Origin of the sequence: Microbacterium sp. NPDC056234 (genome assembly GCF_042267585.1) — a bacterium.
Taxonomy (GTDB): domain Bacteria; phylum Actinomycetota; class Actinomycetes; order Actinomycetales; family Microbacteriaceae; genus Microbacterium.
This window is the reverse complement of the sequence record NZ_JBHJTE010000001.1, coordinates 722008-775998: the sequence shown is the minus strand read 5'-3', so window position 1 is coordinate 775998 and position 53991 is coordinate 722008. Positions and strand designations below refer to the sequence as shown.

At 68.9% G+C, this 53991-nt stretch carries 58 protein-coding genes and 1 riboswitch (2 of these 59 cut by a window edge); of the genes, 25 read left to right on the top strand and 33 right to left on the bottom strand.

The genetic code is table 11. The features are described from left to right. Both ACFCYE_RS03865 and ACFCYE_RS03860 read right to left on the bottom strand, forming a co-directional pair. Positions 1 to 16: the start of an aldo/keto reductase gene (locus tag ACFCYE_RS03865; protein WP_376176435.1), read on the bottom strand. 953 nt of this gene lie to the left of the window's left edge; only the first 16 of its 969 coding nucleotides appear in the window; it begins with the start codon at positions 14 to 16; its stop codon lies off the left edge, out of view. After that, positions 3 to 1292, bottom strand: a complete 1290-nt coding sequence (locus ACFCYE_RS03860) for an L-fuconate dehydratase (RefSeq protein WP_376176433.1) — start codon at positions 1290 to 1292, stop codon at positions 3 to 5. The genes ACFCYE_RS03865 and ACFCYE_RS03860 overlap by 14 nt, the downstream gene beginning before the upstream one ends. A 125-nt stretch (positions 1293 to 1417) precedes the next feature. Between ACFCYE_RS03860 and ACFCYE_RS03855 the strand changes: the two genes are divergently transcribed. Further along, entirely contained in the window at positions 1418 to 2278 is an 861-nt protein-coding gene (locus ACFCYE_RS03855; RefSeq protein ID WP_376176431.1) for a fumarylacetoacetate hydrolase family protein, read from the top strand. Continuing rightward, entirely contained in the window at positions 2275 to 3021 is a 747-nt protein-coding gene (locus ACFCYE_RS03850; RefSeq protein ID WP_376176430.1) for an SDR family NAD(P)-dependent oxidoreductase, read from the top strand. The genes ACFCYE_RS03855 and ACFCYE_RS03850 overlap by 4 nt, the downstream gene beginning before the upstream one ends. Positions 3022 to 3028: 7 nt before the next feature. Here ACFCYE_RS03850 and ACFCYE_RS03845 read toward each other — a convergent pair whose 3' ends face one another. Beyond that, entirely contained in the window at positions 3029 to 3895 is an 867-nt protein-coding gene (locus tag ACFCYE_RS03845; RefSeq protein WP_376176429.1) for an amidohydrolase family protein, read from the bottom strand. A 47-nt stretch (positions 3896 to 3942) separates the two neighbouring features. On the opposite strand from ACFCYE_RS03845, the gene ACFCYE_RS03840 reads away from it, so the two are divergent. From ACFCYE_RS03840 to ACFCYE_RS03825, 4 genes are read left to right on the top strand one after another with little or no spacing between them, the layout of a single operon-like run. Further along, positions 3943 to 4638 carry a FadR/GntR family transcriptional regulator gene (locus tag ACFCYE_RS03840; protein WP_376176427.1) on the top strand — a complete coding sequence of 232 codons (696 nt, stop codon included), beginning with the start codon at positions 3943 to 3945 and terminating at the stop codon, positions 4636 to 4638. Then, complete coding sequence (locus tag ACFCYE_RS03835) at positions 4638 to 5588, top strand: ribokinase (RefSeq protein ID WP_376176425.1); 951 nt, start codon at positions 4638 to 4640, stop codon at positions 5586 to 5588. Before ACFCYE_RS03840 ends, ACFCYE_RS03835 begins: the two co-directional genes overlap by 1 nt. A gap of 51 nt (positions 5589 to 5639) precedes the next feature. Beyond that, positions 5640 to 6701: a PLP-dependent cysteine synthase family protein gene (locus ACFCYE_RS03830; RefSeq protein WP_376176424.1), complete on the top strand. Its 1062-nt coding sequence runs from the start codon at positions 5640 to 5642 to the stop codon at positions 6699 to 6701. Between the two features lie 16 nt (positions 6702 to 6717). Then, the gene (locus ACFCYE_RS03825) at positions 6718 to 7227 is read left to right on the top strand and encodes a glycine cleavage system protein R (protein WP_376176422.1); all 510 of its coding nucleotides are present in this window, start codon (positions 6718 to 6720) and stop codon (positions 7225 to 7227) included. An 8-nt stretch (positions 7228 to 7235) separates the two neighbouring features. On the opposite strand, the gene ACFCYE_RS03820 is transcribed toward ACFCYE_RS03825, so the two are convergent. Then, positions 7236 to 7835, bottom strand: a complete 600-nt coding sequence (locus ACFCYE_RS03820; protein WP_376176420.1) for a TetR/AcrR family transcriptional regulator — start codon at positions 7833 to 7835, stop codon at positions 7236 to 7238. 66 nt (positions 7836 to 7901) lie between these two features. Between ACFCYE_RS03820 and ACFCYE_RS03815 the strand changes: the two genes are divergently transcribed. Then, positions 7902 to 8744, top strand: a complete 843-nt coding sequence (locus tag ACFCYE_RS03815; protein ID WP_376176419.1) for an SDR family oxidoreductase — start codon at positions 7902 to 7904, stop codon at positions 8742 to 8744. Between the two features lie 132 nt (positions 8745 to 8876). On the opposite strand, the gene ACFCYE_RS03810 is transcribed toward ACFCYE_RS03815, so the two are convergent. Both ACFCYE_RS03810 and ACFCYE_RS03805 read right to left on the bottom strand, forming a co-directional pair. Beyond that, positions 8877 to 9890, bottom strand: coding sequence for an aldo/keto reductase family protein (locus ACFCYE_RS03810; RefSeq protein ID WP_376176417.1), 1014 nt, complete (start codon positions 9888 to 9890; stop codon positions 8877 to 8879). A 54-nt stretch (positions 9891 to 9944) separates the two neighbouring features. Then, positions 9945 to 10634 (bottom strand): FadR/GntR family transcriptional regulator, encoded by a 690-nt coding sequence (locus tag ACFCYE_RS03805; RefSeq protein ID WP_376176415.1) that lies wholly within the window; start codon positions 10632 to 10634, stop codon positions 9945 to 9947. Positions 10635 to 10796: 162 nt separating this feature from the next. On the opposite strand from ACFCYE_RS03805, the gene ACFCYE_RS03800 reads away from it, so the two are divergent. From ACFCYE_RS03800 to ACFCYE_RS03785, 4 genes are read left to right on the top strand one after another with little or no spacing between them, the layout of a single operon-like run. Continuing rightward, positions 10797 to 12032, top strand: a complete 1236-nt coding sequence (locus tag ACFCYE_RS03800) for an aminotransferase class V-fold PLP-dependent enzyme (protein ID WP_376176413.1) — start codon at positions 10797 to 10799, stop codon at positions 12030 to 12032. Between the two features lie 23 nt (positions 12033 to 12055). Then, positions 12056 to 13363 carry an ABC transporter substrate-binding protein gene (locus tag ACFCYE_RS03795; protein WP_376176412.1) on the top strand — a complete coding sequence of 436 codons (1308 nt, stop codon included), beginning with the start codon at positions 12056 to 12058 and terminating at the stop codon, positions 13361 to 13363. Between the two features lie 4 nt (positions 13364 to 13367). Beyond that, entirely contained in the window at positions 13368 to 14318 is a 951-nt protein-coding gene (locus ACFCYE_RS03790) for a carbohydrate ABC transporter permease (protein ID WP_376176410.1), read from the top strand. Then, positions 14315 to 15214, top strand: a complete 900-nt coding sequence (locus ACFCYE_RS03785; RefSeq protein ID WP_376176408.1) for a carbohydrate ABC transporter permease — start codon at positions 14315 to 14317, stop codon at positions 15212 to 15214. Before ACFCYE_RS03790 ends, ACFCYE_RS03785 begins: the two co-directional genes overlap by 4 nt. Before the next feature lie 99 nt (positions 15215 to 15313). Here ACFCYE_RS03785 and ACFCYE_RS03780 read toward each other — a convergent pair whose 3' ends face one another. Then, a complete protein-coding gene (locus tag ACFCYE_RS03780; protein ID WP_376176406.1) occupies positions 15314 to 16762 on the bottom strand; it encodes a PLP-dependent aminotransferase family protein in 1449 nt (482 codons plus the stop codon). A gap of 19 nt (positions 16763 to 16781) precedes the next feature. On the opposite strand from ACFCYE_RS03780, the gene ACFCYE_RS03775 reads away from it, so the two are divergent. Next, a complete protein-coding gene (locus ACFCYE_RS03775) occupies positions 16782 to 17129 on the top strand; it encodes a hypothetical protein (RefSeq protein WP_376176404.1) in 348 nt (115 codons plus the stop codon). An 88-nt stretch (positions 17130 to 17217) separates the two neighbouring features. Here ACFCYE_RS03775 and ACFCYE_RS03770 read toward each other — a convergent pair whose 3' ends face one another. Continuing rightward, complete coding sequence (locus ACFCYE_RS03770; RefSeq protein WP_376176402.1) at positions 17218 to 17787, bottom strand: TetR/AcrR family transcriptional regulator; 570 nt, start codon at positions 17785 to 17787, stop codon at positions 17218 to 17220. A gap of 64 nt (positions 17788 to 17851) precedes the next feature. On the opposite strand from ACFCYE_RS03770, the gene ACFCYE_RS03765 reads away from it, so the two are divergent. Beyond that, entirely contained in the window at positions 17852 to 18490 is a 639-nt protein-coding gene (locus ACFCYE_RS03765) for an NAD(P)H-dependent oxidoreductase (RefSeq protein WP_376176401.1), read from the top strand. On the opposite strand, the gene rlmN is transcribed toward ACFCYE_RS03765, so the two are convergent. Beyond that, positions 18442 to 19716 (bottom strand): 23S rRNA (adenine(2503)-C(2))-methyltransferase RlmN, encoded by a 1275-nt coding sequence (gene rlmN / locus ACFCYE_RS03760; protein WP_376176399.1) that lies wholly within the window; start codon positions 19714 to 19716, stop codon positions 18442 to 18444. The genes ACFCYE_RS03765 and rlmN overlap by 49 nt on opposite strands. A gap of 95 nt (positions 19717 to 19811) precedes the next feature. Between rlmN and ACFCYE_RS03755 the strand changes: the two genes are divergently transcribed. The 3 genes from ACFCYE_RS03755 to ACFCYE_RS03745 are packed head-to-tail and all read left to right on the top strand — an operon-like array spanning position 19812 to position 21892. Next, complete coding sequence (locus ACFCYE_RS03755) at positions 19812 to 20450, top strand: bifunctional 4-hydroxy-2-oxoglutarate aldolase/2-dehydro-3-deoxy-phosphogluconate aldolase (protein ID WP_376176398.1); 639 nt, start codon at positions 19812 to 19814, stop codon at positions 20448 to 20450. Between the two features lie 21 nt (positions 20451 to 20471). Then, positions 20472 to 21164, top strand: a complete 693-nt coding sequence (locus ACFCYE_RS03750) for an ankyrin repeat domain-containing protein (protein ID WP_376176396.1) — start codon at positions 20472 to 20474, stop codon at positions 21162 to 21164. Beyond that, positions 21161 to 21892 (top strand): sulfite exporter TauE/SafE family protein, encoded by a 732-nt coding sequence (locus ACFCYE_RS03745; protein ID WP_376176394.1) that lies wholly within the window; start codon positions 21161 to 21163, stop codon positions 21890 to 21892. Before ACFCYE_RS03750 ends, ACFCYE_RS03745 begins: the two co-directional genes overlap by 4 nt. A 13-nt stretch (positions 21893 to 21905) precedes the next feature. Here ACFCYE_RS03745 and ACFCYE_RS03740 read toward each other — a convergent pair whose 3' ends face one another. Together ACFCYE_RS03740 and ACFCYE_RS03735 are read right to left on the bottom strand one after the other, a co-directional pair. Next, positions 21906 to 22736 (bottom strand): SDR family oxidoreductase, encoded by an 831-nt coding sequence (locus tag ACFCYE_RS03740; protein WP_376176393.1) that lies wholly within the window; start codon positions 22734 to 22736, stop codon positions 21906 to 21908. Between the two features lie 26 nt (positions 22737 to 22762). Further along, positions 22763 to 23524 (bottom strand): SDR family NAD(P)-dependent oxidoreductase, encoded by a 762-nt coding sequence (locus ACFCYE_RS03735; protein ID WP_376176392.1) that lies wholly within the window; start codon positions 23522 to 23524, stop codon positions 22763 to 22765. 98 nt (positions 23525 to 23622) lie between these two features. Between ACFCYE_RS03735 and ACFCYE_RS03730 the strand changes: the two genes are divergently transcribed. Further along, entirely contained in the window at positions 23623 to 23982 is a 360-nt protein-coding gene (locus ACFCYE_RS03730) for a DUF488 domain-containing protein (protein WP_376176390.1), read from the top strand. A 121-nt stretch (positions 23983 to 24103) separates the two neighbouring features. Next, the gene (locus ACFCYE_RS03725; protein WP_376176388.1) at positions 24104 to 24829 is read left to right on the top strand and encodes a phosphotransferase; all 726 of its coding nucleotides are present in this window, start codon (positions 24104 to 24106) and stop codon (positions 24827 to 24829) included. 1 nt (position 24830) lies between these two features. On the opposite strand, the gene ACFCYE_RS03720 is transcribed toward ACFCYE_RS03725, so the two are convergent. The 3 genes from ACFCYE_RS03720 to ACFCYE_RS03710 all read right to left on the bottom strand — a co-directional run bounded on the left by ACFCYE_RS03720 (position 24831) and on the right by ACFCYE_RS03710 (position 27732). Continuing rightward, the gene (locus ACFCYE_RS03720; protein ID WP_376176387.1) at positions 24831 to 25610 is read right to left on the bottom strand and encodes an energy-coupling factor transporter transmembrane component T family protein; all 780 of its coding nucleotides are present in this window, start codon (positions 25608 to 25610) and stop codon (positions 24831 to 24833) included. Then, positions 25607 to 27064, bottom strand: coding sequence for an ABC transporter ATP-binding protein (locus ACFCYE_RS03715; protein WP_376176386.1), 1458 nt, complete (start codon positions 27062 to 27064; stop codon positions 25607 to 25609). Before ACFCYE_RS03715 ends, ACFCYE_RS03720 begins: the two co-directional genes overlap by 4 nt. Positions 27065 to 27066: 2 nt before the next feature. After that, positions 27067 to 27732 carry an ECF transporter S component gene (locus ACFCYE_RS03710; protein WP_376176384.1) on the bottom strand — a complete coding sequence of 222 codons (666 nt, stop codon included), beginning with the start codon at positions 27730 to 27732 and terminating at the stop codon, positions 27067 to 27069. Then, positions 27725 to 27834: riboswitch (TPP riboswitch) on the bottom strand. Its footprint overlaps the gene before it by 8 nt. 60 nt (positions 27835 to 27894) lie before the next feature. Between ACFCYE_RS03710 and ACFCYE_RS03705 the strand changes: the two genes are divergently transcribed. Then, on the top strand, positions 27895 to 29658 hold the full coding sequence (locus ACFCYE_RS03705; RefSeq protein ID WP_376176383.1) for a D-alanyl-D-alanine carboxypeptidase: 1764 nt from the start codon (positions 27895 to 27897) through the stop codon (positions 29656 to 29658). A 301-nt stretch (positions 29659 to 29959) separates the two neighbouring features. Here the strand turns inward: ACFCYE_RS03705 and ACFCYE_RS03700 are convergent, their stop codons facing one another. From ACFCYE_RS03700 to ACFCYE_RS03690, 3 genes are all read right to left on the bottom strand, one after another. Then, positions 29960 to 32074 (bottom strand): ABC transporter ATP-binding protein, encoded by a 2115-nt coding sequence (locus tag ACFCYE_RS03700; RefSeq protein WP_376176381.1) that lies wholly within the window; start codon positions 32072 to 32074, stop codon positions 29960 to 29962. Beyond that, positions 32071 to 33798, bottom strand: coding sequence for an ABC transporter ATP-binding protein (locus ACFCYE_RS03695; RefSeq protein ID WP_376176379.1), 1728 nt, complete (start codon positions 33796 to 33798; stop codon positions 32071 to 32073). Before ACFCYE_RS03695 ends, ACFCYE_RS03700 begins: the two co-directional genes overlap by 4 nt. 149 nt (positions 33799 to 33947) lie before the next feature. After that, positions 33948 to 35006: an enoyl-CoA hydratase/isomerase family protein gene (locus ACFCYE_RS03690; RefSeq protein WP_376176377.1), complete on the bottom strand. Its 1059-nt coding sequence runs from the start codon at positions 35004 to 35006 to the stop codon at positions 33948 to 33950. Between the two features lie 100 nt (positions 35007 to 35106). Here ACFCYE_RS03690 and ACFCYE_RS03685 point away from each other — a divergent pair, with 100 nt between their 5' ends. Next, the gene (locus ACFCYE_RS03685; protein WP_376176375.1) at positions 35107 to 36762 is read left to right on the top strand and encodes an ABC transporter ATP-binding protein; all 1656 of its coding nucleotides are present in this window, start codon (positions 35107 to 35109) and stop codon (positions 36760 to 36762) included. Between the two features lie 3 nt (positions 36763 to 36765). On the opposite strand, the gene ACFCYE_RS03680 is transcribed toward ACFCYE_RS03685, so the two are convergent. The 11 genes from ACFCYE_RS03680 to ACFCYE_RS03630 form a co-directional block, all read right to left on the bottom strand. Beyond that, positions 36766 to 37215 (bottom strand): hypothetical protein, encoded by a 450-nt coding sequence (locus ACFCYE_RS03680; RefSeq protein WP_376176373.1) that lies wholly within the window; start codon positions 37213 to 37215, stop codon positions 36766 to 36768. 85 nt (positions 37216 to 37300) lie between these two features. Next, positions 37301 to 38626 (bottom strand): glutamate-1-semialdehyde 2,1-aminomutase, encoded by a 1326-nt coding sequence (locus ACFCYE_RS03675; protein ID WP_376176372.1) that lies wholly within the window; start codon positions 38624 to 38626, stop codon positions 37301 to 37303. 39 nt (positions 38627 to 38665) lie between these two features. After that, entirely contained in the window at positions 38666 to 39652 is a 987-nt protein-coding gene (gene hemB, locus ACFCYE_RS03670; RefSeq protein ID WP_376176370.1) for a porphobilinogen synthase, read from the bottom strand. Next, complete coding sequence (locus ACFCYE_RS03665) at positions 39649 to 40446, bottom strand: uroporphyrinogen-III synthase (RefSeq protein ID WP_376176368.1); 798 nt, start codon at positions 40444 to 40446, stop codon at positions 39649 to 39651. Before ACFCYE_RS03665 ends, hemB begins: the two co-directional genes overlap by 4 nt. Further along, a complete protein-coding gene (gene hemC, locus ACFCYE_RS03660) occupies positions 40446 to 41438 on the bottom strand; it encodes a hydroxymethylbilane synthase (protein WP_376176366.1) in 993 nt (330 codons plus the stop codon). The genes ACFCYE_RS03665 and hemC overlap by 1 nt, the downstream gene beginning before the upstream one ends. A 7-nt stretch (positions 41439 to 41445) precedes the next feature. Further along, positions 41446 to 42123, bottom strand: a complete 678-nt coding sequence (gene hemQ, locus ACFCYE_RS03655; RefSeq protein WP_376176364.1) for a hydrogen peroxide-dependent heme synthase — start codon at positions 42121 to 42123, stop codon at positions 41446 to 41448. A gap of 88 nt (positions 42124 to 42211) precedes the next feature. Continuing rightward, positions 42212 to 42487, bottom strand: a complete 276-nt coding sequence (locus ACFCYE_RS03650) for a hypothetical protein (RefSeq protein WP_376176363.1) — start codon at positions 42485 to 42487, stop codon at positions 42212 to 42214. Then, positions 42474 to 42881: a phage holin family protein gene (locus ACFCYE_RS03645; protein WP_376176361.1), complete on the bottom strand. Its 408-nt coding sequence runs from the start codon at positions 42879 to 42881 to the stop codon at positions 42474 to 42476. Before ACFCYE_RS03645 ends, ACFCYE_RS03650 begins: the two co-directional genes overlap by 14 nt. Before the next feature lies 1 nt (position 42882). Further along, complete coding sequence (locus tag ACFCYE_RS03640) at positions 42883 to 43287, bottom strand: hypothetical protein (protein WP_376176359.1); 405 nt, start codon at positions 43285 to 43287, stop codon at positions 42883 to 42885. Between the two features lie 124 nt (positions 43288 to 43411). Continuing rightward, positions 43412 to 44911: a protoporphyrinogen/coproporphyrinogen oxidase gene (locus ACFCYE_RS03635; protein WP_376176358.1), complete on the bottom strand. Its 1500-nt coding sequence runs from the start codon at positions 44909 to 44911 to the stop codon at positions 43412 to 43414. Further along, a complete protein-coding gene (locus ACFCYE_RS03630; protein WP_376176356.1) occupies positions 44908 to 45243 on the bottom strand; it encodes a metalloregulator ArsR/SmtB family transcription factor in 336 nt (111 codons plus the stop codon). The genes ACFCYE_RS03635 and ACFCYE_RS03630 overlap by 4 nt, the downstream gene beginning before the upstream one ends. Before the next feature lie 65 nt (positions 45244 to 45308). Between ACFCYE_RS03630 and ACFCYE_RS03625 the strand changes: the two genes are divergently transcribed. Further along, positions 45309 to 46211 (top strand): NAD(P)H-binding protein, encoded by a 903-nt coding sequence (locus tag ACFCYE_RS03625; RefSeq protein WP_376176354.1) that lies wholly within the window; start codon positions 45309 to 45311, stop codon positions 46209 to 46211. A gap of 3 nt (positions 46212 to 46214) precedes the next feature. On the opposite strand, the gene hemE is transcribed toward ACFCYE_RS03625, so the two are convergent. Further along, entirely contained in the window at positions 46215 to 47237 is a 1023-nt protein-coding gene (gene hemE, locus ACFCYE_RS03620; protein ID WP_376176352.1) for a uroporphyrinogen decarboxylase, read from the bottom strand. 75 nt (positions 47238 to 47312) lie between these two features. On the opposite strand from hemE, the gene ACFCYE_RS03615 reads away from it, so the two are divergent. Genes ACFCYE_RS03615 through ACFCYE_RS03600 form a run of 4 tightly spaced genes read left to right on the top strand, consistent with a single transcriptional unit; the run spans position 47313 to position 50452 of the window. Then, the gene (locus ACFCYE_RS03615) at positions 47313 to 48608 is read left to right on the top strand and encodes a glutamyl-tRNA reductase (RefSeq protein ID WP_376176350.1); all 1296 of its coding nucleotides are present in this window, start codon (positions 47313 to 47315) and stop codon (positions 48606 to 48608) included. 31 nt (positions 48609 to 48639) lie between these two features. After that, complete coding sequence (locus tag ACFCYE_RS03610) at positions 48640 to 49449, top strand: class I SAM-dependent methyltransferase (protein WP_376176348.1); 810 nt, start codon at positions 48640 to 48642, stop codon at positions 49447 to 49449. 5 nt (positions 49450 to 49454) lie between these two features. Further along, positions 49455 to 50027: an HhH-GPD-type base excision DNA repair protein gene (locus ACFCYE_RS03605; protein ID WP_376176347.1), complete on the top strand. Its 573-nt coding sequence runs from the start codon at positions 49455 to 49457 to the stop codon at positions 50025 to 50027. Further along, positions 50027 to 50452, top strand: a complete 426-nt coding sequence (locus ACFCYE_RS03600) for a DUF1801 domain-containing protein (RefSeq protein ID WP_376177132.1) — start codon at positions 50027 to 50029, stop codon at positions 50450 to 50452. The genes ACFCYE_RS03605 and ACFCYE_RS03600 overlap by 1 nt, the downstream gene beginning before the upstream one ends. Positions 50453 to 50510: 58 nt before the next feature. Here ACFCYE_RS03600 and ACFCYE_RS03595 read toward each other — a convergent pair whose 3' ends face one another. The 4 genes in view from ACFCYE_RS03595 to ACFCYE_RS03580 are tightly spaced (at most 57 nt apart) and all read right to left on the bottom strand, a layout consistent with a single transcriptional unit that may run on beyond the window. After that, positions 50511 to 51173 (bottom strand): hypothetical protein, encoded by a 663-nt coding sequence (locus tag ACFCYE_RS03595; protein ID WP_376176345.1) that lies wholly within the window; start codon positions 51171 to 51173, stop codon positions 50511 to 50513. Between the two features lie 44 nt (positions 51174 to 51217). Next, positions 51218 to 52033 carry a serine hydrolase domain-containing protein gene (locus ACFCYE_RS03590; RefSeq protein ID WP_376176343.1) on the bottom strand — a complete coding sequence of 272 codons (816 nt, stop codon included), beginning with the start codon at positions 52031 to 52033 and terminating at the stop codon, positions 51218 to 51220. A 57-nt stretch (positions 52034 to 52090) separates the two neighbouring features. Further along, positions 52091 to 52819 (bottom strand): hypothetical protein, encoded by a 729-nt coding sequence (locus tag ACFCYE_RS03585; RefSeq protein WP_376176342.1) that lies wholly within the window; start codon positions 52817 to 52819, stop codon positions 52091 to 52093. 3 nt (positions 52820 to 52822) lie between these two features. Next, positions 52823 to 53991 carry the 3' portion of a glycine--tRNA ligase gene (locus tag ACFCYE_RS03580; RefSeq protein ID WP_376176340.1) on the bottom strand. 217 nt of this gene lie beyond the right edge of the window, so only the last 1169 of its 1386 coding nucleotides appear in the window; its start codon lies off the right edge, out of view; it ends in the stop codon at positions 52823 to 52825.

Here is a 53991-nt window from a genome sequence, read left to right as displayed (position 1 = left end):
GCTCACGCGAGGGCATGCGCACCCGTCCAGGTGTACGCGGCGATGCTCTCGGCCTTCATCTCCATGCCGGCGCCCGGCGCGGTCGGCGCCATGTACGAGCCGCCGCGGATGTCGGTCGGCACGACGAAGTGCTCGTGCAGGTGATCGACGAACTCGATCAGGCGCCCCTCGCGCGTGCCGGTCACGGCGACGAAATCGAACATCGACAGGTGCTGCACGGCTTCGCACAACCCGACCCCGCCGGCATGAGGACAGACCGGGATGCCGAACTTCGCGGCGAGCAGCAGATTGGCGATGTTCTCATTGACACCGGCGACGCGTACGGCGTCGATCTGCATGACGCTGATCGCGTCCGCCTGCAGCAGCTGCTTGAAGATCACCCGATTCTGCGCGTGCTCGCCGGTGGCGACTCTGATCGGGGCGATCCCTCGAGCGATCTCGGCGTGACCGAGGACGTCGTCCGGGCTCGTCGGCTCCTCGACCCAGGCCGGGTGGAACTCGGCGAGTGCGTTCACCCACTCGATCGCCTCCGACACCTCCCAGCGCTGATTCGCATCGATCGCGATCGGGAAATCGGGTCCGACGACCTCGCGAGCCTTGCGGAAGCGGCGGATGTCGTCCTCGAGATCGGCCCCGACCTTGAGCTTGATCTGCGTGAACCCGTCGGCCATGGCCTCGCGCGCGAGGCGTTCGAGCTTCTCGTCCGAGTAGCCGAGCCAGCCGGGACTGGTCGTGTACCCGGGGTAGCCGGTGTCGATCAGCTCCTGCTCGCGCTCCGCGCGCCCGGGGACAGCGGCCCGGAGGATCTCGAGCGCATCCTCCGGCGTCAGGGCGTTCGTCAGGTAGCGGAAGTCGACCAGGTCGACGATCTGCTCGGGGGTCATCCGTGCGAGCAGCTGCCAGAGCGGGAGCCCGGCGCGCTTGGCCTTGATGTCCCACAGCGCGTTGATCACCGCGCCGATCGCCATGTGCATGACGCCCTTCTCCGGGCCGAGCCAGCGCAGCTGCGAGTCGCCGATGATGTCTCGGAACGTGGTGCCCATGTCGTCCAGCAGCGGTTCGGCCTCGCGTCCGATGAGGTGCCCGGCGAGCGCATCGATGGCGGCGACCTGCACGTCGTTTCCCCGGCCGATCGTGAAGACGAAGGCATGGCCGGCATCCCCGGCATCCGTGCGGATGACGACGTACGCCGCCGAGTAGTCGGGGTCGGGATTCATGGCGTCCGAGCCATCGAGGCTCAACGACGTCGGAAAGCGGACGTCGGTGGTCTCGAGTGCGACGATGCGGCTCACTGTTTCCTCTTCCTTGCGCAGCACTGTTCGATCTACGCGGATCTCTTGGAGTGTAAACATCCGATGTCTATACTGTCAATGACATCGGCCGCAGGACGGCCCCTCCCCGACGAAGCAGGAGAATCATGAAGTTCGCGCGGCTTGGCGCCCCTGGATCCGAGATCCCCGTCCTCGTTGACGGCGATCGCCACCTCGACCTACGACCGGTGACATCCGATGTGGACGGGGACTTCCTGTCCAGCGACTTCCGCGCACGGGTCTCCTCGGCTCTGGATGCCGGTGAGCTGACCGAGCTCGCCGGAGCAGCCGAGCTGCGCATCGGCGCCCCCATCGCCCGCCCGAGCGCGGTGGTCTGCATCGGCCAGAACTACGCGGCTCACGCCCGCGAGTCCGGGGCCGAGCCGCCCACGATCCCGATCATGTTCCTGAAGACGCCGAACACCGTGGTCGGTCCGAACGACACCGTGACGATCCCGCGTGGCAGTGAGAAGACGGACTGGGAGGTCGAGCTCGGCATCGTCATCGGCGAGCGCGCCGCGTACCTCGATTCCCCCGAGCAGGCCGACGCGCACATCGCCGGCTACGTGGTCGCCAACGACGTCTCCGAGCGGGCGTTCCAGATGGAGGTCTCGGGCGGACAGTGGTCGAAGGGCAAGATCGCATTCGGCTTCAACCCCACCGGCCCCTGGCTGGTCACGCCCGATGAGGTGGACGTCGATGAGCTGCGCCTGCGCAGCTGGGTCAACGGGGAGCCTCGTCAGGATTCGAACACGAACGACATGATCTTCGACGTGCGCACGATCGTGCACCATCTGTCGCAGTACGTCACCCTCGAACCGGGTGACCTGATCCTCACCGGGACGCCGCAGGGCGTGGCGTTCGGCGGAAAGTTCCCTTACCTGACGGCGGGCGACGTCGTCGAGATCGAGATCGAAGGCCTCGGCCGCCAGCGCCAGGAGTTCGTCGCGTGGAAGGCCGCGGAATGAGCGGACGGCTCGAAGGACTGGTCGCGATCGTCACGGGCGGCGCCTCCGGCATCGGCGCTGCGATCGCCGAACGGCTGCACGCCGATGGCGCCGAGATCGCCGTGCTGGATCTGAACACATCCGGCGCATCGTTCGCCGCGTTCGCCGCCGACGTCTCGGATCGTGCATCGGTCGACACGGCCGTCGCCGCGGTCGCCGAGCGCTTCGGACGGATCGACATCGTCGTGAACAACGCCGGCGTCGGCGCGGTCGGCGACGTCGCGGCCAACGACGACGACGAGTGGGCCCGCGTGCTCTCGATCAATGTCACCGGGATCGCGCGCGTCACCTCGGCGGCGCTCCCGTGGCTGCGGCGTTCCCCCGCGGCCGCGGTGTGCAACACGGCCTCCATCGCCTCCACGATCGGGCTTCCGCAGCGCGCACTGTATTCAGCCGCCAAGGGAGCGGTGTCCGCGCTCACCAGGGCGATGGCCGCCGATCACCTGCGCGAAGGCATCCGCGTGAACGCCGTCAACCCCGGTACGGCGGACACCCCCTGGGTCGGACGACTGCTCGAGCAGTCCGACGACCCGGTCGCCGAGCGCGCCGCACTGGAAGCGCGTCAACCGCATGGCCGGCTCGTGTCGCCGCAGGAGGTCGCCGCGGCGGTCGCCTACCTCGTCGGTCCGGATGCCGGATCCACCACCGGAACCTTCATCGAAGTCGACGGAGGGATGGCGCAGCTGCGCCTGCGCACGCAGTAGCGAGGCGTCACCCCACCCCGTAGAACCGCGCGGCGTTGCGCCAGAGCACGGCGTCCACGTCGAGGTCGCGCGCTTCGGCCCACTGGGCGACGGCGTCCGTCCAGTTCCGGATCGCCTCGGCATCCGGGCCGCCGTTCGCCATCGCGGATACCGGCCAGTCGCTGCCGATCATGATGCGCTCCGGCCCGAATGCGTTCGCGACGACGTCCAGGAACGGTTCGACCTGCGCGCTGTTCCACGAGCCGCCAGCCTCGGCGGGCAGCCCCGAGAGTTTGCAGGACACCTGAGGATGCCCCGCGAGGTCGGAGACCGCATCGGCCCACTCGGCATCGGGGAGGAGCGGATCGGATGCCGTCCCCACGGCCGGTTTGCCGAGATGGTCGAGCACGATGCGCAGTTCGGGTTCCGCCTCGGCCAGCGCGATCACGTCGCGCAGCTGCGCGGCACCGCGGATGCAGGCATCGAACGTGAGGCCGTGGCGGACGAGCTCCCGCGCCCCGGCGCGGAAGGCCTCGGTGCCGGCGAAGCCGACCGGCTCCCCCTGCAGCAGGTGTCGCACGCCGACGACGAGCGGCCGCGACGAGAGCACGTCGAGGTAGCGTCTGGTCTCCTCGCCGCGGTCAAGCCGCGCACCGGCGACGATACCGCGCACTCCCACGAGGTCGGCCACGGAGGCGATCCAGGCGACCTCGTCCAGGTACTGCTCGTCGACGCACGCGGCCTGGACGAACACGGCTGCATGCTCGACGGCATCCGCACCGCGCGCGGCGAGGAACTCCTCAGGACCGAACCGGGCTCGCAACGGACCTTCGAGCCAGGGGTAGTCGAGACGGGACGGATCCCACAGGTGCAGATGGGAGTCGAGGGCGCGCATGCATCCATCCTGCCGCAGACATCCGATCACTGTGCAAGGATGACCGCATGGCAGTGACGGACGAGGCGATCGCGAAGATCAAGGCGATGATCGTGTCGGGCGAACTCGCCCCCGGCGACCGCCTCCCCCCCGAGAAGGAGCTCGCCGAGCGCCTCGGCCTGTCTCGCAACTCGATGCGCGAAGCCGTCAAGGCCCTCGAGGTCATCCGCGTGCTCGACGTGCGGCGCGGCGACGGCACGTACGTGACGAGCCTCGAGCCCCACCTGCTGCTCGAGGCGATCTCGTTCGTCGTGGACATGCACGACGACGATTCCATGCTCGAGATCTTCGCGGTCCGGCGGATGCTGGAATCCCAGGCCACCGGACTCGCCGCGACTCTCGGCGACGACGATCACGTGCAGGCGCTGCACGACGAGCTCGACGGCATCCGTGCGGATGTCTCGATCGACGATCTCGTCGCGCACGACATCCGTTTCCACCGGGATATCGTCCGGATGGCGGGCAACGCCTATCTCGCCAGCCTCATCGAGCATCTCAGCAGCCAGACGGTGCGTGCGCGGGTGTGGCGCGGGCTCACCGAGCAGGGTGCGGTCGAACGCACCCTCTCCGAGCATCGGGCCATCGCCGATGCCATCGCGCAGCGCGACCCGAATCTCGCCACCTCTCTCGCCACCGCGCACATCGCCGGCGTCGAGCGCTGGCTGCGCCAGGCGGCGGCCTCGACCACCACAGGGGCGCGATGATGACCGCTGCACCCCGCGGGGACCGCTCCGGCGTCGTCATCATCGGCAGCGTCAGCGCCGACCTGACGACCTTCTCGCAACGGCTGCCTGCCGGGGGCGAGACGATCCTCGGCGACCGGTTCACGCTCTTCCTCGGCGGCAAGGGCGCCAATCAGGCCGTCGCTGCGGGGCTCGCGGGCGCCACGACGAGCTTCGTCGGCTGCGTCGGCGACGACCTGTTCCACGAGCTCGTGGTCGACAGCCTCAGCGCAGCAGGGGTGGACCTGACGCATCTGCGCACGGTGCCCGGCCCCACCGGGATCGCGCACATCCGCGTAGACGCCTCTGCGCAGAACGACATCGTCGTGGTGCAGCTGGCGAACGCCCGGTTGAGCGTCGAGCAGATCGACGCCGCCCTCGATGCCCTCGCCCCGACGACCGGGATCCTTCTCACACAGCTGGAGACGCCGTCGGCGCTCACAGCGCACATCACGTCCCGTGGACGCGAGCTGGGCTTCACGGTGATCCTCGACCCGGCGCCCGCGACGGCTCTCCCCGCCGAAGTCTGGGCCGACGTCGACATCGTGACGCCGAACGAGACCGAGGCATCAGTCATCAGCGGAATCGAGGTCACGGACGCTGCATCCGCCGAACGAGCCGGCCGATGGTTCCTCGAGCAGGGTGTCGGCGCAGCCGTCGTCACGCTCGCCGCACAGGGATCGAGCGTCGTCACCACCGACGGCGCATCGTTCGTCCCTCCGATGCGCGTCGAGGCCGTCGACACGACCGCGGCCGGTGACGCATACGCGGGGTACCTGGGGGCCGCTCTCGCCGACGGCGCATCCCTCGCCGATGCGGTGCGCCTGGCCACCGCGGCCGGAGCCCTCACGGTCACCAAGCCGGGCGCCTCGCCCAGCCTTCCGCGCCGCGCGGATGTCGACGCGTTCCTGGCAGCGCGGACGCCATCCTGACGCGGAGTTCGCCGTGCACGGTCAGGGCATGACCCGGTTACGCTCGAAGTCATGACCTCCTGGACCAGCACCGCGATCACCCTGCTGGATGCCGATGCGAACCGCAGCGCCGACACGCACCTGCACGTGTTCCCGCTTCCCGTCGAGTGGGGCATCGATCTGTACCTCAAAGACGAATCGGTGCATCCGACCGGGTCGCTCAAGCACCGGCTGGCCCGTTCGCTGATCCTGTACGGTCTCGTCAACGGCCGCATCCATGAAGGAACGACGCTGGTCGAGGCATCCAGCGGTTCGACAGCCGTGTCGGAGGCGTACTTCGCGCGGATGCTCGGGCTCGACTTCGTCACGGTCGTGCCCCGGTCCACGAGCCCGGAGAAGATCGAGCTCATCGAGTTCTACGGCGGGCGCTGCCACTACGTCGATCGCGCACCGGACATGTACCCGGAGGCCGAGCGCCTCGCCGCCGAGTGCGGTGGGCACTATCTCGATCAGTTCAGCTACGCCGAACGGGCGACGGACTGGCGCGGCAACAACAACATCGCCGAGAGCGTGTTCAGTCAGATGGAGCGCGAGCGGCATCCGATCCCGTCCTGGATCGTCGTCGGCGCGGGCACCGGCGGGACGAGCGCGACCTTCGGCCGATACGTCCGCTACCGGCGGCACCACACCAAGGTGGCCGTCGTCGACCCCGAGGGCTCGGCGTTCTACGGCGGGTGGAGCACCGGCGCGTCCGACTACACGACAGGGACGCCGAGTCGCATCGAGGGCATCGGCCGCCCCAGAGTGGAGCCGTCGTTCATCCCGGGCGTCATCGACGAGATGCTGCAGATCCCTGACGCCGCGTCCGTCGCCGCGATCCGGCTTCTGCAGGAGCGGACGATGCATTGGGCCGGCGGATCGACCGGGACCAATCTCGTCGGCGCGTTCCAGCTGATCGCGCGGATGCGCGCGGCCGGCGAGACCGGCAGCGTCGTCACCCTGATCTGCGACGGCGGGGCGCGCTATGCCGGCACCTACTACGACGACGAATGGGTCGCCGCACGGGGTTGGGACCTCGCGCCGCATCGGGCTCGGATGGATCGCTTCCTTTCGACGGGTGTCTGGACCGACTGAGGGCTACGCTTCTGGCATGACAACGCTCATCCTCACCGTCGTCGGTTCGGATCGTCCTGGCCTCGTCGCCGCCGTCGCCGACATCGTCGACGAGCACGGCGGCAACTGGGAGAACAGTCAGCTGGCGGAGCTCGCCGGCGCGTTCGCCGGCGTGATCCAGGTATCGGTCCCCGACGACAGCCGCGCCGATCTGACGGCGGCGCTGCGCGAGCTCGACGGCCTGCTGACGGTCACGGTGCACGCCGGTTCGGATGCCGCAGACGACGCGCAGGCCCGACCGATCACGGTGCAGATTCTCGGCAACGACCGGCCGGGTATCGTCCGGGAGGTCTCCGCCGTCCTGCGCACGCACGAGCTCAGCATCGAGAGCATGACGACCGAGACGCGGGATGCCGCGATGGCCGGAGGACGCCTGTTCGAGGCCTCCGTGGTGGCCGAGGTACCGGCATCCGCCGACCTGGACGCGTTGCGCGCGGACCTCGAGAGGCTGACGACCGAACTCCAGGTCGACATCGCGCTGACCTGACGCGGGAGTCAGACCTGCTGGAATCCGCGCAACGCGGCGTCCAGGGCGTGAATCATCGCGTTCCTTCGGGCCGGCGCGCTGTCGCCGTTGCGCCCGCCGATGAGGCCGGCGGCCTCGACCGCGCCGACGGCCGCACCGACCATCGGCGCGACGGCGGCGAGCGGGGCGCCTGTGATCTCGGCGATGCGACGGGCGAGCTCACTCGCCAACGTCATCAATCTCGCCGCAAGCGACCGTGGAATGCTTCCCCCGGACGCGACGACCGCGCGCAGCCCCGCGTGGCGCGAGAGGTCGTCTTCCCCGGTTGCGGCAGCGATGAGTGCGAGAAGCGCTGCCCGCACGCGGACGACCGGATCCGCGGAGTCGGTGTCGGTGGCGACCTGCACGGCCAGGGCGGCGAAATCCTCGACGTGCGCGAAGAGCAGATCTTCCTTGGCGGGGAAGTGCACGTAGAAGGTGCGCTCCGATACTTCCGCGCGCTGAACGATTTGCGTGACCGTCGTCGCGGCGTAGCCCTGTTCGGCGAACAGCTGGGCCGCGTTGCGCACAAGCGCGTCACGTGTGCGCTTCCGGCGCGCGTCGTGTCCGTTGCTCTGGGGGCCCGTCATACGAGAAAGCGTAACCTGCCATAAGAAAAGTTTGCAGATCTGCAAACTTTCTCGGACCATAGGAACATGAACTCCGACCAGCGCGTGTACGTCGTCACCGGCGCGGACTCCGGCCTGGGCCGGGCGACGGCTCTCCGGCTGGCCGAGGAAGGCAGCGTCATCACCTGCGGGCTGGGCGATGACATCGATGTGCGCGCCGACCTCGGGTCCGCTGAGGGCCGGCGCGCCTTCGTCGAGCGGGTGAGCACACTGAGCGGAGGCAGGCTCGACGGCGTCGTCGCGTGCGCCGGCTCCGGCGCCGCTCGCGAGACGACGGTGTCGCTGAACTTCTTCGGCGCGGTCGCGACACTGGAAGGACTGCGCGACCTGCTTGCGGCCTCGGACGCACCCGCCGCAGTGGCCGTCTCATCCTCCTCGACGTTGAACCGCGGCAGCACCGCGCTGGTGCATGCGTGCATGAGCGGTGACGAGGACAAGGCGAGATCGGCCGCACGTTTCCTCACCCGCACGCGACGCGGAAGTCAGATCTACCGCTCCAGCAAGATCGCACTCAACCAATGGGTCCGGGAGGCCGCGGTGTCGCCTCGATGGACGCACAGCGGCATCGTGCTGAACGCCGTCGCTCCCGGCATCATCGCGACCGACGTCGTCCTGGACACCTGGGATCGCGACCGCGCCGTGCTCGAGACCGCGCTCCCGCAGCCTCTCGGTGCACCGGGGCCGGTCGACTCTGTCGCCGAGCTTCTGGCAGGCACCGTATCGGCTGGCAACCGATTCATGACCGGTCAGGTCATCTACGCAGACGGCGGCACGGACGCCCTCATGCGGGGCTCGCGTCCGCAACGAGTATTCCTGCGCTACCGCAGTCGGGACGTCATCGCGATGTGGCGTGCGTCGCGACAGCCCTGAACTCCTCATCGCGCCCCACCACGGCATCCGGAGCATCACGACATCCGCCAAGACCTCTCCGTATCGACGAAACCCCGCCGCATCCACATGGACACGACGGGGTTTCGCAGTGCGAGAGGTCTCGCGAGGGCCTCAGACCAGGCGGGTCTTGGGCGAGACGCCGTAGGTGTCCTCGGCATCCGAGAACACGACATCGCCCAGCGCGGCGTCGATCGCCGCGAGGGTGTCGGCGTCCAGCGTCACGCCGGAGGCCTTGACCGTGTCGGCGAGTTGCTCCGGACGGGATGCCCCGACCAGCGCGGCCGCGACGTTCTTGTTCTGCAGCACCCACGCGATCGCCAGCTGCGGCATGGTGAGACCCGCCTGCTCGGCGATCGGCTTCAGGCGCTGGACGGCCGAGAGGGTCTCGTCGTTCATGAAGCGCTTGATGAAGCCGGCGCCGCTCTTCTCGTCGGTCGCGCGGGAGCCCTCCGGCACCGGCTGACCAGGCAGGTACTTGCCGCTCAGCACACCCTGCGCCATCGGCGACCAGACGATCTGCGAGATGCCCAGCTCTTCGGATGCCGGGACGACCTTGCCCTCGATCACGCGGTGCAGCATCGAGTACTGCGGCTGGTTCGAGATGAGCTGGATGCCGAGCTGCTTGGCGAGTGCGTGGCCGTCTCGCAGCTGCTCCGCCGTCCATTCGGAGACGCCGATGTACAGCGCCTTGCCCTGACGCACGACGTCGGCGAACGCCTGGAAGGTCTCCTCCAGCGGCGTCTCGTAGTCGTAGCGGTGCGCCTGATAGAGGTCGACGTAATCCGTGCCGAGGCGCTCCAGCGAGCCGTTGATCGACTCGAAGATGTGCTTGCGGCTCAGCCCGGTGTCGTTCGGCCCCTTGGGACCGGTGGGGAAGTAGACCTTGGTGAAGATCTCGAGGCCTGCGCGGCGCTGACCCTGCAGCGCCTTGCCCAGCACGACCTCGGCTTCGGTGTTGGCGTAGGTGTCCGCCGTGTCGAACGTGGTGATTCCGGCATCCAGAGCGGCGTGCACCGTCTTGACCGCTGCGTCGTCGCCGACCTGCGATGCGTGCGTCACCCAGTTGCCGTACGTGATCTCCGAGACCTTGAGACCACTGTTGCCCAGAAAACGATATTTGACCATGTCTCAACGCTAGAGCCTTCGGCGGGCGAGAGGGTCAGGATGACGAGGTGAACATCAGGTTTCGCCGGATGAACGACTGAACCTGCGCAGCCAGAACTCGGTCTGCGCGACGTGTGCGGCAGCAGCGGCACCTGCTGCGACCGGGTCCTTCGCGGCAATGCCCCGGAGGATCGCCCTGTGCCCGGCATCCGAGTGGAACTTGAGTTCGGCCGCATCGACCGGATCCTCGATGCGGAACTCCCGCGAGCGCGACCGCAGCACTTCGACCAGGCTCGTGAGCGCCGCGTTGCCCGCCATCGCCGCGACCGCCATATGGAACTCGTGGTCGAGCCGAGAGTGCTCGTCGAAGTCCTCCGTCTGCTCGATGCGATCGAGAAGACCGTCGAGTTCGGCCACGATCGCGTCGTCGGATCGTGCCGCCGCGAGCGAGGTCGCATGCGACTCCAGAGCGCGGCGCAGTTCGATGAGTTCGAGGACGCCGTCCATCGGCAGGAGTCCCACCGTCAAGGACAGCACGGTGATGAGATCGGCGGCGCGCAGGTCGCCGACGTAGCTGCCGGAGCCATGGCGGGTATCGATCACTCCGAGGGCCGCAAGCATGCGGATCGCCTCGCGCAACGACCCTCGGGAGACACCGAGCTGTTCGCACAGCTCCCCCTCACTGGGCAGACGATCACCCGGTCGCAGGGTGCCGTCCGCGATCAGAGCGCGAAGCCCGTGCAGCGCGGTGTCCAGTGCTCCCATGCGCTTGCTCTCCTCATCACGCGGGCTGTGCCGAGTCTGTCGGCCAGTTCCGCATTTCTCAAGTTGTATAACGACTTTGCCAAATCTACGCCTAAGGGGTGCCTTTGTCTCGATTATCTGGCACAGTTGTGCAACAAGTTCTCCCTACCCGAGCGAGGCCCCATGTATGACTCGATGCCGTCCGTCGCGCCGCTGACGCTGGCATCCGGCGTGCGCGCCCGCGACGCCTGGCCGCTCGACCCCGAGATCATCCACCTCAACCACGGTTCGTTCGGTGCAGTGCCGACCGAGGTCGTGCAGCTGCAGAACGCCCTTCGCGAGCAGGCCGATCTCAGCCCGGTCGGATGGTTCCCGCGCATCGCCGAACGCGTCGCGCAGGCGAGAGCCGAAGTAGCTCCCTTCCTCGGCGTCGACGCGGACGACGCGGCCTTCGTCCCCAACGCGTCCGCCGCGGCCACCGTCGTCTACAACAGCCTCCATCTCGAAGCCGGTGACGAGATCCTCGTGACCGACCACGGGTACGGAGCCGTCACGATGGGGGCTGCTCGGCTGGCGAGGAGGTTCGGTGCCGTGGTTCGCGCCGTGCACCTCCCGCTGCTCGCCGAAGAGGACGAGGTCGTCGAGTCGTTCCGCGCCGCGTTCGGATCGCGCACCCGGCTGATCGTCGTGGATCAGGTCACGTCTCCCACCGCACGGCGCCTGCCCACCCGCCGCATCACCGAGCTCGCACGTGAACGAGGCATCCGCGTCCTGGTGGACGGCGCCCACGCCCCTGGGCTCATCGCCGACGCAGCACTGCACGGCGGCGGCGACTGGTGGTTCGGCAACATGCACAAGTGGCCGTGTGCACCGCGAGGCTCTGCCCTGCTCGTCACGACGGATGCCGATCGGCAGGAACTGTGGCCCCTGATCGATTCCTGGGGCGCGCCTGAGCCATTCCCCGGTCGCTTCGACACCCAGGGCACGATCGATGCGACCACCTACCTCAGCACACCGGCGGCGATCGCCTTCATCGAACGCGAGTACGGCTGGTCGAGGACCCGCGCAGCCATGTCCGTCCTGGCCGATGAGGGTGCCGCACGGATCGCGGCGGCGATGCAGCCCTACGTCTCGGAAGACGCCAGAGTGCTCCTGCCGATGCCCGTCGATTCGATGCGGCTCATCCGTCTCCCGGACGGACTCGGCAAGACGCGGGAGGAGGCGGACGCCCTGCGCATGGCGCTGTTCGATCTCGCGGGCGTCGAGACGGCGTTCACGAGCTTCGAGGGACACGGATACTTCCGCCTCTCCGTGCACCTGTACACCGAGAGCTCCGATTTCGATGCGTTCATCGAACGCTGCGTCCCCGAGATCCTGCGCCGCGCCAGTGTCACGACCGCGGCATCCCGGACCCCCTGAAACACACGAGAAAGAGGTAGGTCATGAAGCGCACCCGTCTGACGACAGCCGTAGGCCTGGGCACCGTCGCCCTGCTGGGGCTCACCGCGTGCTCCTCCGGCGGCGGTTCCGAGAGCTCTGACGGCTCGGTCACGCTCCAGATGGTCGAGAGCCTGACGAATCCGGCGCGCACCGAGGTCATCCGCGGTCTGCTGGATGACTTCGAGGCGGCCAATCCCGACATCACCGTCGAACTGGTCTCGCCGCCGACCGAGCAGGCCGATCAGACGATCCAGCAGATGTTGCAGTCCGGCAAGGGTGTCGACGTGCTGGAGGTCCGCGATATCACGGTCGGTCCGTTCTCGAACAACGGCTGGCTGTACGACATGACCGACGACCTCGCGGACTGGGACGGCTGGGACGCGCTGACCGAGAACGCGCGCACGGTGGCGGAGGGAGACGGCGAGAGCCTGTTCATCCCCTACGGCTTCTACGGTCTGTCGCTGTTCTATCGCACGGATCTCGTCGAGGAGGCCGGCTTCGACGAGCCGCCGCACAGCTGGAAGGACCTGCTGGAGCAGGCGTCGGCCATCCAGGATCCTTCGAAGAACGTCTACGGGTACGCGTTCCGCGGCGGCCAGAACGGCAACACCAATGTCGTCGCCGCGATCGAGGCGTACGTGATCGACGAACTCGACGTCTCGAACGCCTTCCTCCTCAAGGACGGCGCCACGATCTTCTCCGCACCCGAGGCGCAGGAGGCCGTCGACGATTACTTCGCCCTGTTCGAGCAGGCCTCACCACCGTCCGCCGTGTCGTGGGGCTACCCGGAGATGGTGGCCGGATTCACCAACGGGTCGACGGCGTTCCTCCTGCAGGACCCCGAGGTGATCGCGACGGTTCAGGACTCCAATCTGACCGAGGACCAGTGGGACACCGCGCCGCTGCTCGTCGGCCCGAGCGGCAAGGCCGCGCAGCCCCTCGCGGTCGCCGGCTGGGGTGTCGCTGAGGCGAGCGAGCACAAGGATGCCGCTGTGAAGCTGGTCGAGTTCCTCTCGTCCGCGGAGCCCGCGACCGAGTTCGCGCAGGCCAACAGCCTCGTGCCGATCATCGCCGCGGCATCCGACGACGAGTTCTACGCATCGGGCCCGTGGACCAGCTACGTCACCATGACCGAGGACCCGGACACCTACGTCAACGTGCAGCAGCCGCGCGGCGTCAGCTGGTGGACCGAATGGATCCAGAAGTCCGACCAGGATGTCCAGAACGTTCTGCTGGGGAACATGAGCACCTCTGAACTGCTCGAGTCCTGGGACGCCTACTGGGTCGACAAGTACGCCTCCGAGGGATGATCGCATGACGTCGATGATGCGAACGGGACGTTCCGCCGGCACTGCCGGCGGGGCGTCCCCCGCCCGTCAGGGTCGACGGGCGTTCGGGCGCCGTCAGGCCTGGACGATCCTGGCCTTCCTGTCGCCGGCGATCCTGTTCGTCTGCTGGTTCACCTACTACCCGATGCTGCAGGGCGCCGGGATGGCTTTCCACGACTGGAACCTCTGGGATCTGACGTCGACGCCGTTCGTCGGCTTCGACAACTTCGCAACCGTGCTGGGCGATCCGGTGTTCCCGCAGATCGCCTGGAATTCTGTGCTGTGGGTGGTCTGCTCGCTCGTGCCGCAGTTCGTCATCGGCTTCCTCATCGCGCTCGCACTGCGCAAACGGTTCCGCTTCCGCGGCGTCTACCAGGCGCTGGTCTTCTTCCCGTGGGCGGTGTCCGGGTTCCTCATCGGGCTCCTCTTCCGCTGGATGTTCAACGCGGAGTTCGGCGTCGTCAACGATCTGCTGATGAAAGCGGGTCTCATCGACGCCCCGTTGCCGTGGCTGGCCGATCCGAAGCTCGCCATGGTCGCCGTGATCATCGCGAACGTCTGGTACGGCGTGACCTTCTTCGCGATCATGATCCTCGCGGCCCTCCAGTCCGTACCCGACGAGATGCTGGAGGCGGCGAGCCTGGACGGAGCCGGCAAGGTCCGTCAGCTGTTCTCGATCATCATCCCGTACATCTCGATGACGCTGTTCCTGACGGTGCTGCTGCGGATCATCTGGATCTTCAACTTCCCGGACATCATCTGGGCCATGACCCAGGGTGGACCGGCGAACCAGACCCACATCATCACCACCTGGATGATCAACTACACGCAGAAGGGCAACTACGGCCTGGCCAGCGCGATCGGCCTCATCGTCGTGGCCTTCCTGCTGGTGTTCTGCGCCTTCTATCTGATGGCCATGCGGAAGGTGAGCAAATGACCGTTCTCGTCGCCCCGGACGCCACGGCGGCGGTCGTCACCGGCCGGACCGAGATCCGCACGGTCACGCGCCGCCCCACGATCGGCGGGGTGGTCAGGTTCGTCGGGCTGAGCCTGTGGCTGATCATCACGCTGTTCCCGCTGTACTGGATCGCGCTGACCTCGTTCAAGTCCCCGCAGACGGTCAACGTCTACCCGATCGAGTACTGGCCGAGCCAGCCGTCGGTGCAGAACTACCTCAACCTGTTCGAGTTCAACGATTTCGGCGTCTTCGTGATGAATTCGGCCATCGTCTCGCTCAGCGCCGGGCTGGTCGCCACGTTGATCGCCCTGCTGAGCGCGTTCGTCCTTTCGCGGTTCGAGTTCCGCAGCAAGGGTGCCGTCCTCGTCGCGTTCCTGCTGACCCAGATGATCCCGGCGTTCATCGCCCTCGGCCCGCTGTACTCGATGATGTCGAACCTCGGGCTCGTGGACTCGAAGTTCGGCCTCATCCTCGTCTACGTCGCGATCTGCATCCCGTTCTCGACCGTGATGCTCCGTGGTTTCTTCGAGAACGTCCCTGTCGCGCTCGAAGAAGCGGCGATGATCGACGGCTGCTCGCGGCTGGGTGCACTGTTCCGGGTTCTCGTGCCGGTGCTCACACCCGGCATCATCGCGGCGTTCATCTTCAATTTCGTGAACTGCTGGAACGAACTGTTCCTGTCCGTGATCCTCATCCACTCGACCGAGAACCGTACGATCCCCGCGACGCTGAACGGGTTCATCTCGACGTTCAACGTCGACTGGGGCTCGCTCTCGGCGGCGGCGGTTGTCACGATCCTGCCGACGATGGTGCTGTTCGCCCTCGCCAGCCGGTGGATCGTGCAGGGGCTCACCGCCGGAGCGGTCAAAGAGTAACTCGACCGCGAAACAGGCGTCAGCCCGCGATGTGGACGAGTCGCGGGCTGACGGACTGCGGGCGATGTCGGCACTTACCAGCGTCCGTCCCCCGATGACTCACAGCCCGGCCGAGTACTCCCGCCACGCCTCGCCGAGGCGGCGGACGCCTTCCGCCAGCACCTCGTCCGACGCGGTGAACGGAATCCGGATGTGGTCGTCCGGCGAGGTGGATGCCGCGAACTCGGCACTGCCAGCCACCGAGACGCCGTGGATGGCGGCGACCCGCGCGAATGCGTCCGCCGATCCGGCCGGCATCCGAGCCCACAGCGACAGCCCGCCACGAGGCGCCCGGAACGTCCACTCGGGGAGGTGCTCGGCCATCAGCCTCAGAAGCAGAGCGAGGCGTTCCCGGTGGGCGTGGGAGACCTCGCGCTGCAGAGCTGCGGTATGGGCGAGAAGGTCGCTCGCCAGCAGCTGGGCAGGGACGCTCGTGGATTGATCTGCGAGCTGCCGCGCACCGCGCAGCCGCCTGACCAGCACCGGGTCCGCGCGCAGCCACCCGATCCGCAGGCCTGCCCAGGCCCATTTCGACACGGACTCGACGACGATCACCGGAGCGTCCGGCCGCTGCGCCGCGAGCGTCGGAGGGGCGACGCCGTCGAACGATATCCCGGCGAGCACTCGATCCTCGACGACAGGGACCCCGTACTGCGCAGCGAGGTCGGCGACGTGTCGTCGCGCTTCATCCGGCAACCGCGTCCCCGTCGGATTCTGATGATGCGGGTTCAGAGCGACGAGGGCTGGGCGCAAGCGTGCCATCGCGATCTCCAGTGCCGCCGGGTCGAGACCATCGTCGCCCATCGGGATTCCCTGCACGGTGCCGCCGCGCAGGCCGACCGAGTCGGTCACACCTGGCCAGGTCACCTCCTCCGCGAGCACGACGTCCCCCGGCCCCACCAGCGCGTTGACGACCAGGCTGATCGCCTGCTGCGCGCCGTGCGTGACGAGGATCTGCTCCGGCGTGGTCGGTGTGCCCCCGGCCGTGAGCATCTCGGCGATCTGGGCACGCAGCATCGGGAGACCGGCGGGATCCGTCTCGGGAAGCAATGCGAGATCGAGTCTCGGCTTGTGGTTGCGGATGATCTCGACCGCCGTCGGCGGAATCGATGGCACAGAGCGCAGGAGATCGATCGCGTTCGGCAGTGAGGAGAAGAGCACCTCTCCCCGGCCGGCCCGCCCCGGCCGCGAGACCGGCGACCCTGCGATGCGCGTCCCGCTGCCCTGGCGTCGCTCGACCACCCCTCGTTCGGCGAGGTCCGCATACGCGGCGACCACGGTGCCTCGCGACACGGATGTCGCCGCGGCGAGCGTGCGCTCGGCGGGCAGCCGGTCGCCCGGGCGCAGCTCGCCCGTGGCCACGAGCGCGCGGATGGCGAGCGCCAACCTGGTCGACAATGTCCCGTCGCCCTGCGCCCACCGCCCGAGCCGCGCCGCGAGCGCGGCGGAGTCGACGATGGCCGTCCTGTGGTCCACCAGCCGCTGATTGGCACTGTCTTCGGCGCTCATACTGATGAATTCTGGTCCAATGAGCGACCGAACGCCGACCGATTCGCCATTCACTGAACCATTTGCAGAGGATTGGACCATCGAAGCGATCCTGGAATGGTTCGCAGTCGAGGACACTCGACTCAGCGACGCCAGCCTGCGGGCGCCGTTGCGCACCATCGAGGAGTCGTTGACCGGGAGCCGATGGACCGTCGACCCTGACGCGTCGCCCGCCAGCTCCGTGGCTGCACGCCAGCCCGCCGTCGTCAGCCTCGTCCGGTCGATCGCACTGCATGTGTCCCGACATCCCGCGCTGCGCGCGCACACCGTGGCGGACGTCCTGCATTCCCGTGTTCCGGCCCCGGAGGGCGTCGTTCCGGCGGGGTGATGACGGCAGGCCGTGCGACCCGAACGCTCGGCGGCCAGCCCTGTCGAGAGATTCTGCGACCCGTGCGACCGCAGCCGCTTCAACCCGGTCAGGCCGGAAGCATCCGCCTGAGCGCGGCCTCCCCGGCAGCGAGCGCCGCGTCGAGTTCGAAGTGTCCGGCCGCGCACAGCGTCCCGAGACCGTGGATGAGGCCCCACAGCGCGAGCACGTCGGTCGCCTCCGCGAACCCGACGGCGACCGCAGCGGTCCGAAGCTCCTCCTCGAGTTCGACGATGAGCGGCGCCATCGTCGCGCTGGGCTCGCCGGGGATGCACACGGTCGGGTCGTAGATGACGTCGAAGCCGTGCGGATTCTGAACGGCGTACCGGATGTAGGCGCCCCCGCCGGCGACCAGCGCCGACACCGGCTCATCGGCGGCGGCGATCGCCGACCGCACGACCGCGACGAGGTCGGCCATGCTGCGCTCGGCGAGGACCTTCAGCAGCCCCTGCCGGTCCGCGAAGTGGTGATACGGCGCGTTGTGGCTGACGTTCGCCGACCGCGCGACCTCTCGAAGGCTGATCTCCTGCGCCGGCTTCTCCTCGAGCAATCGCATCGCGGCCGCCTCCAACGCGTGCGCGAGGTCGCCGTGATGGTAGGCCGCTCGAGAAGTTGACACGAGCAACATTGTCTCTTATGTTGACACTGTCCAGCAAATAGACACTGTCAACATTGGAGATCGCATGCCCACCGCACTGATCATCGACGGCCACCCTGACGCCCGCTCGCTCACCGCCGAACTCGTCCGCCGATACGCCGCGGGCCACGGCGATGCACGCGTCCTGGCACTGCGCGACCTCGACTTCGATCCGCACCTGCGCTTCGGCTACCGGGAGAGGATGCCACTCGAGCCGGACCTCGTCGATGCGAAACGCGCACTGCGCGATGCCGAGACCGTCGTCGTCGCGACGCCGCTGTGGTGGGGCTCGGTGCCCGCGGTGCTCAAGGGGTTCTTCGATCGCGCGCTGCTTCCGCAGCAGGAGTACCGCTACACCAAGCTCGGTCTACCGGAGGGCCTGCTCACCGCGCGCCGCGGCCGGCTCCTGCTGCTCGCCGACACCCCGTGGTTCGCCGCGCCCTTCACAGGGCTGCCCGCGCAGACCCAGGTCGCCCGCAACACGCTCCGGCTCTGCGGCATCCGATCCGTCAGCACCCATCGGATGCTCGGCGTGAAGGATGCCGGCCCCGATCGCATCGCGGCGTGGCTCGACCGCGCAGAGCGCCTCGGATCGCGCGACGGGAACCCGGACGCGCGCGATCGGCGCGACGTCGGTCAGACGGCGGCAGCCGCCGCCTCGTCCTCGGTCGTCGCGACGAGCTGACCGCACGCCCCGTCGATCTCCTTGCCACGCGTGTCGCGGAGGGTCGTCGGGATGCCGGCGTCATTGAGTCGGCGCACGAACTCGTTCTGCACCCACACCTCCGACGCGGTCCAGATGGATCCGGGCGTCGGGTTCAGCGGAATCGGGTTCACATGCACCCAGCCGCGCCCGCGGGCATTGAGCTTGTCCGCGAGCAGGTCGGCGCGCCAGCCGTGATCGTTCATGTCCTTGATGAGCGCGTACTCGATGGACACGCGACGCCCGGTCTTGTCGAAGTACTCGCGCGCGGCATCCAGCGCCTCGTCGACCTTCCAGCGGGAGTTCACCGGGATCAGCTCGTCGCGCAGCTCGTCGTCGGGTGCGTGCAGCGAGAGCGCGAACGTCACCGGGATGTCCTCGGCGGCGAGCTTGCGGATCGCGGGCACGAGGCCGACCGTCGACACCGTGATGCCGCGGGCGCTCATGCCCAGCCCGTCCGGCTGCGTGCCGACCATGGTCCGCACCGCGTGCATGACGCGGTTGTAGTTGGCCATCGGCTCACCCATGCCCATGAAGACGATGTTGCTGACGCGCTCCATGGAGTGATCGTCGCGCTTCTTGCCGCCCAGCTCGCCGTTCGCGATCGCGCGGTTGGCCCGGACGACCTGCTCGATGATCTCGGCGGCCGACATGTTGCGCGTGAGCCCCGCCTGCCCCGTGGCGCAGAACGGGCAGTTCATGCCGCAACCGGCCTGGCTGGACACGCACAGCGTGATCCGGCCCGGGTATCGCATCAGCACCGACTCCACGAGAGCCCCGTCATGCAGCCGCCACAGGAACTTGATCGTGTCGCCCTTGTCGGTCTCGAGGCGACGCACCTCCGTCATCAGAGGCGGCAGAAGCCCGGTGACGAGTTCCTCGCGGATGCCGGCCGGGAGATCCGTCATCTCGGCGGGATCAGACGTGTAGTGCTTGAAGTAGTGGGTCGAGAGCTGCTTGGCGCGGAATCCGGGCAGTCCGAGCTCCTTGACCTTCTCGACGCGTTCGGCCGGCGTGAGGTCGGCGAGGTGCACCGGCGGCTTGCCGCGCTTGGGGCTCGCGAACTGCAGCAGCGGCCGCCCCTCGGCATCCTTCTTCTGGGTCCAGCCCTCGGTCGTGGGCCGCACCTGCGGTGTGCCGGATGCCGCGGGCGCCGTCGTGGGACGCACAGCGCCGGTCTTGCGCGGCGCACGGGAGGTGTCGGTCATGCCTTCCAGGGTACGGCGTAGCGGCTGGGAGACGGCGGGATGAGGTGAGGGCCGGTGCGAGAATGGACGAACGCACGCCCGACGAAGGAGCCTCCATGTCAGACCGTCTCGACCGCGCCCGCGCCACCGGCGTCCTCGCCGTACTGCGTGCCCCGTCGCCGGAACTCGCGCTCGAGGCATCCGAGGCGATCATCCGAGGCGGCGTGACGGGCATCGAGGTCACCTACTCGACCCCCGATGCCCCGGCCGTCATCCGAGAGCTGATCGCACGCCACGGGAAGACGGCCTACGTCGGCGCCGGCACGGTCACCACCGTCGAGCAGACGAATGCGGCCGCCGACGCGGGTGCCGAGTTCCTGGTCAGCCCCGGCACGCTCCCCGACCTCACCCGCGCCATGCTCGACACAGGCCGCGTGGTCATGACCGGCGCCATGACCCCCACCGAGGTCATGGGCGCGCTCGAGATCGGGGTCGACGTCGTGAAGATCTTCCCCGCCTCCCTCGGCGGTCCTTCCTACCTGGGCGCACTGCGCGGCCCGTTCCCCGACGCCCCGCTCATGCCCACCGGCGGCGTGAGCCCCGACAACCTGGCCGATTGGTTCGCGGCGGGGGCAGTGGCCGTCGGAGCCGGGGGCGACCTCGCCAACGGATCGTCGATCAAGGCCCAGGACTGGTCCGATCTCGAGCAGCGCGCGCAGCGCTTCACGGCAGCGCTCTCCGCTGTCCGAGCCTGATCGCGCCCGGAGACGAACCGCATGAAGCGAGCGGCGCTCGCGACCGCATTGCTCATCCTGGCGATGAGCACGGTCGGGTGCGCGGCTGCGGACATCCCGACGGCTGAGGAGACCACCATGACCGAAACAGCTGACGCCGCGCTCCTGACGGCCGCCGCGTCCGGCGACGCCGATGCGGTGCGCGCCGCACTCGCCGACGGTGCCGACCTCGAAGTGCGCGGCGATGGCGGAGCGACCGCACTCGTCGCGGCGACCAAGCTGAACCACGTCGACGCGGCCCGCGTACTCATCGAGGCGGGCGCCGACGTGAATGCGAAGGACGACATCCAGGACTCCGCCTACCTGTACGCGGGGGCCCGAGGTCACGACGAGATCCTCCTGATGACGCTCAAGAACGGCGCCGACCTCGCCAGCACGAACCGCTTCGGCGGCACGGCGCTGATTCCGGCGTCCGAACGCGGGCTGCTGTCGACCATCCGGATCCTCCTGGATGCGGGCGTCGACGTGAACCACGTCAACGACCTCGATTGGACGGCCCTCCACGAGGCGATCGTGCTGGGGGACGGGTCTTCGACCTACGTCGAGGTGGTGCGCACGCTCATCGACGGCGGTGCGGACGTGACGATCCCCGACGGCGAGGGCGTCTCACCCCGCAGGCTCGCCGCCGATCGAGGGTACGACGCGATCGTCGCCGAGATCGACCGCGCCGGATGATCGAGCTCACTCCCCTCGCCTGGGGTCTGCTCGGCCTGGCAGCGCTGATCGCCGGATTGGGCAAGACCGCGATCCCCGGCAGCGCGACCGTCTCGGTGGTGCTGTTCGCGGCGGTGCTGCCCGCCAGGACGTCGACGGCCGCGATGCTGCTGCTGTTCATCGTCGGCGACGTGTTCGCCCTGATCGCCTACCGCCGACACGCGCACTGGCCGACGCTCGTCCGGCTCGCCCCCGCCGTGGTGGCGGGCCTCGTCCTGGGCTTCCTGTTCCTCGCGTACGGGGACGATCGCATCGTCCGCCGCGCGATCGGGGTGATCCTGCTGCTGATGATCGCCGTGACGCTGTGGCGCCGGCGCCGGGCTGCCGCCTCGGTGGGCGGCCGGATGCTCGGGGCGACCTACGGCACCCTCGCCGGGTTCACCACGATGGTCGCCAACGCCGGCGGCCCGGTGATGTCGATGTACTTCCTCGCGACCCGGACGCCCGTGCAGGTGTTCCTGGGCACCTCGGCGTGGTTCTTCGCGATCGTGAACCTGGTGAAGGTGCCCTTCCTCGCGGGCATCGGCCTGTTCACGCCCCAGGTGCTCGTGATGGACCTGCTCCTCACCCCGCTGGTCGTCATCGGTGCGCTCGTCGGGCTGAAGCTTGCCAAGCGGATGCCGCAGCAGCTGTTCGACCGGCTCGTGATCATCCTGACGATCGTGGGCGCGGTGTACCTGCTGTTCTGACGGCCGAGATCGATCAGTCGAGGAAGATGTCGGGGAACAGCGCGCTGTCGGGGGTGCCGGGAATCGCCGCGTAGCCGGAGAAGTCCGTCACGCCGTCCGCCTCGAGCACGTCCTCGACGATCAGGCTCTGGCCGGTGTACTCGCGCGCCGGCTTGATGAGCACCGAGTACGCGGCATCCGCGTAGATGTCCGCCGTTCGGCTGGCGGCCATGACCTTGTCCCCACCCAGAAGGTTCTGCACGGCGGCGGTGGCGATCGTGGTCCGCGGCCACAGCGTGTTCGCGGCGATGCCGTCCCGCGCGAACTCGGCCGCGAGGCCGAGCGTGACCATCGTCATCCCGAACTTCGCGAGCGAGTAGCCGGTGTGCGCACCGAGCCACTTCGGCGTCGGGTTCAGCGGCGGCGACAGCGACAGGATGTGGGGGTTCGCGGCATCCTTCAGCTGCGGGATCGCCGCGCGGGACAGCATGAACGTCCCCCGCACGTTGACGTCCTGCATGAGGTCGTACTTCTTGGCGCCGAGGTCGAGCGAACGCGACAGGTCGATCACGCTGGCGTTGTTGAGGACGATGTCGATGCCCCCGAACTCGCCGACCGTCTTGAGCACGGCCTCGGTGATGTCGTCGTCCTCTCGCACGTCCCCGACGATCGGCAGGGCGTTGCCGCCCGCCGCGCGGATCTGCTCGGCGGCGGTGTGGATCGTGCCCTCGAGCTTGGGGTGCGGAGTGTCGGTCTTGGCGAGCATCGCGATGTTCGCGCCGTCCGCCGCCGCGCGCAGCGCGATCGCGAGGCCGATGCCGCGGCTGCCGCCCGACATCAGGATGGTCTTTCCTGCCAGCGTCATGTTTCTCCCGTGTCTTCCGTGGGTGGCTACTTCGGTGCCATTCGGATGGCGCCGTCGAGGCGGATGGTCTCGCCGTTCAGGTAGTCGTTCTCGACGATGTGCTGCACGAGCGCGGCGTACTCGGCGGGCCTGCCGAGCCGAGCCGGGTACGGCACCTGCTCACCGAGGGACGCCTGCGCGGCCTCGGGCAGGCCCGCCAGCATCGGCGTCTCCATGATCCCGGGGGCGATCGTGCAGACTCGGATGCCGTGGCGGGCGAGCTCGCGCGCCACCGGCAGGGTCATGGCGTGCACGCCACCCTTGGATGCCGAGTACGCCGGCTGTCCGATCTGTCCGTCGAACGCCGCGACGCTCGCGGTGTTGACGATGACGCCGCGGTCGCCGGACGACGTCGGGTCGGTGCGAGCGATGACGGCCGCAGCCTGCGACAGCACGTTGTAGGTGCCGATGAGGTTGATCCGGACGATCCGCTCGAAGTCCTCCAGCGAACCCGGCGCGCCCTCGCGGTCGAGCACCTTGGCCGGTGGGGCGATGCCGGCGCAGTTCACGACGACGCGCAGCGGAGCCTCGGTGTTCGCGACGGCGACGGCCGCTGCGGCATCCTGGGGGCTGGTCACATCGCCGGGCGCGAACGCACCGCCCAGCTCGGCGGCGAGCGCGGCACCGGCCGAGCCCGGCAGGTCGAGCAGGGTGACGTGGGCGCCGGCGGCGGCGAGCGCGCGCGCCGTGGCGAGGCCGAGTCCCGAAGCGCCACCCGTGATGAGGGCGCCCGATCCCTGGATCTGCATGCTGTTCTCCTTCGAACGATCGTGCAACTCAGTTCCAGCTTACGCGGTTCCGAGTCCCACGCTGGCGGGAGGCGTCCCGGCGGGTGTTGGTTGGAGCCATGGAACTGCGTCGCAAGCGAGCCTACGACACCGCCAACCCGTCGGACGGATTCCGCGTACTGGTCGATCGGCTGTGGCCGCGGGGCCTCTCCAAGGACCGAGCGGCGATCGATCTCTGGGCCAAGGACGCTGCGCCCAGCCCGGAGCTGCGAAAGGCCTGGCACGCCGCGGATGCGGACGAGTGGGATGCCTACGCCGACCAGTATCGGGCCGAACTCGCGCACGACACGGCGCCGGCCCTCGCCGATCTCGCGGACCGGCTGCGCCCGCACCCGACCGTGACGCTGGTGTATGCGGCTCACGACCCGCTCCGCAATCACGCGATCGTGCTCGAGGAGGCGTTGCGCGATCTGTTGTGAGACGCCCCTCGTTCACAACTCCTCAGATCCAGCGGTGAGCGCGCGGGCGAGCCATCTCGGCCCCGCGGCAGCTCGCTGTGCGAGCATCGATGAGGAGTTGTGAACGCCGAAAGGACTCGCCATGACCATCCCCGCCTCGTCGATCCCCGTGCCCGAGCGCGTCCGTGAACTCGCGGACGGCGCCGCCCTCACCCCGGTCTGGGAGAACAACCTCGGCGGACTCACGTTCCGCACCGACGACGATCGCTACATCAAGTGGGGCCCGCTCGACGCCGAGGCGAACATGCGCGACGAGGCGGAGCGGATGCGCTGGGCCCGGCGCTGGACCCCGGTGCCCGCCGTGCTGGAGCAGGGCCAGGATGCCGGTCACGAGTGGCTCGTCACCGCGGCCATCGCGGGGCGCAGCGCGGTCGACCCGCGCTGGATCGCCGAGCCGGCCGCCGCCGTGCGCGCCGTCGGCGAGGGGCTGCGGATGCTGCATGACGCGCTTCCCGTCAAAGAATGCCCGTGGGAATGGAGTGTGCAGAGCCGCTTCGCGAACGCCGAGCGCCGCGGCATCCGGCTCCCGGACGCGCTGCGCGACGCCCCCGAGATCGACCGGCTCGTCGTGTGCCATGGCGATGCCTGCATGCCCAACACGCTGCTCGACGAGGCCGGGCGCCCGATCGCGCACGTCGACCTCGCCGCGCTCGGAACCGGCGATCGCTGGGCCGACATCGCCGTCGCATCCATGAGCACCGAGTGGAACGTGGGCCCAGGCTGGGACGATGACCTGATCGCGGCGTACGGCATCGACCCCGACCGCGAACGCCTGGCCTACTACCGCGACCTGTGGAACGCCGGCTGACTCAACTCCATACGAACCGGAACGTGCCGACGGCGACCGCCGCGGCGATGGCCACCGCCATGATCGCGAGCCCACCGGCCAGGGCCACGGCATCCCGGCCGTGGAGCCGCGACGGCCGGGCCCATGTCCGTTCGATGCCGGAACCGAAGCCGCGCGCCTCCATCGCCATGGCGAGCTTGGTGCCGCGCCGCACGGCGAACACGAGCAGCACGAACGCCATCGAGAAGAACCGGCGCACCGCTCCGGTGTCGCCGACGCCCCTGGCCCGGCGGGCCAGGCCCATCGTGCGCCAGTCATCGAGGAAGAGTCCCAGCATCCGCGTTCCGGCCAGGATGCCCAGCACGAACCGGCTCGGCAGCTTCGCGACCTGCGCGAGAGCGTCGGCGAGCTCGGTCGGATCCGTGCGCCCGAACAGCAGGATCGTCGGCAGCCCTAGGGCGACCACGCGCAGGCTCACGGCGATCGCGAGCGAAATCGAGTCGTCGCTGATGGTGACGAACCCGAAGCTCCAGTGGATGCGGCCTGCCGGTTCGGCATAGAGCAGCATGCTGAGGCCGGCGATCGGCGCGAAGATGACGATCGGCAGCAGTCGCTTCAGGACCGTTCCGAGCGTCAGCCCGGTCAGCGGCAGGCACAGCAGCTGCAACGCGATGGCGACGAGCGCGCTGGTCACGTCGATCGACGCGAACAGCGGGATCGACAGCACGAGCGCGAGCACGACCTTGGTCACCGGGTTCACGCCGTCGAGCCAGGTCGCTCGTTCGACCTCGACGACGGTCATGCGCTCACCCGGCTCTCGAGCGCGATGCGGTGTCCGCCGAGATGGCGGATCACGCCCTCGTCGTGCGTCACGGCGACGATCGAACGACCGCGCGCGATCTCCTCCTGCAGCAGGGCGACGAGCGAGATCCAGCCGCGGCGGTCCTGCCCGAAGGTCGGCTCGTCGAGCACGATCACCTCGGGGGATGCCGCGAGCACCGTCGCCACCGACAGCCGGCGCTTCTGCCCGCCGGACAGCGTGAAGGGATTGGCGAGCGCGAGGGGAGCAAGACCCAGGCGGTCCAGAAGGGCGTCGACCACGGCATCCGTCCTGGCCCGATCCCAGCCGAGCGCCTTCGGCCCCACCGCCAGCTCGTCGCGCAGCGTCTGGGTGAGGAACTGATGCTCCGGCTCCTGGAAGACCGTCCCGATGCGAGTCAGCAGTTCGCGCGACGCCCACCGGAACGGACGGCGGCCCGAGCGTGCGGCCAGATCCGCCGCGGCGACCACCTCGCCGGAATGCTCCGGGAGAAGGCCGGCCAGCGTGAGCGCCAGCGTGGACTTGCCCGCACCGTTCGCTCCCGAGATGACGGTCGCGCTGCCCCGCGGGATCTGCACGTCGAGCCCGGCCTGGACGATCGTGCGCGGTCCGCGCGCGATCGACAGCTCGGAGGCGGAGAGCACCGCAGGCCCCGTGGCGGCGTCGAGTTCCGGCAACGCGATCGACGCATCCGGGACCCACACCCCCGCCTCGGCGAGCGCTGCGCCGTGCTCGGCGAAGACCCGTGACGGCGATCCGTCGGCCAGCAGACCGCCGTCGGCGGCGAGCACGATGACGCGGGTCATGAGATCCACCCACACCGGAGTGCGGTGCTCGACGACGACGAGCGTCGCGCCCGTCGCGTCGACGGCGCGCTCGACGCTCGCGCGCACTTCGCCGACACCGGCCGGATCCAGGTTCGCCGTCGGCTCGTCCAGCAGGAGGAGACCGGGGCGCATCGCCAGAGCGCCGGCCAGCACGAGGCGCTGCTTCTGCCCGCCGGAGAGCGCCTTGGTGGGCCGATCGAGGGCGACGTCGAGTCCGGTCGCCTCGAGCGCTTCGGCCACCCGGCCGGGGATCTCGGATGCCGGGACGCCGAGGTTCTCGCAGCCGAACGCGACGTCGTCGCCGACCTTGGACAGCACGATCCCGGCATCCGGGTCCTGCAGGACCAGCCCGGTGCGACCGCGTGCGGATTCGGGAGCCGCGCCGTCGAGCCGCAGCGAGCCGGTGCGCTCCCCCTCGTCGGCGTCGCCGAGCACGCCGGCAAGACCCGCGAGCAGCGTGGACTTACCGGCGCCGGATGCCCCCAGCAGCAGCACTCGCTCGCCCGGTTCGATCGTGAACGAGACGTCGCTGACGGCCGCACGCTTGCGTCCCGCGTAACGCCACCCCCACCCTTCGGCGTGGACGCGGACGGGGGCGGCGGCGCTCATGCTCAGACCTCGCGGACGAGCTCTCGCCCGGCCGCGAAGCGGTTCAGGGCCCCCGTGACGGCGAGCGCGCGCACGAGCAGCCATCCGACCACGCCGGCGAGGATCGCCCCGGAGATCACGATCGTGGTGAGGTAGATCGCGTTGAACTCGAGCGACTTCAGGATGTTGGGCGAGCTGCCGTAGAAGAGCTCGAAGACCCAGGCGGCCGCCGCGGCGCCGACACCGGCGAGCATCGCGACGACGATCCCGAACCGACGGTAGAAGAACAGCGCGAAGATGAGCTCGGCGCCCAGCCCCTGCACGATGCCCGAGAGCACCGTCGAGACGCCCCACACATTGCCGATCAGCATCGAGACGATCGCGGCGACGACCTCGACGACGAAGGCGGCACCCGGCTTGCGGATCACGAGTCCGCCGATCACGCCTCCGATCAGCCAGATGCCGACGGCGATGCCGCCCAGGCCGGGGGTCAGCGCGTCGGCGGCCCCGAACCATGCCCCGCCGATGATGTTCCAGCCCCAGAACAACAGGCCGATCGCGACGCCGAGCACAGCGGCGACGACGATGTCGACGACGCGCCAGCGCCACGGAGTGGCGGAAGCGGGTGCACCGGTGGCGGCGGCATTCGTCGCTTCGTTGGAAGCGGATGCGGACGTGGACGTACTCATCTGATCTCCTCCCTGCGCCGGCATGATCCGGATCAGGTTCGACGGTCGAAGCGCGGATCGCTTCCTCTCAGCCCGGCTCGCCGGACTCCCGTGGGTTGTGGGGTCGATCTTACTCCCTGGCCAATACGGCGTTGTCACATATGGATTCGGTACCGTATTCGAGTGACCCTCGATGAGCAGACCGACGAGAGCGGTGCCCTGACGCGCCGCGAGCTCCGTCGACGCACGGGGGCGATCCCGGTGGCCACGGATTCGGATGCCGACGGAACCGTCGACACCACAGCAGTCGATTCCGACGATCTCGATACGCCTACCACGCCCGTGGCCGTCGTGCCTGCGGCGGTCGCCACCGGCACGGTCGCAGAAGAGCGGGTCGCGGCACCGGTTGTCGCGAAGCGTATGGATGCCGATGCCGGCGCAGAATCGGCCGAGTCGGGCTCTTCCGGCTCAGCAGCCGAGGGCGCTGTCGCGGCGAGCGCGTCCGAGGCAGGTGAGCCCGAGACGACCGATGCGGACGCCGAGCTCGCGGCGCTGCTCGCGGCGCAGGCCGAACCCGTGCGTCCGGCAGCCGCATGGGCCGACGAGAACTCTCCGGCGACCGCCCTGCTCTGGGTGAATCCGATCGACGTCGAGGCCGCCACCCAGGCGGCCCCTCTCGAGGCACCGACGGCGACCGCGGACGAGCCCGACCTGCTGGTGGGCGCTCCGCGCCGGGGATTCCTGCAACCCGGCATCCTCGTTCCTCTCGGTACCCTCGCAGCCCTCGGTGTCGCCTACGCCGCCACCACGCTGCTGTGGCCCCTTCACGAACTGCCGCCGACGATCGAGGCCGTCGCGGTCACACCGGCCGGTGCGACCGCAGCCGACATCGCCTGGCCGGCCGTCGGCAGCGCCGGCGTCGGCGTCGAGGGCGTCAGTACAGCGGCTTCGACCACCGAGACGGCCCCGATCGCCAGCGTGACGAAGGTCGTCTCCGCGATGCTCGTGCTCGACGCGATGCCGTTGCAGCCCGGCGAGCAGGGTCCGGAGTTCGACTTCGACTACAGCGACACCGTGGAGTACTGGTCGTACCGCAGCGACGACCAGTCGGCGCTCGATGTCCCCGTCGGCGGAACGCTCACGGAGTACCAGATGCTTCAGGGCATCCTGCTCGGGTCCGCGAACAACTACATCGACCGCCTGTCCGACGAGATCTGGGGGTCCGACCGCGAGTTCGCAGCCGCGGCCGAGCAGTGGCTCGCCGCACGCGGTCTGAACGACATCACCGTCGTGACGCCGTCCGGACGCAACGACCGCAACGTCGCCTCGCCGGCATCGCTGACCGCCCTGGCCTCCATCGCCATGTCGAACCCTGTCTTCGCCGAGATCGTCGGCACGTCGACGGTCGAGCTGCCCGGGGCGGGCCTCGTCACCAACTCGAACGGCCTGCTCGGCGAGCCGGGGATCGTCGGGATCAAGACCGGCTCGCTGGACGACGACTACAACCTGCTCAGCGCCAAGGACGTCACAGTCGGCGACACGGATGTCCGCATCTACGCCGCAGTACTCGGCCAGGAGAGCGACGAGGAACGTCTCGCAGCCAGCCGCGCACTGTACGAGCAGGTCGAAGCGCAACTGCAGGCCCAGGGGCCCGCTGTCACCGCCGAGACCGTGGTCGGCGAGGTCAGCACGCCGTGGGGCGCGACCGCCGACATCGTCACCGATGCCGACGCGAACGTCGTGCTCTGGAACACGACCGCGCCGACGGCCGAGGTGTCCTTCGATCTCGGCGACAACCGGGATGCCGATGCCGACGTCGGCTCGATGACCGTCGCCGGGCCGGTGAACACCGTCGAGATTCCCGTCGTGCTCTCCGAAGAGCTCTCCGGTCCGAGCGCCTGGTGGCGCCTGACGCATCCGTTCGAGCTGCTCGGCATCACGGACTGACGGGAACGCACGTCGCCGAGGTGGCGCACAGCGCCGCGAGAGCGCGCGAGGTGCGACCACGCGCGACGCGTCCCGCCCGCTACACACGCACCGTGGCCACCTCCACTGGCCGTCGTGGCGCATATCGCCGCCTCGACGCGCGGGAGGCGGACATACGAGACCCCTGCCTGAACACTGCATGACCGGGGTGTCGCGAATGGTCGCGTGAGCGCGCGAGACGGCCGCACGCGATACGTGCCGTCCCCCGGGAGCGACGAAGGGCCGCCACCCGAGCGGGTGACGGCCCTTCGTGCGCGTCAGGTCAGGCCTTGTCGTCGGACTCCGGTTCGCCTGCCGCGACGGAGACCCCGGCATCCTCCGCCTCCTCGTCCGCTTCACCGGTGACGACCACGGGAGTCGACGTGGTGAGCGCCTCTTCGGCATCGATGTCGGTCGCCGCCTGCTCGAACTGCGACTGGTACAGCCGCCAGTACGCGCCCTGAGCGGCGATGAGCTCGTCGTGCGTGCCCTTTTCGACGATGTCGCCGTGCTCCATCACGAGGATGAGGTCGGCATCGCGGATCGTCGACAGCCGGTGCGCGATCACGAACGAGGTGCGCCCCTGGCGCAGCGCCGCCATGGCGTGCTGCAGCAACAGCTCGGTACGGGTGTCGACCGCACTCGTCGCCTCATCGAGGATGAGGATCGACGGCTGCGAGACGAACGCGCGGGCGATCGTGATGAGCTGTCGCTCGCCGGCCGACACGTTCGACGCGTCCTCGTCGAGGACCGTCTCGTATCCGTCGGGAAGCGCGTGGACGAAGCGGTCGACGTAGGTCGCCTTCGCCGCAGCGAGCACCTCTTCATCGGTCGCCGTCGCTCGGCCGTACCGGATGTTCTCCAGGATCGACCCGGCGAACAGCCATGGATCCTGCAGCACCATTCCGGTGCGCGAGCGCAGGTCGGAGCGCGTGAGCTCGGCGATGTCCTGACCGTCGAGCAGGATGCGCCCGCCGCTCAGCTCGTAGAAGCGCATGATCAGGTTGACCAGCGTCGTCTTGCCGGCGCCCGTCGGACCGACGATCGCGACCGTCTGACCGGGCTCCACACGGAACGACAGGTCGTTGATCAGCGGACGCTCCGGCGTGTACGAGAACGACACGTTCTCGAACTCGATGACGCCCTTGCCGTCCTTGAGCTGCGGTGCCTGCTCGGCGTCGGCCTCCTGCTCGTCGGCATCCAGGAAGTCGAACACCCGCTCCGCCGAGGCGGTGCCGGACTGCACGACTGCCGCCATGCCGCCCAGCTCGCTCAGCGGCTGTGTGAACTGCTGCGAGTACTGGATGAACGCCTGCACGTCTCCGAGTCGCAGCTGGCCGCTGGCGACCATGAGGCCACCGAGCACCGCGATCCCGACGTAGGTGAGGCTTCCGACGAAGGTCATGGCGGGCATGATGATGCCCGACAGGAACTGCGCCTTGAAGCTCGCCTGGTAGAGCTCCTCGTTCTCGACCTGGAACTTGTCCAGGGCATCCTGCTCGCGCCCGAAGACCTTGACCAGCGCGTGACCGGAGAAGGCCTCCTCGACGCGCGCGTTCAGTCGGCCGACCTTGCGCCACTGCGTTCCGAACGCTTTCTGCGAGTGCGGCCCGATGACGCCGAAGATGACGCCCATGAGCGGCAGGGCGACGAGGGCGACCAGCGCGAGCTGCCACGAGATCGTGAACATCATCCACAGCACGCCGATCACCGTGAGGATCGACGTCAGCGCACCCGAGAGCGACTGCTGCATGGTCTGGGTGATGTTGTCGATGTCGTTCGTGACGCGGGAGATCAGCTCACCGCGCTGCACCTTGTCGAAGTACGACAGCGGCAGACGGTTGATCTTCGCCTCGACGTCTTCACGCAGGCGCCACATCGTGCGCATCATGATGACGTTAATCACATAGCCCTGGATCCAGGTGAGCAGCGCTGCGCCCACGTAGATCGCCAGCACGGCGATGATGATCCAGCGCAGGCGGTCGAAGTCGATGCCCGCACCGACCTGGAAGTCGCTGAACGCCGCGACCATGTTCGCGAAATCGTCCTGCCCCTGCGCGCGGAGCATCTCGACGATCTGCTCCTGCGATGTGCCCGCCGGAACGCCCGAGTCGCCGAGGGCCTTCGAGATGAAGCCCTCGTAGATGATGTTGGTCGCCTCGCCGAGCACCTTGGGTGCCGCGACGGTGAGGACGACACCGATGGCGCCGAGGATCGAGACGAAGACGAACCACAGTGCCGACGGCTTGAGCAACCCGATCATGCGACCGAAGCTCTTGCCGAAGTTGTCGGCCTTGCCCGGCGCAACGGCGTCCCAGTCTCCCGAGTTCTGACGCGCCTGCTCGGCGAGCTCGGCTTCGTACTGCTCGTCAGCTGTCAGCTGTTCCGGCGTGCTCATGCGTCCACTCCCAGCTGCGATTCGACGATCTCACGGTAGGTCTCGCTCGAGGCGAGGAGTTGGTCGTGCGTACCGACGCCGACCATCGTTCCGCCGTCGAGGACGACGATGCGGTCGGCATCCGTGATGGTCGACACGCGCTGCGCGACCACGATCTTCGTCACCTCCGGCAATTCCCGCCACAGGGCCTGTCTGAGGCGCGCATCCGTGGTGAGATCGAGCGCGGAGAACGAGTCGTCGAACACCAGGATCTGCGGGCGGTGGACGATCGCGCGCGCGATCGCGAGGCGCTGACGCTGACCGCCGGAGACGTTCGTGCCGCCCTGAGCGATGCGCGAGTTCAGTCCGTCGGGCATCTCCTCGACGAAGTCACGTCCCTGAGCGATCTCGAGAGCCTTCCAGAGCTCCTCGTCCGTGGCCTCCTCGCGGCCGTAGCGGAGGTTGGACGCCACGGTTCCCGTGAACAGGAACGGTCGCTGCGGAACGAGCCCGATGCTGTCCCACAGCGCTTCGACATCGGCCTCGCGGACGTCGGTGCCACCGACGCGCACGACGCCTCCTGTCACGTCGAACAGACGAGGGATGAGCGACACCAGCGTGGTCTTGCCTGCGCCGGTCGATCCGACGATGGCCACGGTCTCACCCGGCTCCGCACGGAAGCCGATCCCGGTCAGCACCGGCGACTCGGCACCGGGGTAGGTGAACTCGACGTCCTCGAACGAGATCGCGCCGGGGGCCGGGAACTCCTTGACGCCGTTCTCCGGACGCTCCAGCGTCGACGCGACGTTCAGCACCTCGCCGACGCGCTCTGCCGAGACGGCGGCGCGCGGGATCATGATCGCCATGAAGCTGGCCATGATGACCCCGCCCATGATCTGACCGATGTACTGCATGAAGGCGAACAGTGTGCCGACCTCGACGTTGCCCTCGTTGATCTCGATGCCGCCGAACCAGATGACCGCCACCACGGTGACGTTCAGGATCAGCATGAACAGCGGGAACAGGAGGACGAACAGCGAGCCGATCTTGCGTCCGAGGATCATGATGTCCGTGTTCGCACCGCGGAATCGCTCCTCCTCGATGTTCTCGCGGACGAATGCGCGAACGACGCGGACGCCGGTGAGCTGCTCGCGCATGATGCGGTTGACGTTGTCGAGCTTGCGCTGGTTGCGCCGGAACAGCGGCACCATGCGGCCGATGATGATCGCCGCGAGGATGAGCAGCACCGGCACGGAGACGGCGATCAGCCAGCTCAGACCGACGTCCTGCTGCACGGCCATGATGATGCCGCCGATCGCGAGCATGGGCGCCATGACGAACATGGTCGCGCCCATCATCGCCAGCATCTGGACCTGCTGCACGTCGTTGGTGTTGCGGGTGATCAGCGAGCCGGCGCCGAACTGCGAGACCTCGCGCTCGGAGAAGCCGCTCACGCGCGAGAACACGTCGGCGCGGATGTCGCGGCCGACGCTCATCGCCGCGCGTGCGGCGAAGTAGGTCGCGATGATCGAGGCCGTGATCTGACCGAGCGAGACCATGAGCATGAATGCTCCGGTGCTCCAGATGTAGCCGGTGTCGGCCTGCGCGACGCCCTTGTCGATGATGTCGGCGTTCAGGCGGGGAAGGTAGAGAGTCGCCAGGGCGCTGGCGAACTGGAACACCAGGACGCCGACGAGCAATGGCCAGTATTTGGAGAGATAGCGGAACAGGAGTTTTCCGAGCATGGAGGATTCCTTCTGAGCAGCGGACCCGAGTGGGCCATCAGATAGCGTGCCACGCCCCACGGACATTGCCCAGTGGATCCGGGCATTATCCGCTCAGGGCGAACGAATTCCGCCGGTCGGAGCACATATCTGCACCCCGTCCAGCTACCTCAGCCGAACAACGGCACGCTCGGCACGAACGCCCTGGCGCCGGCTCCGGCATCCGGAGCGAGCTCGGCGATCGTGGCCGGCTGCCATCGCGGGGTCTGATCCTTGTCGACCAGCTGCGCACGGATGCCCTCGACCAGGTCGGGGTGGTGATTCACGAACCACAGCACCCGCCGGTACTCCCCGGTCAGCGCGTCCCTGAGGTCGCCGGTGCGCGCCTCGCGCACGGCCTCGAGCGTGACAGCGAGCCCGGTCGGTGCGAGCTCTGCGAGCACGGCGGCCGTCTCGGTCGCTGCGGGTTCTGCTCTGTCGGTCAGCCGACGCATGATCCCGGCCATCGAATCGGCCGAGAAGACCTCGTCGATCCAGCTCCGTTCAGCCGCCAGGGAGGAAGGCTCAGGCGTCTCATCGAAGAGCAGGACGAGCTCTGCAGGGCCGGTGGGATCGGCGCGATACGCGAGCGCCTCGCGCAGCGCCCCCAGGTTCTCGGAGGGCACGTAATGATCCGCGAGGCCCGTGTAGACGGCATCCGATCCGTTCAGCGTGCGCCCCGTCAGGGCGAGGTACTCGCCCAGGCGGCCGGGTGCGCGACCCAGCAGATAGGTGCCGCCGACATCGGGGGTGAAGCCGATCCGGGTCTCGGGCATGGCGAGCTTGGAGCGTTCCGTGACGATGCGGATCGCTGCGTGGCCCGCCAAGCCGATGCCACCGCCCATCGTGATGCCGTCCGCGAAGGCGACCAGAGGCTTCGGGTACTCCGCGATCAGCGCGTTCATCGCGTACTCGGCGCGGAAGAATTCAGCCGTCCGCTCCGCCGCCCCGTCACGGATCTGGTCGTAGAGGGCACGCACGTCACCGCCGGCGCAGAGCCCGCGGCCCTCGCCGTCGAGCAGGACGATCTGGACGTCGGTGTCGGTCTTCCACGCCTCGAGCGCTCGGGTGATGTCCTGGATCATGCCGAGATCGAGAGCATTGATGGCCTCTGGTCGGTTGAGCGTGAGCCGTCCGAGCGCACCCTCGGTGCGGACGAGGACGCGGGATGCTGCAGGCTGATCGGTCACGGATGACACGTTACCCGCTGGCGCATTCCGCCCAGATAATGCACGATTTACCGCGATTTCCGACAAGATAGAAGGTACTGCCCACCGAAGAGAGGTCCCGATGCCCGACGGACAGGTGCTCGAGTTCGATCGAGTGACGAAGCGCTTCAGCGACGTCACCGCCGTTTCCGACTTCTCGGGACGGGTCGAGCCAGGCGTCGTCACGGGGTTCCTCGGTCCGAACGGCGCCGGCAAGACGACCACGCTGCGGATGCTGCTCGGCCAGATCCGGCCCACCTCGGGCACGGCGACCATCGGCGGGGCGCAGTACTCCGATCTGAAGCACCCAGCGCGGGTCATCGGTGCGATGCACGAAGATCCCGGCTTCCGTCCGCGCCGAACCGTCGAACGCCACCTGATCGCCGCGGCGAAGGCGAACGGCATCGCGCTGTCGCGTGTCTCCGAGGTCATCTCATTCGTCGGTCTGGACGGCGAAGCCGGCACCCGGATCGGCGCACTGTCGCTCGGAATGCGTCAGCGACTGAGCGCTGCGACCGCCCTGCTCGGCGACCCCGGCGCCCTCGTGCTGGACGAGCCTGCGAACGGGCTGGACCCCGAGGGGATCCGCTGGATGCGCATGCTCATCCGCGGGCTCGCCGATGAAGGCCGCACCGTGCTGGTCTCGTCGCACGTGCTGAGCGAGGTCGAGCAGGTCGCCGACGAGATCCTCGTCATCGCCCACGGGCAGCGCAAGTTCGCCGGCTCCCTGGCCGCGCTCGCGGATCCGACGGCCGGGCCGGTCGTGGTGGATGCCGTGGATCGCAACGGCCTCACGGACGCGCTGCGCGCCGCCGGATTCGAGTTCGAAGTTCTGCGTTCGGGCCTCACCGTGCGCGGCAGCGACGCGAGGACCATCGGGACTGTCGCCGCGCAGGCGGGAGTCGCTCTCACCACCCTGCAGCAGCGAGGGCCGACGCTCGAAGACGTCTTCCTGGACCTCGTCAACGACCGGCCGGTGCAGCTGCGCAAGCCGGACGTCGCCGACGCGACGGTGGCGGTTCCGATCGTCGCGGAGCCTGCGGCCGCCTCGACCGACGCGGATGCCGCGCCCACGAACGCCTCCTCCGATATCGAGGCCGAGGGTGCCGACGCCGCAGCGGGTACCGAGTCCGCAACCCCGGACGCCCCGTCCGCAACCCCGGACGCCCCGTCCGCAACCCCGGACGCCCCGTCCGCAACGGCAGACGCCGAGCCCCTGCCGGCGGACGCCGACGCTGCCGCGGACGGTGACGAGGAAGAGGACGACGCCGTGGCAGCCCTCGAGGCAGCCGTCGCGGTCGAGAACCCCGATGACGATGAGGTCGACGTCGCAGCCGAAGAGGTCGATGGGTTCGCCCCGGTCTCCGCGGGCGAGGATCGGCCGCTTCCGGGCGTCGCGGGTCTCGCTGCCGCAGCGGCCGGGCTCTCTCGAACGGACGAGAGCACCGACACGTCGCCGAACCCCGCGGTCTCGGACGCCTGGGCTGCGCTCATCACCGGGCGGCCCCTCGATGAGGCAGCGGATGACGAGCAGGCATCGGCGGAGTCGTCCCCCGACGACGACGACGACAAGGGCGATGACGACGAGACGATCCCGTCGGAGTCGCCCGACGCCGAGTGCACCGAGTTCGCGCACGAGCAGCACGTCGCGGAGGGCGATGAGGCGGAGCCCGAGCCCGACGCGCACGAACGCGAGCAGAACGCGACCGGCGAGCACCAGGAGCACCCGCGCTCCTGAGCGTCAGATCGGACGAGGTCGGATGACCGGGCGCCCTTTCCCCTTGACGACGGGCGTCGGCGCGGTCGCCACGATCTCGACGACGTCCGCGAGCTCCTCCGTCACATCGAGGCGGAGCGCCTGCGTCAACGCGAGCCCGTGCCGGGTCGTGAAGATCAACCGCTGATACAGCTCGTCGCCTTCGAGATCGATGACCACGCTCGGCCGACGGCGGCGGATGAGGACGAAGTCGGTCGTTCCGGCGCCCTTCCAGGTACCGGCGGCGAGGATGCTCGGGATGTGCGTCCCCGGTCCGGGGACGCCGCGCAACCACGTCCAGGCGTCGTCGGTCAGCTGGACCTTCGTGATCGTGTCGCGCGCGACACGGATGTTCTCCCGATGGAATGTCGCGGCACGCTCGACGGGCGAGAGCACGACCTCGAGCTGCGTCTGATCCAGCAGCAACGTCACCATGACTCTCAGTCTGCCAGCGTCCCCCTGCGAGATGTCTGCGACTTGCTCACAGGACGGCAACGATCCGTTGTGGGATTCCTTCTGGTCACCCTCGCGCGGCCTGGGCAGCTGCCGCAGCCGCAGCCGGAAGCGCACGCTCGATCCGCTCCAGGGCGTCGTCATCGTGCGCCGCGGTGAGGAACCACGCCTCGAACACGCTCGGCGGCAGGGCGACGCCCTGCCGCCGCATGCTGTGGAAGAACGGCGCGTAGCGGAACGCCTCCTGCGCCTGTGCTTCGGCGTAGTCGCGCGGCGCGCGCTCGGCGAACACGACACCGAACAGGTTTCCGGCCCTGGGCACGGCGTGCACGACGCCGGCCGCGGTGAGTGCGGCATCGAGGGCGTCGGCGAGACGGGATGCCGCGGCATCCACTCGTGCGTACACCTCGGGCGTCGCCAACCGCAGCGTCGCCAGTCCTGCGGCTACCGACAGCGGGTTCCCCGACAGAGTGCCCGCCTGATAGACCGGCCCGAGCGGAGCGAGCAGATCCATGACCTCGGCGCGACCGCCGAGCGCGGCCAGCGGCATCCCTCCGCCGACGACCTTGCCGAATGTGATGATGTCGGGCAGGTACACGTCGCCGGCCGAGGCCTGCAGGCCCCAGAACCCGGCGGGATGGACGCGGAATCCGGTCAGCACCTCGTCCAGGATGAGCAGCGCGCCGTGCGCGTGCGCGGTCTCCGCGAGGAAGGCGTTGAAGCCCGGCTCCGGCTCCACCACGCCCATGTTCGCGGCCGCGGCCTCGACGATGATCGCGGCGATGCGATCGCCGTGCTCGGCGAAGACCGCCTCGATCGCGGCGCGATCGTTGTAGGGCACCACGAGCGTCTGCGCCGCGATCGGCGCCGGGACGCCGGCCGAACCGGGCAGGGCGAGCGTCGCCACGCCGGATCCGGCGGCGGCCAGCAGGCCGTCGGAGTGGCCGTGGTAGTGGCCCGCGAACTTCACCAGCAGATCGCGTCCTGTGGCGCCGCGCGCCAGACGGATCGCGGTCATCGTTGCCTCGGTGCCGGTGGAGACGAGCCGTACGCGCTCGATCGGAGCGTGTTCGCCGACGCGAACGCGGTCGACGATCAGCTCCGCGAGCTCGACCTCGCCCTCGGTGGGGGCGCCGAACGAGAGACCATGCGTCGCAGCATCCTGCACCGCAGCGACCACGTCGGGGTGCGCATGGCCGAGCAGTGCGGGGCCCCACGACGCCACGAGATCGATGTACGTGTCGCCGGCGGCATCCGTCACCGTCGCCCCCTGTGCCGACGCGAGGAAGCGCGGGGTCCCGCCGACCGACCCGTACGCGCGCACGGGGGAGTTCACCCCGCCCGGTGTCACGGCGCGTGCTGCGGCGAACAGGTCGTCGTTGCGGTCGGTCATGTACGAGTCCTCGTGTTCTGTGTCAGGGCGGCGCTGTGCTCAGCGACGCGAGGACGCGAGCCAGCCTGCGGCCTCGGTCGCCCAATACGTGAGCACGGCGTCGGCACCGGCACGGCGGATCGAGAGCAGCGACTCCAGGATCGCCGCTCTGCGATCGATCCAGCCGTTGGCCGATGCGGCCTCGACCATCGCGTACTCACCGGAGATCTGATATGCCCAAACAGGAATATGAACGCTATCGCGCACCTCGCGCAGCACGTCGAGGAACGACATCGCGGGCTTCACCATGACGATGTCCGCGCCCTCGGCTTCGTCGAGCAGCGCCTCGCGAACGCCCTCACGACGGTTCGCCGGGTCGAGCTGGTACGTGCGTCGATCGCCGGTCAGCTGCGAATCGACCGCCTCTCGGAACGGACCGTAGAAGGCGCTGGCGTACTTGGCCGCGTACGCGAGCAGCAGCGTGTCCGCGAAGCCCTCGGCATCCAGCGCACGACGGATCGCGGCAACCTGGCCGTCCATCATGCCGCTGAGTCCCAGCAGGTGCGAGCCGGCGCGCGCCTGCGCGAGCGCCATCGCGGTGTACCGCTCCAGCGTGGCGTCGTTGTCGACGGAACCGTCGGCCGCCAGCACACCGCAGTGCCCGTGGTCGGTGAACTCGTCCAGGCACAGGTCGGTCTGCACGACCAGCGCGTCGCCGACCTCTGCGGCGAGGGCGGCGGTCGCGACGTTCAGGATGCCGTCGGGGTCGTCCGCGCCGGAGCCGATCGCATCGCGCACGGTCGGAACGCCGAAGAGCATCACGCCGCCGACCCCGGCCTCGGCGGCCTCGACGGCTGCACGTCGCAGCGAATCCAGCGAATGCTGCACGACGCCGGGCATCGACCCGATCGGAACGGCGTCGGTGACGCCCTCGCGGACGAACATCGGCAGGACCAGCTGCCGCGGCAGGACGTCGGTCTCGCGTGCGAGATCGCGAACGGCCGTCGACTGGCGCAGGCGGCGAGGGCGGATGTCGGGGAAGCTCACGGTGCGAACTCGTCCGCCGCGTGCGGGAGCGTGAAGTGCGAGACGGCCTCGATCAGGGCATCCACGGTCTGCTTGTCCGCGACGACCTGAATGGACAGGCCGGCCTTGCGCGCGTCCTTCGCGGTCCGCGGGCCGATGGCGGCGAGCAGCGTCTCGTCCGGGATCTGCGGGAACTGCTCCCTGACCTGATGCGCCACGGAGCCGCTCGTGATGAGGATCGCGTTGATGCGGCCGTTGTCGACGTCGCGACGGATGCGATCCGTCACCGGGACGCCGACCGTGCGGTAGGCGACGACGCTCGACACGTGGTGGCCCGCTTTGACCAACGACTTCGACAGCACCGGCTTGGCGATCTCGCTGCGCAGAGCGAGGATGCGACGCGGTTTCGACTCGAGGGCGATCAGCTGAGCGGCCATCCCCTCGGCGGAGTTGTCCTGCTCCGGCACGAGGGCGACCTCATAGCCGGCGGCCTGCAGTGCAGCCGCCGTCGTCTCGCCGACCGCCGCGATCTTCGTCTTCTTCGGGACGACGGCGCGATGCGCGAACAGCACATCGACCGTGGTCGCGCTCGTGACGGTCAGCCAATCGAACCCCCCGCCCGCGAGCTGTTCGAGAGCGGCGTCGAGCGCGGCCTGATCGTTCGTCGGGCCGAAGTTGATCAGCGGTGCGACGACGGGCACGGCGCCCTGGGAACGGAGGCTGGCGGCGACGCCGTCGCCCCACGGGCCTCCTCGCGGGACGAGGACGCGCCAGCCGGCCAACGGCTTGTCATGCTTCGATTCGGATTCGGTCATCAGGAATGCTCTCGGGGAACGAGGTCGGCCGCCCCTTGTTCGAGCAGCCGACGGGCGACAGACAGCCCGATCTCACGTGCTTCGTGCATCGGGTTCGCACCATCGGCAGCATCCGCACCATTGCCACTGCCGTTCAGACGAATATACCCCCCGTTCACCTGCTCGGTGACGTCGAGCCCGATCCGCCTGGTCCCATCGACCGCGTAGACGACCGTGCGGATCCGCACGGAATCGCCGTCCACGACGGCGTGCGCCGCCATCGGAGCCTGGCAGCCGGCGTCGAGACCTTCGAGGATGCCGCGCTCCACCTCGACGGCGAAATGCGTCTCCCGGTCATCCAGCGCGGCGAGGGCCGCGCGCAGGTCGTCCGGGGCATCCGAAGTGGTCTCCACAGCCAGCGCTCCCTGCCCCGGGGCGGTCGGCCACTCGGCGAGGCCGAGCTCCTCACGGTGCAGACGCGTCTCGCTGCCCAGCCGCGAAAGCCCCGCCGCGGCGAGGATCACGGCATCCAGCTCGCCGGACTCGACCCGAGCGAGGCGCGAGTCGACGTTCCCGCGGATGTCGACGACCTCCGCCTCGGGTGCGCGACGACGCACCTGCGCGATGCGGCGAGGCGAACCCGTTCCGACCGAAGCGCCTGCGCGCAACGCGTGCAACGGCGTCCCCGCTCGGGTGATCGCGACGTCGCGGGCGTCCTCACGCGGCGGGGTCGCGGCGATCACGAGCCCGTCGGGGATCGCGGTCGGCAGGTCCTTGAGCGAATGAACGAGGAAGTCGCACTCCCCCGCGAGAAGCGCTTCGCGCAGGCGGGTGGCGAAGATGCCCATGCCGCCGATCTCCGACAGGGAGGCGCGATTCGTATCGCCCTCGGACACGATCGGAACGAGCTGGACCTCACGACCGGAGATCTTCTCGAGGGCTGCGGCGACGTGGCCGGACTGCGCCCTGGCGAGGGCGCTTCGACGGGTGCCGAGGCGGATCGGAGTAGTCATCGCGGACCTACTGCAGTACGTCCGCGATCTCGTCGAAGCGCAATCGCCTTCCCGTGTAGAAGGGGACCTCCTCCTTCACGTACAGGCGCGCGTCCGTGTAGCGCAGGTCGCGCATGAGATCGACGAGTTCGGTGACGTCGTCGGCCTCGAGCGGCAGCAACCACTCGTAGTCGCCGAGAGCGAAGGCCGCGACGGTGTTCGCGATGACCCCGGTGAAGGCCGCTCCCTTTCGCCCGTGGTCGGCGAGCATCTTTCGTCGCTCGTCCTCAGGGGCGAGATACCACTCCGGCGTGCGGACGAACGGGTACAGGCACAGCCAGTCCTTCGGCTCGACTCCGCGGAGGAAACCGGGGACATGTGCGCGGTTGAACTCCGCATCGCGATGGACGCCCATGACGTTCCAGACCGGGATCAGCGTGCGCAGCAGCTCGGTGCGACGCAGGCGGCGCAGCGCCTTCTGCAGTTCTTCGGCTGTCGGTCCGTGCAGCCAGACCATCAGGTCGGCGTCGGCCTTGAGTCCGGAGACGTCGTAGAACCCGCGGATGGTGACGCCGGAATCCTCGATGTGCTCTGCGATGGTCTCGAGCTCGGTCGCGTCGGTCTCGAGGACCGGAGCGTTCGGGTTGCGGCGCCACACCGCCCAGAGGGTGAAGCCGGATGTGGATTCTTCGCTCAGGTCGGACATGCTTCCAGTCTGCCCCTTTCCCCGGGGCATCGCTAATGCGTGACCGAGGCTCGCCCTTCGGCGGAGCTCGGCCCTCGGCGAAGAAGGGTCAGCGGGAGATCGCTCTGGCGATGGCCCACACCAGCGCGCCGGCCGCCGCTGCGAACCCGACCGCCGCGGCGATCGCACCGACCGGATTGCGGTCGGCGAAGGCGCGCGCCTTGATGGCCGCTCGCTTCGACGCCTTCTCGACTCGGCGCGGGACATTGCCCTTGATCTCGATGGCGGCGAGCGCCGCCTTCAGCTCGGCACGCGCCGACTGCACCGGGTCGGCGATGCCGGCGGGAACCGCGGTGCGGGGAAGCAGCTGCTCAGAGTTCGTCATCGCCGGCGTCCTTCACGAGTCGGATGTCCTTGGCCACGGCCTGGCCGGGGTTCTCCCTGGCCATGACCTTGCGGAACTTCAAGATGCCGAGCAGCGCGAACACCAGCACGGCGAGGATCAGGATGCCGATGACCGCCAGCGCGGAAAGCCAGACCGGCCACCACGAGGACAGGCCGGCCACCGCGAAGACGAGGATCATCGGCACCAACCAGAACAGGAAGAACAGCGCGACGAGGAACCAGACGCTGCCGATTCCGGCATCCTTCGCGGTGCGCGAGATCCACACCTTCGCGGCGTCGATCTCGGCCTTGACGAGCGCGCTGACGAGCTCAGGCAGGTCGCCGAGAAGCGTCAGGAGGCTGTCGTCCGCCCGGTCGCGGTATCCGCGGACCACGTCACTTGCCGTTCTGCGCGGGCTTCTTGGCGGCAGGCTTGGCCGAGGCGGACTTCGAGGCCGTCGACTTGTCCTTCGCCTCGTCCACGGCATCCTCGGCCGCGTCGGAGACTTCTTCCACCGCGTCCTTGCCCGCCGCGATGGTCGCGTCGAGCTTCTGGCCAGGGGTGCCGGGCCCGGTAGCGGATTTGGTCACCTTGACGACGCCGTGCCAGACGGCACCGGGGATCGCTGCCGCTTTGTCGCCGACGAAGCCCTTGACCTTGCCCACCTGCTCCTGGACGGGGTCGAGGTTCCAGACCTTGAGCCATTGCGTCTTGATCTGCTGATAGCGCTCGCGCCCGGCGCGTGTGCCGAGAACGTAGCCGACGCCGAGTCCGACGACGAGTCCGATCTTCCCCTTCATGGGGTCTCCTCACGTTGTTCCGGTCGGGCCGCACGCGTTCGATCCGCGGGCCAGGAGTTCCAGCGTAACCCCATATGCCGTTTTCGGCATCTAATCTTCGGAGGGGTTGACAGCGGGCCCTCGATCACTCCCAGAGAAGGTGTCGTCGGAGTCGATCGGCTTCGGCCGTCGCATCGGGAACGACCTGAGCGAGTCCTGTTCCGGCCAACCACGCGCCGACGACCGCGAGACCCGGCACCGCGTACACTGCTGCACGGGCCGCGTCGCGTCGCTCGGTCGCGCCGATGAGGGACGCGGGCTGCGACTGCGTGAACCGTGCGCGGTGCGCTCCGACGAGCTGCGCGGCCGACAGCGGGACGCCGAGCATGGCGGATGCCTGCGTCAGCGCGAGCTGGGCGGCCGCGTCGTCGTCGAGCGATGCCGTGGCCGCCGGCTCGCCCTGCGATCCGAACGAGACCCGAACGACGTGCCGCGCCCCCGCGGCTTCGCGGAGCCAGGCCCATTTCGCGGTGGCGTGCGTGAGCGCCTTCGCCGTGAAGCTGTTCGGCACCGTCAGCACGCCGGTGCCGCGGGGAGCGACGTCCAGCGCGGGTGCGTCCAGCAGCAGGGTGACGATCTCGATCTCGGGCGACGCACCAACGTCCCCCAGACCAGAGACGTGTCCATCGAGCAGCGTGCGGGCGACGCCCTCGGCGGTGGCGACGATCACGGCGTCCGCCGAGACCTGCTCGGGCTCGGATTCGGAATCGGACGGCTCGGCATCCGGCTCCTCCGCGTCCGCGCGGGAAACGACGACGACGGTCCAGTCGTCGCCCGCCCGGACGAGCGACTCGACCTCGACGCCCGTCCGCACGACGCCGCCGAGCTTTGCGAGGTCAGCGTGCAGCGCGTCGACGAGCGTGCTCATACCGCCCACCAGACCTTCGACCGCCGACCCCGGCGCCTTGCCCTTGCGAGCCGATTGCTGCTGGCCGGTCAGTGCATCGACCGCCCCGCTGAGGGAGCCGACGCGCGTGAGGGCTGCGTTGAGTCCAGGGGCTGCGACGTCGACGTCCACGTCATCCGGATGCGCCGAGTAGACGCCGGTGACGACGGGAGCCACCAGGCGATCCAGCACCCGCTGTCCCATCCTCGAGCGGACCAGGCGCCCGAGGCTGCGCTCGTGGCCGATCGTCAGGGGCGGACGCAGACGGTCGACGTACGCGCGCCACGCGCCACGCCATCCGATGATCTGACGCACGTCGTCGATGAACGGGTTCGCCGGGATGCCGAGGATGCCGCCCTTGGGCAGCGGAGACGGCTCTTGACCGGGGACACCGGCCAGCCAGGCGCCACCGCGTGCGGGGGTCTGGACGCGATCCGCAAGCCCGAGTTCCGCCACGAGCTTGCGCACATGACCGCCCCTGGTCGCGTAGCTCTCCGCCCCGGCATCCAATCGGACGCCATCGATCTCGGCGCGTCGCACGGCGCCGCCGAGCTCGTCCGCCCCCTCCAGCACCGTCACCCGCATGCCGACTTTGGCGCACTCGCGCGCGGCGACCAGACCCGCGATGCCGCCGCCGACGACGACGACGTGCCGTTCGGCCGCGCGCTCGGCGAGTTCTGGTTCAGGGTGCTCGGTCATGCATCCATCTTTTCAGTCCTCGGCTGAGCACCTCGTTTGCGGACCTCGCGGAGCACGATCTGCTCAGGGCAGACGGCGGAGAGGAAGTCCCCGACCGAGAGGGCCAGGCGCTCGCCGACCAACGAGTAGAGGATGCGGTTGCCATCACGACGTTCGGTGACCAGTTCCGCCTGTCGAAGCACGCTGAGGTGGCGAGAGATCGTCGGACCGCTTGCGGAGAATCGGGAGGCGATCTCGCCGGCCGCGAGTTCGCCGTCCTTGAGGTCCTGGAGGATCTGTCGACGAGTCGGATGAGCCAACGCGGCGAAGACGTCGGACGCGCCATCTGTCATGTTTGCAATATAGCACTCTCGCTAGATACTATTTCGTTGAGTAGCTAATAAGCGAAGGAGTGGAGATGAAGGTCGCGATCACCGGAGGTACGGGTTTCGTCGGACGCCATCTTGCCGAGCGACTGGATGATGTGGTCCTGGTCTCCCGTCGAGAGGGCATCGACCTTGACGACGTCGAGGCCCTCACCGCGGCCTTCGCCGGTTGCGACGCGATCGCACACTGCGCGGGCATCAACCGTGAGATCGGCGACCAGACGTTTCAGCGGGTGCACGTGCAAGGGACGCGTAACGTCGTCGAAGCCGCCCACCGTGCCGGAGTGAAGAGGATCGTGATGGTGAGCTTTCTGCGGGCCAGACCGAATTGCGGATCCGGCTATCACGAGTCGAAATGGCAGGCCGAGGAACTCGTCCGAGCATCCGGTATCGAACACACGATCCTGAAGTCCGGGATGATCTACGGCGCCGGTGATCACATGGTCGATCACGTCACGAAGGCGGTTCGCACGCTGCCGGTGTTCGGAACAGTCGGGTTCCGCGAGCGCACGGCTCGTCCGGTTCCCGTGGAGGATGCCGTCGATGTCCTCGTCGCGGCCCTGGACGGTCGCATAACGGACCCGACGATCGCTGTGATGGGCGTCGACGAGATCACTCTCGGCGAGGCGCTCCGGCGCATCGCTCGCGTCGCCGGACGCCGGCCCGCATTCATCCCGCTGCCGGTGTGGACGATCAAGGCCCTGGGACATGTCACGGAGTGGACCATGGTCGTGCCACTGGTCGCCAAGGCGCAGGCTCAGATGCTGGCCGAGGGCGTCAGCGAACCACTGCCGTTCGCGCCGGAGGCGCCGGAGGACATCCGGCCGTCGCGGCCGTTCAGCGACGAGCGGATCCGCGCCGCTCTTCCGGCAGGGCGGTTCGGGCGCGATGACCTCCGGATCGTACGTTGGTGGCGCCAGCGACGGGTCGCCTGATCCTCATGAGCCGTGGACCAGCTCGACGATCCTGGTCAACTGGTCGGGATCGGTCTCCGGCGGAACACCGTGCCCGAGGTTGAGGATGTGCGCACGAGCCGCGCGGCCGCGTTCCAGGACGTCGCGCACGTGCGCCTCGAGCACCGGCCACGGGGCCGACAGCAGCGCGGGGTCGATGTTGCCCTGCACGGTGACGCCCTGACCGAGGATGCCGGCCGCCACGTCCAGCGGCTGACGCCAGTCGACGCCGACCGCATCCGCGACGCCGTCGAGACGCATGTCCGCGAGGAAGGGCCCGGTGCCGACGCCGAAGTGGATGACCGGGAGGCCGATGCCCTCGACCGCGGCACGCGAGTGCGGGGCGACGAACGTGCGGTAGTCCGAGGGGCTGAGGGACCCGGCCCACGAGTCGAACAGCTGCACCGTGGCGGCACCGGCATCGCGCTGCGCCTCGAGGAAGCGGCGCGAGATACGGGACAGCCAGCCGGCGAGACGGTTCCACGCGTCGGGATCGGTGTGCATCATGGCGCGGGCGCGCAGATGCTCCTTGGACGGTCCGCCCTCGATGAGGTACGCCGCCACGGTGAACGGGGCGCCGGCGAAGCCGATCAGCGGGGTGTCGCCGAGCTCGGCGGTCGTGATGCGCACGGCCTCGGCGATCGCCGAGATGTCGAGATCCTGCGGGTCGATGGCCGTGATGCGGTCGACGTCGGCGGCGGTGCGCACCGGCTCGGCGAACACCGGACCGCGACCCGGCTCGATGACGACGTCCACGCCGGCGAGGCGCAACGGGATGACGATGTCGCTGAAGAAGACCGCGGCGTCGACGCCGTGGCGCCTGACCGGCTGCAGGGTGATCTCGGCGGCCAGGTCGGGGGTGAGGCAGGCATCCAGCATCCGCGTGCCGACGCGCAGTTCGCGGTACTCGGGCAGCGAACGGCCGGCCTGTCGCATGAACCAGACGGGGGCGGTCTCGGGGCGGTCTCCGGCAAGCGCGCGCAGCAGCGGGGCAGTGGGTGCAGGCATGCCTCCATCCTCCCATCCGCGACCTTTGTGTCCGCCTGAGAGGACCACCCTTTCGACACGGCGTAGAATCTCTCTGTGCTGCTGTGTGTGACGGCGAGTCACAAGACCGCCTCTTTCGACATGCTCGAACGACTGAGCCGCACCCCTGACGACGTCGCGCCGAACCTTCTGGCGATCGCGCCGTGCGTTCAAGGGGCTGTGGTTCTTTCGACGTGCAACCGGTTCGAGGCGTACGTGGAAATCGATGAGCCGGTCACCGCGGCGGGCGCCGTGGGCGTCGAGGCGGTCCTCGAAGCGATCGAGCAGTCATCCGGAATCCCGGCGTCGGACCTGGACGGATCGTACGCCGTGCACTCGGGACGCCGCGTCGCCGAGCACCTGTTCGCCGTGGCATCCGGTCTCGAATCCGTCGTCCCGGGAGAAGGCGAGATCGCCGGCCAGGTCCGCCGCGCGCTGACCTCCGCCCGCAAGGAGGGCACCACCTCCCCTGAACTCGAGCGCCTGTTCCAGCGCGCCAGCCAGGCGCAGCGCAAGGTCAAGAACGTCACCGCTCTCGGCCGCGCCGGCCGCTCCCTCGTGCGCCTTTCGCTGGAGCTCGCGGACAGCCGCATCGCGGACTGGTCGGCGGAACGCGTCCTGCTCGTGGGCACCGGCGCCTACGCGGCCGTCACGCTGGCGACTCTGCGTGAGCGCGGCGCGAAGAACATCTCGGTGTACTCGCCCTCCGGCCGCGCCGAGCTGTTCGCCAAGAAGCACGACATCGCACCTGTAGCCGCGGAGGACTACGCGCGCACAGCCTCGCGCTCGACTCTGCTGATCACGTGCACGACGGCGACGGAACCCGTCCTCGGCCCTGCCCACCTGCAGGCGCCGACCGGCCCGGTGGCGGTCGGATGCCCGGTGGGTCCGCACTCGCAGCTCGTGATCGACCTCGGGATGCCGCGCAACGTCGACCCCGCGATCTCCGAGCTCGAGGGTGTCGCCCTGCTGGATCTGGAGACCATCCGGCTGCACGCTCCCCTGGAGGAACTGCAGGCGACGGATGCCGCGCGCAGCGTCGTCCGCGAAGCAGCGGACACCTTCCACGTCGTCGGTCGGCAGCAGAGCGTGACGCCCGCCGTCGTCGCGATGCGCTCGCACATCTTCTCGCTGCTGGAGGCCGAGATCGACCGCGCCAGGGCGCGCGGTGATGAGGACGGCCGCGTCGAGCAGGCGCTGCGCCATCTCTCCGGGGTCCTGCTGCACACGCCGACCGTGCGTGCTCATGAGCTGGCCGCCGAGGGACGCGCCGACGACTTCGTCGCCGCGCTCAGCACGCTGTACGGCATCGCGCCGGCCGCCGGGGCATCCGAGGAATCCGCGACCGCCTGACGCCGCGCGCCACGGGTGGGACCCTGGAGGCATGGCTCTTCACAGTCGTGAGAGCATGGGCGCCCAGGAGGCCCGAATGACACAGGAGTTGTACTCGGACGCGAGACTGTACGATCTGCTGTTTCCGGCGGACGAAGCGGCAGTCGATTTCTACCGCGCCGAAGCCGACGGCAAGGGAGGGCGCGTGCTCGAACTCGGATGCGGCACGGGGCACAAGCTGATCCCGATCGCGGCCGATGGGCACCCGAGCGTCGGACTCGACCTGTCGCCGGACATGCTGGCCGAGGCGCGCCGGAAGGCCGATGAGCGAGGCGTGTCAGTCGAGTGGCTGCAAGGCGACATGCGCGACTTCGACCTGGGCGGCGAATTCGACCTCATCTTCATCGCGGCCAACGCCCTCCTGCACCTGCACGACGCCGACGACATCGCGCAATGCTTTCGCGCAGTCAGGCGGCACCTCGCACCTGGCGGGCGATTCGTATTCGACGTCTTCAATCCGAACGTGCGGCTTCTGGCTGGCGCCGACGGGATGCGGCGCCCGCGCACCTCTTTCACCGATCCCGACCGCGGCGACGTCGAGGTCGACGTCGACGACTCCTACGATGCCGCCGCGCAGGTGACTCGCGGAACGTGGTACTTCTCGACAGACTCGGAACCCGACTTCCAGAAGGTGTCGCTCGAGGTGCGGAGCATCTTCCCCCAGGAGCTGCCAGTACTTCTCGAACACGCCGGACTCCGGCTGGTCGAGCGCTTCGGCGGCTGGGATGGCGCCCCCTTCGGAGCGGACTCGCCAATCCAACTCTGCCTCTGCGCACCGGCATCCGGTCGTGAGAGAGGATAGAACGCATGGCCCTTCACATCACCGGAGACACCGCCGCCGACGAACTGCTGACCGAGAACCCGCTGGCTCTGCTGGTGGGGATGCTGCTCGACCAGCAGGTGCCCATGGAGACCGCGTTCGCCGGTCCGCTGAAGATCCAGCAGCGCACGGGTGCCGCGGATGCCGCCGCCCTCGCCCGCATGGACCCGGATGCCTTCCTCGAGGCGTTCAGGCAGACGCCGTCCGTGCACCGCTTCCCCGGCTCGATGGCCACACGAGTGCAGACGCTCTGCCAGACGCTCGTCAGCGAGTGGGGCGGCGACGCCTCGGCGCTGTGGACCGAGGGCGACCCCTCCGGCGCCGAGGTGCTCAAGCGTCTGAAGGCCCTCCCGGGCTTCGGGGAGCAGAAGGCGAAGATCTTCCTGGCCCTGCTCGGCAAGCAGTACGGCTTCACGGGTGACGGCTGGCGCGAGGCATCCGCTCCGTATGGCGAAGACGGCTCGTACCGCAGCGTCGCCGACATCGTCTCGCCGGAATCGCTCACCAAGGTGCGCGAGCACAAGAAGGCGATGAAGGCCGCGGCGAAGGCCGGTAAGTGATGCAGCCGACGGGCGGCAGCGTCGGCGCGTTCATCGCTGCGGTCACGCCGGAGCGGCGGCGGCGGGATGCCGAGACGCTGACCGCGCTCATGCAGGAGATCTCCGGCCGGGAGCCTGTGCTGTGGGGCACGATCATCGGCTTCGGATCGTGCCACTACCGCTACCCCACCGGCACGGAGGGCGACGCGGGTGTGCTCGGATTCGCCCCGCGCAAGGCCGCCACCACGATCTACCTGTTCGACGGCGTCGATGCGCACGCAGAGGCGCTCGGCCGGCTGGGCGCTCACACGGTCGGCAAGGGATGCCTGTACATCAAGGATCTCGAGAAGGTCGACCTCGGCGTGCTCCGCGCGATCCTGGAGCGTTCGCAGGCATGGGTGGAGGCCGGTGGGACGGATCAGGTGCAGCTCACCGTCACCGGCTGACCCGAGTCGGTGACGCGTGCTGAGCACCGGGGGTGTTCGTGAGCCGGTCAGGGCGACTTCACGCCGTCGAGCTGTACACCGTGGTCGCGCCTGGGACGGGCCGCGTGGCGATCACGATCGCGACCACGCCGAGGAACCCGACCGCGGCAGCCTCGATGAGCCCGCCGAGCGAGTGCAGGAGGACGAGCGCCTCCTGGCCGAGGGAGTACACGCCGAACAGGAATGCGGCTCGCAGCAACCGGACGAGCGCCACCGCCACGAGAGCCCACAGCGGGGCTCGGTTCCAGGGCCGGGGCACCGCTCGGATCCTCGCGATCTGCGTGACCGCGATGATCGCCAGGATCAGGCTGACCACCTCGATCGTGATGCTCCACATGCCCGAGAACATGACCGAGCTCTCCGAAATGTCGTCCGCGGATGCCGGCGCGCCGAACCGGAGCAGCACCGGCGAGAGCAGAAGCCACGCCGCGAGCCCCACCAGGGCGAATGTCCCGAGGGGCCGTCGGGCGGTGACGCTGCCCGCGCGCCCGAACCCGACCGCGAAGATCACCGCGCCGACCGCGAACAGCATTTCGGAGAGAGGGAAGAGCGCGAGATCGATCCCGGGGACGCCTCGCAACGCGAGCATGAGCAGAGCGGATGCCGCGAACATCGCCCCACCCACGACCCAGGTGCGACGGCGAACGCGAACAGCGGATCCGGCGGGTTCCACATCGATCATGCGCACACCCTATCGGCGCCCGCATCGCCAGCCGTGCTGCCGTGTCAGCGGCGGCCGTACCTCGTGACGATCTCTTCGGTCAGCGGCGGCCAGATCCGCTTGTGATCCTCGCCGAAAGGGACAGCGGAGAGGAAGGCTGCGGCCAGACCCGTGGATCGGTCGATGAAGAGGAAGCTGCCCTGCGCACCGAAATGGCCCGCCGTCTCCGCGGGGAGCGTGTCACTCATCCAGTGCGGGCTCTTGTCACCCTTGAGCTCGAAGCCGAGCCCCCACTGGTTGTCGGCGAACGCACCGTAACCGGGGACGATGCCGCGCAGGCCCGCGTGGGAGACGGTGAGCGCGAGGTCGCGCAGCGCAGCGGGGATCAGCGTGGGCCGCAGCACCTCTCGACCGAAGATCAACAGGTCATCGATCGACGCGCGTGCCCCAGCCGACGGCCGTCCGGTCACATCGGTCTGCGCCATCCCGAGCGGAAGGGTGACCTCGCGCAGCATCCAGTCCGAGAACGCCATGCCCGCGGCGTCGGCAACGTGCGCGGCCAGAGCGTCGAACCCGGCATTCGAGTAGATCCGTCGCTCCCCCACCGGTCGCAGAGGCCCGTCCTCCATCGGCATCCCGCTGGTGTGATCGAGCAGGTCGAGCACGGTCGCCCCCGCAGGGCCGGCCGCCTCGTCCAGATCCACGAGCCCGCGTTCGATCGCGACGAGCACGCCCCACGCCGTGAGCGGCTTGGTCACGGATGCCAGCGGCAGCACCGTCAGCGGGTCGCCCTGCACGGCGAGGGTCTCATCCGCGTCGGTGACCCCGACGAGGGCGGTGTGCGGGAAGCCGTCGGTCGCGGCGAAGGTCGTCGTTTCCACACGGCCATCGTTTCATGACATCCGCGGGTCGACCGCAGCATCCCGCCCGCCGCGACGTCAGCGCGCCATGTCCTCGGCGTCCGATCGGAGGCGCGACCTCACCGCCGGGATCAGGAACACCAGCGCGATCGCGACGACGATGCCGCGCACGATCCACAGGCCGGGCTCCCAGATGATCTCGTAGTCGCCGGGGATACCGAGGAAGGACACGATGATGGCGCCCCACGCCGTCCGCCCGATTCCGTCGGTGTCGATGGCCAGGCCCCCTGCGATGCACAGCACACCGAGCGCGAGCAGCACCGACGGCGGGATGAGCATGCTCGCCCGCATCTGTCCCCGTGCGATCGCGACGGCGTTCCGGATGAGCATCGCCGATGGGAACACGAAGAAGAACCACACCAGCGCTCCCAGCAGGATCCCCAGGAACACGAAGATCGGGATCCAGATGAGCATCCAGGGCCCGTCCATGAGGAAGTACTCCGGATCACGGATCACCGCGACGACGAATGCGCCGAGCACGCCGACGGGGAGCACCAGGAGCGCCCACCAGAGCACCGCCCTGTCGATCCGCTTCCTGGAGACGGTCCGGTCGAAGACGATCTGGATGATGATCGCTGCGGCGCCCGCCGGGATCCCGAATATCGCGATCGTGCCAGCGATGCCGTCATTGTCGCGCAGGTCGAGAAACGCCAGCAGAAGCCAGGCGAACGCGATGGCCAGGATGACCACGGCGGCCACCGACCGGACGAGGCCGGGTTCGGCGGGTTCCCGCGTCCCCCGGCCCATCGGTCAGGCGCCCTTGAGACGCTCGGCGAGGTACTGGTGCAGGTTCTCGATCGCGACGCGCTCCTGAGCCATCGTGTCGCGGTCGCGCACCGTCACGGCGTGATCGTCGAGGGAGTCGAAGTCGACCGTGACGCAGAACGGGGTGCCGATCTCGTCCTGGCGACGGTAGCGGCGACCGATCGCACCGGCGTCGTCGAAGTCGATCGCCCACCGTCCGCGCAGACCATCCGCGACCTCGCGGGCGAGGGGCGAGAGCTTCTCGTTGCGCGACAGCGGCAGCACGGCCACCTTGACCGGCGCGAGGCGCGGGTCGAGCTTGAGCACGGTGCGGATGTCGGTGCCGCCCTTGGCGTTGGGCACTTCCTCTTCCACGTAGGCGTCGACGAGGAACGCCATCATCGACCGCGTGAGGCCGAACGACGGCTCGATCACGTACGGCGTGTACCGCTCGCCGGATGCCTGGTCGAAGTACGTCAGGCTCTGTCCGGATGCCTCGGTGTGGCTGGAGAGGTCGTAGTCGGTGCGGTTGGCGACGCCCATGAGCTCGCCCCACTCCTTGCCGGGGAACCCGAACCGGTACTCGAAGTCGATGGTGCCGGCGGAGTAGTGCGCGCGCTCGTCCTCGGGGACGTCGAACTGACGCATGTTCTCCGGATCGATGCCGAGGTCGAGGAACCACGCCCAGCAGGCCTCGACCCAGTGCTCGAACCACTGCTGCGCCTCGGCAGGCGGCGTGAAGAACTCGATCTCCATCTGCTCGAACTCGCGGGTGCGGAAGATGAAGTTTCCGGGCGTGATCTCGTTGCGGAACGCCTTGCCGACCTGACCGATGCCGAACGGCGGCTTCTTGCGGCTGGCGGTGAGGACGTTGGTGAAGTTGACGAAGATGCCCTGCGCCGTCTCCGGACGCAGGAAGTACATGCCCGACTCGTCGTCGACGACGCCGAGGTAGGTCTTCACGAGACCCGAGAACGCCTTGGGCTCGGTGTACTGCCCCTTCGTGCCGCAGTTGGGGCACGGGATGTCGGTCAGACCGTTCTCGACCTTGCGTCCCTTGCGCGCCTCGAAGTCCTCGATGAGGTTGTCGGCACGGAACCGCTTGTGGCACTGCAGGCACTCGACCAGCGGGTCGCTGAACGTGGCGACGTGACCGGACGCCTCCCACACGCGCT

Excerpts from the sequence above, each read along its gene's own strand:
- ACFCYE_RS03815 (WP_376176419.1), top strand. The coding sequence starts at position 7,902 with ATGAACTCCGACCAGCGCGTGTACGTCGTCACCGGCGCGGACTCCGGC.
- ACFCYE_RS03700 (WP_376176381.1), bottom strand. The coding sequence starts at position 32,074 with ATGAGCACGCCGGAACAGCTGACAGCTGACGAGCAGTACGAAGCCGAG.
- ACFCYE_RS03630 (WP_376176356.1), bottom strand. The coding sequence starts at position 45,243 with ATGACAGATGGCGCGTCCGACGTCTTCGCCGCGTTGGCTCATCCGACT.
- ACFCYE_RS03795 (WP_376176412.1), top strand. The coding sequence starts at position 12,056 with ATGAAGCGCACCCGTCTGACGACAGCCGTAGGCCTGGGCACCGTCGCC.
- ACFCYE_RS03835 (WP_376176425.1), top strand. The coding sequence starts at position 4,638 with ATGACCGCTGCACCCCGCGGGGACCGCTCCGGCGTCGTCATCATCGGC.
- ACFCYE_RS03725 (WP_376176388.1), top strand. The coding sequence starts at position 24,104 with ATGACCATCCCCGCCTCGTCGATCCCCGTGCCCGAGCGCGTCCGTGAA.
- ACFCYE_RS03790 (WP_376176410.1), top strand. The coding sequence starts at position 13,368 with ATGACGTCGATGATGCGAACGGGACGTTCCGCCGGCACTGCCGGCGGG.
- ACFCYE_RS03850 (WP_376176430.1), top strand. The coding sequence starts at position 2,275 with ATGAGCGGACGGCTCGAAGGACTGGTCGCGATCGTCACGGGCGGCGCC.
- ACFCYE_RS03650 (WP_376176363.1), bottom strand. The coding sequence starts at position 42,487 with ATGACGAACTCTGAGCAGCTGCTTCCCCGCACCGCGGTTCCCGCCGGC.
- ACFCYE_RS03800 (WP_376176413.1), top strand. The coding sequence starts at position 10,797 with ATGTATGACTCGATGCCGTCCGTCGCGCCGCTGACGCTGGCATCCGGC.
- ACFCYE_RS03745 (WP_376176394.1), top strand. The coding sequence starts at position 21,161 with ATGATCGAGCTCACTCCCCTCGCCTGGGGTCTGCTCGGCCTGGCAGCG.
- ACFCYE_RS03830 (WP_376176424.1), top strand. The coding sequence starts at position 5,640 with ATGACCTCCTGGACCAGCACCGCGATCACCCTGCTGGATGCCGATGCG.
- ACFCYE_RS03610 (WP_376176348.1), top strand. The coding sequence starts at position 48,640 with ATGGCTCTTCACAGTCGTGAGAGCATGGGCGCCCAGGAGGCCCGAATG.
- ACFCYE_RS03720 (WP_376176387.1), bottom strand. The coding sequence starts at position 25,610 with ATGACCGTCGTCGAGGTCGAACGAGCGACCTGGCTCGACGGCGTGAAC.
- ACFCYE_RS03675 (WP_376176372.1), bottom strand. The coding sequence starts at position 38,626 with ATGACCGACCGCAACGACGACCTGTTCGCCGCAGCACGCGCCGTGACA.
- ACFCYE_RS03750 (WP_376176396.1), top strand. The coding sequence starts at position 20,472 with ATGAAGCGAGCGGCGCTCGCGACCGCATTGCTCATCCTGGCGATGAGC.
- ACFCYE_RS03640 (WP_376176359.1), bottom strand. The coding sequence starts at position 43,287 with ATGAAGGGGAAGATCGGACTCGTCGTCGGACTCGGCGTCGGCTACGTT.
- ACFCYE_RS03825 (WP_376176422.1), top strand. The coding sequence starts at position 6,718 with ATGACAACGCTCATCCTCACCGTCGTCGGTTCGGATCGTCCTGGCCTC.
- ACFCYE_RS03715 (WP_376176386.1), bottom strand. The coding sequence starts at position 27,064 with ATGAGCGCCGCCGCCCCCGTCCGCGTCCACGCCGAAGGGTGGGGGTGG.
- ACFCYE_RS03605 (WP_376176347.1), top strand. The coding sequence starts at position 49,455 with ATGGCCCTTCACATCACCGGAGACACCGCCGCCGACGAACTGCTGACC.
- ACFCYE_RS03680 (WP_376176373.1), bottom strand. The coding sequence starts at position 37,215 with ATGGTGACGTTGCTGCTGGATCAGACGCAGCTCGAGGTCGTGCTCTCG.
- ACFCYE_RS03585 (WP_376176342.1), bottom strand. The coding sequence starts at position 52,819 with ATGGGCCGGGGGACGCGGGAACCCGCCGAACCCGGCCTCGTCCGGTCG.
- ACFCYE_RS03665 (WP_376176368.1), bottom strand. The coding sequence starts at position 40,446 with ATGACCGAATCCGAATCGAAGCATGACAAGCCGTTGGCCGGCTGGCGC.
- ACFCYE_RS03765 (WP_376176401.1), top strand. The coding sequence starts at position 17,852 with ATGCCCACCGCACTGATCATCGACGGCCACCCTGACGCCCGCTCGCTC.
- hemC (WP_376176366.1), bottom strand. The coding sequence starts at position 41,438 with ATGACTACTCCGATCCGCCTCGGCACCCGTCGAAGCGCCCTCGCCAGG.
- rlmN (WP_376176399.1), bottom strand. The coding sequence starts at position 19,716 with ATGACCGACACCTCCCGTGCGCCGCGCAAGACCGGCGCTGTGCGTCCC.
- ACFCYE_RS03840 (WP_376176427.1), top strand. The coding sequence starts at position 3,943 with ATGGCAGTGACGGACGAGGCGATCGCGAAGATCAAGGCGATGATCGTG.
- ACFCYE_RS03625 (WP_376176354.1), top strand. The coding sequence starts at position 45,309 with ATGAAGGTCGCGATCACCGGAGGTACGGGTTTCGTCGGACGCCATCTT.
- ACFCYE_RS03595 (WP_376176345.1), bottom strand. The coding sequence starts at position 51,173 with ATGATCGATGTGGAACCCGCCGGATCCGCTGTTCGCGTTCGCCGTCGC.
- ACFCYE_RS03785 (WP_376176408.1), top strand. The coding sequence starts at position 14,315 with ATGACCGTTCTCGTCGCCCCGGACGCCACGGCGGCGGTCGTCACCGGC.
- ACFCYE_RS03685 (WP_376176375.1), top strand. The coding sequence starts at position 35,107 with ATGCCCGACGGACAGGTGCTCGAGTTCGATCGAGTGACGAAGCGCTTC.
- ACFCYE_RS03820 (WP_376176420.1), bottom strand. The coding sequence starts at position 7,835 with ATGACGGGCCCCCAGAGCAACGGACACGACGCGCGCCGGAAGCGCACA.
- ACFCYE_RS03600 (WP_376177132.1), top strand. The coding sequence starts at position 50,027 with ATGCAGCCGACGGGCGGCAGCGTCGGCGCGTTCATCGCTGCGGTCACG.
- ACFCYE_RS03710 (WP_376176384.1), bottom strand. The coding sequence starts at position 27,732 with ATGAGTACGTCCACGTCCGCATCCGCTTCCAACGAAGCGACGAATGCC.
- hemQ (WP_376176364.1), bottom strand. The coding sequence starts at position 42,123 with ATGTCCGACCTGAGCGAAGAATCCACATCCGGCTTCACCCTCTGGGCG.
- ACFCYE_RS03740 (WP_376176393.1), bottom strand. The coding sequence starts at position 22,736 with ATGACGCTGGCAGGAAAGACCATCCTGATGTCGGGCGGCAGCCGCGGC.
- ACFCYE_RS03735 (WP_376176392.1), bottom strand. The coding sequence starts at position 23,524 with ATGCAGATCCAGGGATCGGGCGCCCTCATCACGGGTGGCGCTTCGGGA.
- hemE (WP_376176352.1), bottom strand. The coding sequence starts at position 47,237 with ATGCCTGCACCCACTGCCCCGCTGCTGCGCGCGCTTGCCGGAGACCGC.
- ACFCYE_RS03755 (WP_376176398.1), top strand. The coding sequence starts at position 19,812 with ATGTCAGACCGTCTCGACCGCGCCCGCGCCACCGGCGTCCTCGCCGTA.
- ACFCYE_RS03730 (WP_376176390.1), top strand. The coding sequence starts at position 23,623 with ATGGAACTGCGTCGCAAGCGAGCCTACGACACCGCCAACCCGTCGGAC.
- ACFCYE_RS03805 (WP_376176415.1), bottom strand. The coding sequence starts at position 10,634 with ATGGGAGCACTGGACACCGCGCTGCACGGGCTTCGCGCTCTGATCGCG.
- ACFCYE_RS03780 (WP_376176406.1), bottom strand. The coding sequence starts at position 16,762 with ATGAGCGCCGAAGACAGTGCCAATCAGCGGCTGGTGGACCACAGGACG.
- ACFCYE_RS03855 (WP_376176431.1), top strand. The coding sequence starts at position 1,418 with ATGAAGTTCGCGCGGCTTGGCGCCCCTGGATCCGAGATCCCCGTCCTC.
- ACFCYE_RS03695 (WP_376176379.1), bottom strand. The coding sequence starts at position 33,798 with ATGCTCGGAAAACTCCTGTTCCGCTATCTCTCCAAATACTGGCCATTG.
- ACFCYE_RS03775 (WP_376176404.1), top strand. The coding sequence starts at position 16,782 with ATGAGCGACCGAACGCCGACCGATTCGCCATTCACTGAACCATTTGCA.
- ACFCYE_RS03635 (WP_376176358.1), bottom strand. The coding sequence starts at position 44,911 with ATGACCGAGCACCCTGAACCAGAACTCGCCGAGCGCGCGGCCGAACGG.
- ACFCYE_RS03845 (WP_376176429.1), bottom strand. The coding sequence starts at position 3,895 with ATGCGCGCCCTCGACTCCCATCTGCACCTGTGGGATCCGTCCCGTCTC.
- ACFCYE_RS03810 (WP_376176417.1), bottom strand. The coding sequence starts at position 9,890 with ATGGTCAAATATCGTTTTCTGGGCAACAGTGGTCTCAAGGTCTCGGAG.